Annotated in this window: 55 protein-coding genes and 1 other RNA gene (1 of these 56 running past the window's edge); 22 read left to right on the top strand and 34 right to left on the bottom strand. The window is 69.1% G+C overall.

Annotated elements, in window-relative coordinates:
* The 3 genes in view from RIE08_00330 to RIE08_00320 are tightly spaced (at most 40 nt apart) and all read right to left on the bottom strand, a layout consistent with a single transcriptional unit that may run on beyond the window.
* Nucleotides 1-128, bottom strand: partial view of a hypothetical protein gene (locus tag RIE08_00330; protein MEQ8716033.1) — the beginning only. Its footprint begins 541 nt before the window's first position; the window shows 128 of its 669 coding nt (coding positions 1-128); it begins with the start codon at nucleotides 126-128; its stop codon lies beyond the left edge, outside the window.
* Nucleotides 129-141: 13 nt separating this feature from the next.
* Nucleotides 142-654 carry an HNH endonuclease gene (locus RIE08_00325; protein MEQ8716032.1) on the bottom strand — a complete coding sequence of 171 codons (513 nt, stop codon included), beginning with the start codon at nucleotides 652-654 and terminating at the stop codon, nucleotides 142-144.
* A gap of 40 nt (nucleotides 655-694) precedes the next feature.
* On the bottom strand, nucleotides 695-931 hold the full coding sequence (locus tag RIE08_00320; protein ID MEQ8716031.1) for a hypothetical protein: 237 nt from the start codon (nucleotides 929-931) through the stop codon (nucleotides 695-697).
* A gap of 104 nt (nucleotides 932-1,035) precedes the next feature.
* Here RIE08_00320 and RIE08_00315 point away from each other — a divergent pair, with 104 nt between their 5' ends.
* The 3 genes from RIE08_00315 to RIE08_00305 are packed head-to-tail and all read left to right on the top strand — an operon-like array spanning nucleotide 1,036 to nucleotide 5,511.
* The gene (locus RIE08_00315) at nucleotides 1,036-2,058 is read left to right on the top strand and encodes a MoxR family ATPase (protein ID MEQ8716030.1); all 1,023 of its coding nucleotides are present in this window, start codon (nucleotides 1,036-1,038) and stop codon (nucleotides 2,056-2,058) included.
* A 7-nt stretch (nucleotides 2,059-2,065) separates the two neighbouring features.
* A complete protein-coding gene (locus tag RIE08_00310; GenBank protein ID MEQ8716029.1) occupies nucleotides 2,066-3,232 on the top strand; it encodes a DUF58 domain-containing protein in 1,167 nt (388 codons plus the stop codon).
* Nucleotides 3,229-5,511, top strand: a complete 2,283-nt coding sequence (locus tag RIE08_00305; protein MEQ8716028.1) for a DUF3488 and transglutaminase-like domain-containing protein — start codon at nucleotides 3,229-3,231, stop codon at nucleotides 5,509-5,511. Before RIE08_00310 ends, RIE08_00305 begins: the two co-directional genes overlap by 4 nt.
* A 26-nt stretch (nucleotides 5,512-5,537) precedes the next feature.
* Here RIE08_00305 and RIE08_00300 read toward each other — a convergent pair whose 3' ends face one another.
* From RIE08_00300 to RIE08_00290, 3 genes are all read right to left on the bottom strand, one after another.
* Entirely contained in the window at nucleotides 5,538-5,930 is a 393-nt protein-coding gene (locus RIE08_00300) for a DUF3040 domain-containing protein (GenBank protein MEQ8716027.1), read from the bottom strand.
* 100 nt (nucleotides 5,931-6,030) lie between these two features.
* Nucleotides 6,031-7,275, bottom strand: a complete 1,245-nt coding sequence (locus RIE08_00295) for a DNA polymerase IV (protein MEQ8716026.1) — start codon at nucleotides 7,273-7,275, stop codon at nucleotides 6,031-6,033.
* Between the two features lie 37 nt (nucleotides 7,276-7,312).
* On the bottom strand, nucleotides 7,313-8,209 hold the full coding sequence (locus RIE08_00290) for a helix-turn-helix transcriptional regulator (protein ID MEQ8716025.1): 897 nt from the start codon (nucleotides 8,207-8,209) through the stop codon (nucleotides 7,313-7,315).
* Between the two features lie 59 nt (nucleotides 8,210-8,268).
* Between RIE08_00290 and RIE08_00285 the strand changes: the two genes are divergently transcribed.
* Nucleotides 8,269-8,565 (top strand): hypothetical protein, encoded by a 297-nt coding sequence (locus tag RIE08_00285; GenBank protein ID MEQ8716024.1) that lies wholly within the window; start codon nucleotides 8,269-8,271, stop codon nucleotides 8,563-8,565.
* Nucleotides 8,562-9,359: an inositol monophosphatase family protein gene (locus tag RIE08_00280; GenBank protein MEQ8716023.1), complete on the top strand. Its 798-nt coding sequence runs from the start codon at nucleotides 8,562-8,564 to the stop codon at nucleotides 9,357-9,359. The genes RIE08_00285 and RIE08_00280 overlap by 4 nt, the downstream gene beginning before the upstream one ends.
* Here RIE08_00280 and RIE08_00275 read toward each other — a convergent pair.
* From RIE08_00275 to RIE08_00255, 5 genes are read right to left on the bottom strand one after another with little or no spacing between them, the layout of a single operon-like run.
* Nucleotides 9,346-10,539, bottom strand: coding sequence for a peptidoglycan-binding protein (locus tag RIE08_00275; GenBank protein ID MEQ8716022.1), 1,194 nt, complete (start codon nucleotides 10,537-10,539; stop codon nucleotides 9,346-9,348). The genes RIE08_00280 and RIE08_00275 overlap by 14 nt on opposite strands.
* A 10-nt stretch (nucleotides 10,540-10,549) precedes the next feature.
* Nucleotides 10,550-11,764: an ABC transporter permease gene (locus tag RIE08_00270; GenBank protein MEQ8716021.1), complete on the bottom strand. Its 1,215-nt coding sequence runs from the start codon at nucleotides 11,762-11,764 to the stop codon at nucleotides 10,550-10,552.
* The gene (locus RIE08_00265; GenBank protein ID MEQ8716020.1) at nucleotides 11,761-12,483 is read right to left on the bottom strand and encodes an ABC transporter ATP-binding protein; all 723 of its coding nucleotides are present in this window, start codon (nucleotides 12,481-12,483) and stop codon (nucleotides 11,761-11,763) included. The genes RIE08_00270 and RIE08_00265 overlap by 4 nt, the downstream gene beginning before the upstream one ends.
* Complete coding sequence (locus RIE08_00260; GenBank protein ID MEQ8716019.1) at nucleotides 12,480-14,084, bottom strand: peptidoglycan-binding protein; 1,605 nt, start codon at nucleotides 14,082-14,084, stop codon at nucleotides 12,480-12,482. Before RIE08_00260 ends, RIE08_00265 begins: the two co-directional genes overlap by 4 nt.
* Nucleotides 14,085-14,088: 4 nt before the next feature.
* Nucleotides 14,089-14,754, bottom strand: coding sequence for a hypothetical protein (locus RIE08_00255; protein ID MEQ8716018.1), 666 nt, complete (start codon nucleotides 14,752-14,754; stop codon nucleotides 14,089-14,091).
* Between the two features lie 121 nt (nucleotides 14,755-14,875).
* On the opposite strand from RIE08_00255, the gene RIE08_00250 reads away from it, so the two are divergent.
* The 5 genes from RIE08_00250 to RIE08_00230 are packed head-to-tail and all read left to right on the top strand — an operon-like array spanning nucleotide 14,876 to nucleotide 19,690.
* Nucleotides 14,876-15,586: a response regulator transcription factor gene (locus tag RIE08_00250; protein MEQ8716017.1), complete on the top strand. Its 711-nt coding sequence runs from the start codon at nucleotides 14,876-14,878 to the stop codon at nucleotides 15,584-15,586.
* The gene (locus RIE08_00245) at nucleotides 15,583-16,962 is read left to right on the top strand and encodes a HAMP domain-containing sensor histidine kinase (protein MEQ8716016.1); all 1,380 of its coding nucleotides are present in this window, start codon (nucleotides 15,583-15,585) and stop codon (nucleotides 16,960-16,962) included. The genes RIE08_00250 and RIE08_00245 overlap by 4 nt, the downstream gene beginning before the upstream one ends.
* 37 nt (nucleotides 16,963-16,999) lie before the next feature.
* Nucleotides 17,000-17,680 (top strand): response regulator transcription factor, encoded by a 681-nt coding sequence (locus tag RIE08_00240; protein MEQ8716015.1) that lies wholly within the window; start codon nucleotides 17,000-17,002, stop codon nucleotides 17,678-17,680.
* A gap of 1 nt (nucleotide 17,681) precedes the next feature.
* Nucleotides 17,682-19,097 (top strand): HAMP domain-containing sensor histidine kinase, encoded by a 1,416-nt coding sequence (locus RIE08_00235; protein ID MEQ8716014.1) that lies wholly within the window; start codon nucleotides 17,682-17,684, stop codon nucleotides 19,095-19,097.
* A complete protein-coding gene (locus RIE08_00230) occupies nucleotides 19,094-19,690 on the top strand; it encodes a GerMN domain-containing protein (protein ID MEQ8716013.1) in 597 nt (198 codons plus the stop codon). Before RIE08_00235 ends, RIE08_00230 begins: the two co-directional genes overlap by 4 nt.
* 3 nt (nucleotides 19,691-19,693) lie before the next feature.
* On the opposite strand, the gene RIE08_00225 is transcribed toward RIE08_00230, so the two are convergent.
* Nucleotides 19,694-20,722: an ATP-dependent 6-phosphofructokinase gene (locus RIE08_00225; protein MEQ8716012.1), complete on the bottom strand. Its 1,029-nt coding sequence runs from the start codon at nucleotides 20,720-20,722 to the stop codon at nucleotides 19,694-19,696.
* Between the two features lie 93 nt (nucleotides 20,723-20,815).
* Here RIE08_00225 and glpK point away from each other — a divergent pair, with 93 nt between their 5' ends.
* Entirely contained in the window at nucleotides 20,816-22,282 is a 1,467-nt protein-coding gene (gene glpK, locus RIE08_00220; GenBank protein ID MEQ8716011.1) for a glycerol kinase GlpK, read from the top strand.
* 27 nt (nucleotides 22,283-22,309) lie between these two features.
* On the opposite strand, the gene RIE08_00215 is transcribed toward glpK, so the two are convergent.
* The 10 genes from RIE08_00215 to RIE08_00170 are packed head-to-tail and all read right to left on the bottom strand — an operon-like array spanning nucleotide 22,310 to nucleotide 31,922.
* The gene (locus tag RIE08_00215; protein MEQ8716010.1) at nucleotides 22,310-23,494 is read right to left on the bottom strand and encodes an aminotransferase class I/II-fold pyridoxal phosphate-dependent enzyme; all 1,185 of its coding nucleotides are present in this window, start codon (nucleotides 23,492-23,494) and stop codon (nucleotides 22,310-22,312) included.
* Nucleotides 23,495-23,548: 54 nt separating this feature from the next.
* Nucleotides 23,549-24,487 carry an ROK family protein gene (locus tag RIE08_00210; protein ID MEQ8716009.1) on the bottom strand — a complete coding sequence of 313 codons (939 nt, stop codon included), beginning with the start codon at nucleotides 24,485-24,487 and terminating at the stop codon, nucleotides 23,549-23,551.
* A complete protein-coding gene (locus tag RIE08_00205; protein MEQ8716008.1) occupies nucleotides 24,484-24,744 on the bottom strand; it encodes a hypothetical protein in 261 nt (86 codons plus the stop codon). The genes RIE08_00210 and RIE08_00205 overlap by 4 nt, the downstream gene beginning before the upstream one ends.
* A complete protein-coding gene (locus RIE08_00200) occupies nucleotides 24,741-25,973 on the bottom strand; it encodes an ArsA family ATPase (GenBank protein ID MEQ8716007.1) in 1,233 nt (410 codons plus the stop codon). Before RIE08_00200 ends, RIE08_00205 begins: the two co-directional genes overlap by 4 nt.
* Before the next feature lie 26 nt (nucleotides 25,974-25,999).
* Nucleotides 26,000-26,452: an SRPBCC family protein gene (locus RIE08_00195; protein MEQ8716006.1), complete on the bottom strand. Its 453-nt coding sequence runs from the start codon at nucleotides 26,450-26,452 to the stop codon at nucleotides 26,000-26,002.
* Between the two features lie 4 nt (nucleotides 26,453-26,456).
* Complete coding sequence (locus RIE08_00190; GenBank protein MEQ8716005.1) at nucleotides 26,457-26,957, bottom strand: hypothetical protein; 501 nt, start codon at nucleotides 26,955-26,957, stop codon at nucleotides 26,457-26,459.
* A 41-nt stretch (nucleotides 26,958-26,998) separates the two neighbouring features.
* Nucleotides 26,999-28,111: a glycosyltransferase family 4 protein gene (locus RIE08_00185; protein ID MEQ8716004.1), complete on the bottom strand. Its 1,113-nt coding sequence runs from the start codon at nucleotides 28,109-28,111 to the stop codon at nucleotides 26,999-27,001.
* A complete protein-coding gene (gene queG, locus RIE08_00180; protein MEQ8716003.1) occupies nucleotides 28,108-29,241 on the bottom strand; it encodes a tRNA epoxyqueuosine(34) reductase QueG in 1,134 nt (377 codons plus the stop codon). Before queG ends, RIE08_00185 begins: the two co-directional genes overlap by 4 nt.
* Before the next feature lie 59 nt (nucleotides 29,242-29,300).
* Complete coding sequence (locus RIE08_00175) at nucleotides 29,301-29,525, bottom strand: hypothetical protein (GenBank protein MEQ8716002.1); 225 nt, start codon at nucleotides 29,523-29,525, stop codon at nucleotides 29,301-29,303.
* 45 nt (nucleotides 29,526-29,570) lie between these two features.
* Nucleotides 29,571-31,922: an ATP-binding cassette domain-containing protein gene (locus RIE08_00170; protein ID MEQ8716001.1), complete on the bottom strand. Its 2,352-nt coding sequence runs from the start codon at nucleotides 31,920-31,922 to the stop codon at nucleotides 29,571-29,573.
* 74 nt (nucleotides 31,923-31,996) lie between these two features.
* Between RIE08_00170 and RIE08_00165 the strand changes: the two genes are divergently transcribed.
* Nucleotides 31,997-34,987 (top strand): DUF6777-containing protein, encoded by a 2,991-nt coding sequence (locus RIE08_00165; protein ID MEQ8716000.1) that lies wholly within the window; start codon nucleotides 31,997-31,999, stop codon nucleotides 34,985-34,987.
* Here the strand turns inward: RIE08_00165 and RIE08_00160 are convergent.
* The 4 genes from RIE08_00160 to RIE08_00145 are packed head-to-tail and all read right to left on the bottom strand — an operon-like array spanning nucleotide 34,984 to nucleotide 37,875.
* Entirely contained in the window at nucleotides 34,984-36,402 is a 1,419-nt protein-coding gene (locus RIE08_00160; GenBank protein ID MEQ8715999.1) for an NYN domain-containing protein, read from the bottom strand. The genes RIE08_00165 and RIE08_00160 overlap by 4 nt on opposite strands.
* Nucleotides 36,315-36,557 carry a hypothetical protein gene (locus RIE08_00155; protein MEQ8715998.1) on the bottom strand — a complete coding sequence of 81 codons (243 nt, stop codon included), beginning with the start codon at nucleotides 36,555-36,557 and terminating at the stop codon, nucleotides 36,315-36,317. The genes RIE08_00160 and RIE08_00155 overlap by 88 nt, the downstream gene beginning before the upstream one ends.
* Before the next feature lie 17 nt (nucleotides 36,558-36,574).
* Nucleotides 36,575-37,621: an anthranilate phosphoribosyltransferase gene (gene trpD, locus RIE08_00150; protein MEQ8715997.1), complete on the bottom strand. Its 1,047-nt coding sequence runs from the start codon at nucleotides 37,619-37,621 to the stop codon at nucleotides 36,575-36,577.
* Nucleotides 37,618-37,875 (bottom strand): WhiB family transcriptional regulator, encoded by a 258-nt coding sequence (locus RIE08_00145; GenBank protein MEQ8715996.1) that lies wholly within the window; start codon nucleotides 37,873-37,875, stop codon nucleotides 37,618-37,620. Before RIE08_00145 ends, trpD begins: the two co-directional genes overlap by 4 nt.
* A 113-nt stretch (nucleotides 37,876-37,988) precedes the next feature.
* Here RIE08_00145 and RIE08_00140 point away from each other — a divergent pair, with 113 nt between their 5' ends.
* Genes RIE08_00140 through RIE08_00125 form a run of 4 tightly spaced genes read left to right on the top strand, consistent with a single transcriptional unit; the run spans nucleotide 37,989 to nucleotide 41,862 of the window.
* Complete coding sequence (locus RIE08_00140; GenBank protein ID MEQ8715995.1) at nucleotides 37,989-39,548, top strand: FAD-dependent oxidoreductase; 1,560 nt, start codon at nucleotides 37,989-37,991, stop codon at nucleotides 39,546-39,548.
* The gene (locus RIE08_00135) at nucleotides 39,545-39,925 is read left to right on the top strand and encodes a hypothetical protein (GenBank protein ID MEQ8715994.1); all 381 of its coding nucleotides are present in this window, start codon (nucleotides 39,545-39,547) and stop codon (nucleotides 39,923-39,925) included. The genes RIE08_00140 and RIE08_00135 overlap by 4 nt, the downstream gene beginning before the upstream one ends.
* Nucleotides 39,922-41,364 carry an FGGY-family carbohydrate kinase gene (locus tag RIE08_00130; protein MEQ8715993.1) on the top strand — a complete coding sequence of 481 codons (1,443 nt, stop codon included), beginning with the start codon at nucleotides 39,922-39,924 and terminating at the stop codon, nucleotides 41,362-41,364. The genes RIE08_00135 and RIE08_00130 overlap by 4 nt, the downstream gene beginning before the upstream one ends.
* Nucleotides 41,365-41,412: 48 nt before the next feature.
* On the top strand, nucleotides 41,413-41,862 hold the full coding sequence (locus RIE08_00125; GenBank protein ID MEQ8715992.1) for a nuclear transport factor 2 family protein: 450 nt from the start codon (nucleotides 41,413-41,415) through the stop codon (nucleotides 41,860-41,862).
* A 13-nt stretch (nucleotides 41,863-41,875) separates the two neighbouring features.
* On the opposite strand, the gene RIE08_00120 is transcribed toward RIE08_00125, so the two are convergent.
* The 4 genes from RIE08_00120 to RIE08_00105 all read right to left on the bottom strand — a co-directional run bounded on the left by RIE08_00120 (nucleotide 41,876) and on the right by RIE08_00105 (nucleotide 47,398).
* Nucleotides 41,876-43,153 (bottom strand): DUF222 domain-containing protein, encoded by a 1,278-nt coding sequence (locus RIE08_00120; GenBank protein MEQ8715991.1) that lies wholly within the window; start codon nucleotides 43,151-43,153, stop codon nucleotides 41,876-41,878.
* 186 nt (nucleotides 43,154-43,339) lie between these two features.
* Nucleotides 43,340-45,220 (bottom strand): DUF2207 domain-containing protein, encoded by a 1,881-nt coding sequence (locus tag RIE08_00115; GenBank protein MEQ8715990.1) that lies wholly within the window; start codon nucleotides 45,218-45,220, stop codon nucleotides 43,340-43,342.
* 4 nt (nucleotides 45,221-45,224) lie between these two features.
* Nucleotides 45,225-45,782, bottom strand: a complete 558-nt coding sequence (locus RIE08_00110) for a LemA family protein (GenBank protein ID MEQ8715989.1) — start codon at nucleotides 45,780-45,782, stop codon at nucleotides 45,225-45,227.
* A 50-nt stretch (nucleotides 45,783-45,832) separates the two neighbouring features.
* Complete coding sequence (locus RIE08_00105) at nucleotides 45,833-47,398, bottom strand: amidase family protein (protein ID MEQ8715988.1); 1,566 nt, start codon at nucleotides 47,396-47,398, stop codon at nucleotides 45,833-45,835.
* 33 nt (nucleotides 47,399-47,431) lie between these two features.
* Here RIE08_00105 and RIE08_00100 point away from each other — a divergent pair, with 33 nt between their 5' ends.
* Nucleotides 47,432-48,394, top strand: coding sequence for a DMT family transporter (locus tag RIE08_00100; protein ID MEQ8715987.1), 963 nt, complete (start codon nucleotides 47,432-47,434; stop codon nucleotides 48,392-48,394).
* A 25-nt stretch (nucleotides 48,395-48,419) separates the two neighbouring features.
* Here the strand turns inward: RIE08_00100 and RIE08_00095 are convergent, their stop codons facing one another.
* Nucleotides 48,420-49,169 (bottom strand): hypothetical protein, encoded by a 750-nt coding sequence (locus RIE08_00095; protein ID MEQ8715986.1) that lies wholly within the window; start codon nucleotides 49,167-49,169, stop codon nucleotides 48,420-48,422.
* Between the two features lie 68 nt (nucleotides 49,170-49,237).
* On the opposite strand from RIE08_00095, the gene RIE08_00090 reads away from it, so the two are divergent.
* A complete protein-coding gene (locus RIE08_00090; protein MEQ8715985.1) occupies nucleotides 49,238-49,693 on the top strand; it encodes a nuclear transport factor 2 family protein in 456 nt (151 codons plus the stop codon).
* Between the two features lie 12 nt (nucleotides 49,694-49,705).
* Here the strand turns inward: RIE08_00090 and RIE08_00085 are convergent, their stop codons facing one another.
* On the bottom strand, nucleotides 49,706-50,377 hold the full coding sequence (locus RIE08_00085; GenBank protein MEQ8715984.1) for an isochorismatase family cysteine hydrolase: 672 nt from the start codon (nucleotides 50,375-50,377) through the stop codon (nucleotides 49,706-49,708).
* Between the two features lie 74 nt (nucleotides 50,378-50,451).
* On the opposite strand from RIE08_00085, the gene rnpB reads away from it, so the two are divergent.
* An RNA gene (gene rnpB / locus RIE08_00080) (RNase P RNA component class A) lies at nucleotides 50,452-50,804 on the top strand.
* Between the two features lie 89 nt (nucleotides 50,805-50,893).
* Nucleotides 50,894-51,940 (top strand): tyrosine-type recombinase/integrase, encoded by a 1,047-nt coding sequence (locus RIE08_00075; GenBank protein MEQ8715983.1) that lies wholly within the window; start codon nucleotides 50,894-50,896, stop codon nucleotides 51,938-51,940.
* 71 nt (nucleotides 51,941-52,011) lie between these two features.
* On the opposite strand, the gene RIE08_00070 is transcribed toward RIE08_00075, so the two are convergent.
* Nucleotides 52,012-52,434 (bottom strand): hypothetical protein, encoded by a 423-nt coding sequence (locus RIE08_00070; protein MEQ8715982.1) that lies wholly within the window; start codon nucleotides 52,432-52,434, stop codon nucleotides 52,012-52,014.
* A gap of 998 nt (nucleotides 52,435-53,432) precedes the next feature.
* Here RIE08_00070 and RIE08_00065 point away from each other — a divergent pair.
* Nucleotides 53,433-53,888 carry a recombinase family protein gene (locus tag RIE08_00065; protein MEQ8715981.1) on the top strand — a complete coding sequence of 152 codons (456 nt, stop codon included), beginning with the start codon at nucleotides 53,433-53,435 and terminating at the stop codon, nucleotides 53,886-53,888.
* Nucleotides 53,889-54,110: 222 nt separating this feature from the next.
* Here RIE08_00065 and RIE08_00060 read toward each other — a convergent pair whose 3' ends face one another.
* A complete protein-coding gene (locus RIE08_00060) occupies nucleotides 54,111-54,716 on the bottom strand; it encodes a hypothetical protein (GenBank protein ID MEQ8715980.1) in 606 nt (201 codons plus the stop codon).
* Nucleotides 54,717-55,745: 1,029 nt separating this feature from the next.
* Here RIE08_00060 and RIE08_00055 point away from each other — a divergent pair.
* Nucleotides 55,746-57,452: an SIR2 family protein gene (locus tag RIE08_00055; GenBank protein MEQ8715979.1), complete on the top strand. Its 1,707-nt coding sequence runs from the start codon at nucleotides 55,746-55,748 to the stop codon at nucleotides 57,450-57,452.
* The last annotated feature ends 219 nt before the right edge of the window (nucleotides 57,453-57,671 follow it).

Genomic DNA, 57,671 nt, shown 5'->3' with positions numbered 1-57,671 from the left:
ACGACCGCTGGACGCACCGGCTCGCAGACCCGCAGAACGCGGCCCGGCGACACCGGCACCTCGAGCGCGTGCAGCTCGGCGGCCGAACCCCGTGCGAAGGAGACCTCCCAGCGCGCCCGCGACGTCACGGGACCGCCACGCTCACGCCGACAGGGCCGGGTCGCACCCTGGCAGGTAGGGCTCCCACGATGCGGGGACGTCACCCAGAGCCAGAACCACCCGCATCGAGCGCGGTGGAGCGGCCGGCACCCGTCGCAGCCGCATGTTCGTCTCGGGCAACAGGCGATCGCGCTTGTGGGCGTTGCACGGGCGACACGCCGCCACGACGTTCTCCCATGTGTGGGCACCACCACGGCTGCGTGGACGGACGTGGTCGATCGAGTCCGCCCGCGCCCCGCAGTACTGGCAGGCGTTCGCATCCCGGGCGAAGACGCCGCGGCGGCTGATCGAGCCGCGCCACTGGTACGGCACGCGCACGTAGTATCGGAGCCGCACGACAGAGGGGACGGGGATCTCCATCCGCTCAGAGCGCAGCACGTCGTCGCTCCCGTGCAACGTGTCGGCCTTGCCGTCGAACACGAGGACCGCCGCCCGCCGGGACGCGACGACGCCGAGTGGCTCGTCTGTCACGTTGAGCACGAGGGCCCGGCCCATCCGGCGAAGGCTAGTCGCGACCGGCGCGCCGCTCCGGGCGTTACCGGCTGGCGTCGTCGCGGCACCACTCCAGCCACGCGATGACGTCCGCCGGTACAGGCGGCGCGTCCGGATCACCGTACGCGGTCAGCGCCCGCAGGCGCAGGTACCCCGAGTCGGGCACGGGCAGGAACGGAAACCGGATCCACCATCGCCGACGCCGGAGTCGCCAACCCACGGCGAGCGCCGTCACCCACAGGTCTCGGCGCGTCGCGATCGCGGCCACAGCGGTCCTCACCGGGCCGAGACTACCGCAGCGGCCCAGGGCGCCGACCCGGAACAGCACACGGTGCGTCGGTATGATCGGTGCCTCCCGAACCCCCGAGGAACGCGTCCGTGTCCATGCCACCGCAGATGCCCGTCGACACAGAGGCCGGCGCGCCCGGCCCCGGCGCACCGAGACCCAACCCACGGGGCGAGAGCTTCGCCGATCTGTTCGACGCCATCGTGACGAACATCGAGCGGGTCATCCAGGGCAAGCGTGACGTGATCCGGCTCATGCTCGTGTGTCTCCTCGCCGAGGGTCACCTCCTCGTCGAGGACGCGCCGGGCGTCGGGAAGACGAGCCTCGGCAAGGCCCTCGCGAAATCACTCGACGTCACCTTCGGCCGGATCCAGTTCACTCCGGACCTGCTCCCGACCGACGTCGTCGGCGTCTCGCTGTGGAACCGCTCCTCGAACACCTTCGAGTTCCGCCCAGGCCCGATCTTCGCGGGACTCGTCCTCGCCGACGAGATCAACCGCACCTCGCCCAAGACCCAGGCGGCGCTCCTCGAGGCGATGGCCGAGCGCCAGGTGACCGTGGACGGCGCCACCCACACCCTGCCGCGCCCATTCATGGTCATCGCCACGCAGAACCCGATCGAACACGAGGGGACCTATCCGCTCCCCGACAGCCAACTCGACCGCTTCCTCATGACCATCAGCGTCGGCTACCCCAGCCGCGAGGCCGAGCTCGAGATACTCGAGACCCACGCCACCGGCGATGCGCTCGACGACCTGAGGCCGGTCGTTTCAGCCCAGAACGTCATCGCGATGACCCGTGCGGTCAAGAAGGTCCACGTAGCGCCGGCGATAAAGACCTACCTGGTCGAGATCGCCAACACGACCCGCCAACACCCCCACCTCACCCTGGGCATGTCGCCGCGGGCCACGCTCGCTCTCCAGCGTGCGGCGCGCTCGCGGGCCGCAGCGGTCGGACGCGGCTACGTGACTCCCGACGACGTGAAGGCCCTGGCCGAACCCGTCCTCGCCCACCGACTCCTGCTGCGTCCCGAGGCGCGGATGCGTGGGGGCTCGAATGCCGACGTCGTCGCCGAGGTCCTCCAGCGCGTCCCCGTCCCGCGGGTGCCGGCGCCGACCTGAGCGGCCCATGCCCACCCGAACAGGCTGGCTGACGCTCGTCGCAGGATGCACCTGTGTCGTCGCGGGCCGGGTACTGGGGATCTTCGAACTCTTCGTGATCGGCGTCGCTCTCGGATCACTCGTCGGGCTCGGCCTGCTCCACGTCGCCGTCCGGAGCCCACGTCTGCATCTCGCCCGGGTGGCACGACCGCCCCGGGTCCGCGCCGGCGAGGCGAGTCGTGTCGACCTGGCCGTCACCAACCGGGCACGCGTGTCCAGCCCGGTCCTGACCGTCACCGACGGGGTCTCGGGAACCCGGGGCGCCTCGATCATGTTGGCGCCCCTGTCGAGCGACGAGACCACGCGCGTCGCCTACCGGCTGCCGACCGACCGTCGTGGACTCGTCGAGGTCGGGCCGGCCGTCATCGAGACCGTCGACCCCTTCGGCATGGCACGTCGGCGCCGAGAGGCCGCCGGGCGGCTCCTCATCCTCGTCCTGCCCTCCATCGACGAGATCGCCGGTCCGCCCCGGCCCGCCGGTGAGGATCCGCAGCGGGTGCTACGACGACCGTCCGGCATCGGCCGTTCGAGTGAGGACTTCTACGCGCTCCGCCCCTACGTCGTCGGCGACGACCTCCGCCGCGTGAACTGGCCGGCCACCGCACGGCTCGACGAGTTGATGATCCGTCAGGACGAGACGCCGCGCCAGGGGCGCACGACCGTCCTTCTCGACGTCCGCAGCAGGGCCGCGGATCCGGAGCGCTTCGAACGGATGGTCTCCGCCGCGGCCAGCATCACCGCGGCCTGCCACGCCCGCTCCGACACCGTGCGCCTCATTTCCACCGACGGCCTCGATACCGGGTGGGTGGCGCCCGCCGTCGAATCGGACCCCATCTCGGAGTTGCTCGCCGTGATCGAGCAACGAAGCGGTGGAGATCTCGCCGGCTCGATCGGCTTCACCCATCTCCTCGGAGGTGGCGCCGTCACCGCCGTGGTCGGCGACAGCACCGGTGAGGATGACGAAGGCGTCCTGGCGGAACTCGCCGGCCGCAGCGGTGGTGCCGTGGTCCGGTTCGCCACGACCCCACTAGCCGCCGACGCGCCGGTAACGTCCGCGTTGACCATGACGATCGGAAACGACCAGTCGTTCGCCGAGGCCTGGAGCGACGCCGTCAGCCGGGCCACCGGACAGTGAACGCCCGCGCCCGTTCGTCGGCTCTGGAGATCCCTGCCGAGATCCTGCTCTACGCGCTGACGCTGACGGCGGTGCTCGGGTTCGACAGGCTCTTCGTCGACAACGACTACGCGCTCCCCCTGATCGTCACCGCGACGGTCGCCCACGCGGCTCTCGTCCTCCTGCGTCGAGGGGGATTCGGCATCCTCCTCGCCTCGGCGGGAGCCGGGCTCGCGGTGCTGTTGGCCAACGTATGGATCCACTACGGATCCACCACGCGCGCCGGGATTCCCACCGGTGGGACCTGGACCGGCGCGCGGGCCGATCTCGACGCGGCCTGGGCGCTCTTCCAGAACGTGAGCGCCCCGGCCCCTTCCGCCACCGGGTTCCTCCTCGCCGCCGCCATCGCGGTCTGGCTCGTGGCCGTCCTGGCCGACTGGGCGGCGTTCCGCCTCCGCTCCTCGGTCGAGTCGGTCGTACCCACGCTCGCACTCGTCGTGTTCGTCGCGATGTTCGGCGAGAGCCGTGGCCGCCTCACCACCACGCTGCTCTATCTGGCCGCACTGCTCGTTTTCATCGGGACCCATCGGGCCGCCCATCAGGCGACCACCGGCACCTGGCTCGGGGCCGAACAGGCGCGCCACGGGTATCGGGCGATTCTCGCCGGCACAGCGGGCCTTGCACTGGTCGCGATCGTCGCCGGTGGGGTCATCGGCCCATCGTTTCCCGGGGTCGACGACGAACCGATCGTGGACTGGAAGAACATCGGGGAGGGTTCCGACGACCCGTCGCGGGTCGTGATCAGTCCGCTCGTGGACATCCGCGGACGTCTCGTCGACCAGCAGGACGTCGAGGTCTTCACCGTGCGCAGCGACCAGCGCTCCTACTGGCGCCTGACCGCACTCGACACGTTCGACGGACTCGTCTGGAAGTCGCGTGCGGACTACGACGATGCGAGCGGCACACTCCCGAGCGACTTCACCTCGGGAACCACGGTCGTGACCTCCAGCCAGGAGTTCCGCATCAGCGCGCTCTCGCAGGTGTGGCTGCCGGCGGCGTTCGAACCGAGAACGCTGACGAACCTGACCGACGTCGGCGTGAGCTACGAGCCGACGTCGGCGACCCTCATCGTCGAGAACGGCCGACCGACTTCCAACGGTCTGCGCTACCAGACCACCTCCGCCCTCCCCCGCTTCGACCCGGCGGTCCTGTCATCCGCGAACGCGCCACTGCCCGACGAGATCACCGGGGGATTCCTCGCTCTGCCCGAGAACTTCTCCCCGACCGCCGCAAGCCTGGCCGTGGAACTCACCAGCGGCATGACCACCCCGTATGAAAAGGCCCTGGCCCTCCAGAACTACTTCCGCAACGACTTCACCTACGACCTCGACGTCGCTGCGGGCCACTCGACCGACACCATCGAGGAGTTCCTCGCCCTCGGCCGCGGCTACTGCGAGCAGTTCGCCGGGACCTTCGCCGCAATGGCGCGGGTGATCGGACTCCCGAGCAGGGTCGCCGTGGGGTTCACCCCCGGCGACGAGGTGGAACCGGGCCTCTACAGCGTGCGGGGCGAACACGCCCATGCCTGGCCCGAGGTGTTCATCACCGGCGCGGGCTGGGTGGCGTTCGAGCCGACGCCCGGACGCGGCGCCCCCGGCGCCCAGAACTACACCGGCGTCGCCGAGCAACAGGACGAGTCGGGGCCCTCCACCACGCCGACCACCCGCGTGGAGACGCCCGGCGACAGCTCCGCCACGCCCACCCCCGATCCGGGATTCGAGGATCCGGGCGGCTCGGACACCGTCCCCCCCGGTGACGAGGTGGCCTCAGGGGCGGACCCCGGCCCGGCCGGCGGTTCGGGTGCCCTGCGCGCCACGCTCGTCGTCCTCGGACTCATCGCAGTCGTCGTGGTGGGGCTCGTCCTCGGCGTGCCCGCTCTCGCCGACGCGCGCCGACGCCGTCTCGTCGCACAGGTCGGCGACGATGCAGCCGGCAGGGTGCGCCTCGCGTGGAACGACATCGCCTCGGTCGGTCACCGCATCGGGGTGACGCCGACGGCGACGGAGACGCCCGTCGAATACGCGGGTCGCCTCGGCCGTTCCCTGGGGATCGATTCAGGCGCCAGCCGCCGCCTCGGGGTGGCCGCCGAGATGGCCGCGTTCGCCGCTGCGGCACCGGGCGAACCTCTCGTTCGCGACGCCGAAGCTGCGAGGGACGCGATAACCGAGTCGGCCGAGGCGAAGATCTCGGTCACCGCACGACTCCGGTGGCGCATGGACCCCCGCCGTCTCTTCGGCTGAGGGGGCCGGTCAGTCGGCCCGCCGGGTCAGTCCGGGTCGCCACCCTCGCGTTCGCGACGGAACCGGTCCCGCATCCGCTGACCGGTATTGCCCAGGACATCCTTGAAACCGCCGCCACGCATGTTCTGTGCGATCTGTTGGAGACCCACCCGGCCGAGCCGACGTGCGTTGCGTTCGAAGAACAGGGCCGAACCCAACATGACGAGGAAGCCGCCGAACGAGAAGTAGAAGGAGATCGACAGCGTGAAGATCAACACACCGACCCCGACGATGAAGCCGAAGGTGGCCCAGCGCAGGTTTCGGAACGCGTGCGTGTAGACCGTCGTCGACCCGACCTCTTTCGCGAGACCGGGATCGGTCTCGTAGAGCTGGGCCTCGATCTCACTGAGGATGCGTTGCTCGTCCTCGGAGAGGGGCACTGTCACTCCCGTTCGCGGTGGAGGCCGCAGCGACCCCCGTCTTGTCCCGACCATCTTCTCACAGGGCCACTCCCCTAACAACGCGTAGCGGGGGTTGTTCCTAGCCCACCTCGTCCGGTCCCCATGGGCGGTCGCCCGGCCCGGGACGCCCGCGCCCCGCCACCGACGCCCTGCCGATGGCGCCCGGACCGAAGCGCTCCCGGATCGTGTCCAGCGCCGAATCGAGCTCACTCCACGCGGGCTCACCGAGGTCGTCGAGGCTGAGCTGGCGCACGGTGCCGTCGACGAGACCCGACACGGCCACTCCCAGCAGTCGGACCCCGGCCTCGACGTCGACGCCCACCGCCAGCGCGCGCGCCTCGCGGGCCACCAGCGCGGCGGTGTCGGTCGGATCGGGCAGGGTGCGACTGCGCGTCACCGTGCGGAACCCCCCGTCACGCACCTTGACCGTGACCGTACGACCGACGAGGCCGGCCTCGCGGAGGCGCCGGGCCACCGCATCGGCGAGTCGGATCAGTTCGGTGTCGACGCGCTGACGATCCCGCAGGTCGTGGGCGAAGGTCTCCTCGTGGCTGATCGACTTCGGCGCCGCGTCGGGAACGACCGCGCGGTCGTCCTCACCGGTCGCCAGAGCATGAAGGTGACCGCCGACACCGTCGCCGAGCGCGGCGCGCAGGGTGTCGGGGCCGACCGCTGCGATGTCACCGATCGTGGTCACGCCGAGGCGGTGGAGCTTGGCGAGGGTGACGGGACCAACGCCCCACATCGCCTCGGCCGGCAGCGGCAGCAGGAAACCCTCCTCGTCGTCGGGAGGGACCTCCAGCACGCCTGCGCCCGGCACCGGCCCAGTGCGAGCCGGGCGCGGTTTCGCCTGCTGGGAGGCCAACTTGGCCAGGAACTTGGTCCGGGCGACCCCCACGGTGCAGCTGAGGCCCTCTCTCTCGGTGATCTCCTCCCGCAGCCGGTGGGCGATCACGACCGGTGACCCGAGCAGACGGACCGCGCCCGAGACGTCGAGGAACGCCTCGTCCAGGGAAAGTGGCTCGACGAGGGGGGTGACCGACCGGAAGATGTCCATCACGCGGCTGCTCACGGACCGGTAGAGAGCGTGGTCACCGTCGAGGAACACCGCCTCGGGGCACCGCCTCCGGGCCGTCACCGACGGCATCGCCGAGTGGACGCCGTAGGACCGTGCCTCGTAGGAAGCTGCGGCCACGACCCCACGTCCGCCCGAACCACCGACCACGACCGGTCGTCCACGGAGCTCGGGGCGGCGCAGGAGTTCCACGGACACGAAGAACGCGTCCATGTCGACGTGGAGGATCGCGGCGCCGGGTGCGGCCACGACCCCAGTCTCGCACGAGTCGCCCGGCGGCGGTGACTCAGTCGAAGCTTCCGGGAGCGTCCTCACCGCGTTCGACGACGAGCGGCGGGATCAACTCGACCGATCCGCTCGGGACGGTCCCACCCTCGGCGCCGCGCTCGACGACGAGCGGCGGGATCAACTCGACCTCCGGCTGAAGCGCCGGAGCCGCGCCGGGCTCCGCCTCGCCGGTGCGCTCGCGGACGGTCACGCGACCCTCGGCGTCACGTTCGGCGACGAGCGGCGGTGCGAGCTCGACCTCGGTGTCGAAGACGACTGCCTGGCCGACACGACTGCCTGTGTCGGCGGGGTCGGCGGATCCGTCGTTCAAGATGAACACGAGCGAGCCCACCGCGGTCGCCCCGACGAGAATGCCGGCGGCGGGGATGATGACCTTGCGCCGCAGCAGGCGGGTGCGGGCCGAGACGATGGCGGGGGGCTCGACCATCAAGGTGACGAGCTTCGTCTTCACGACGTCCGTGTCGATCAGCAACGCGCTCGAGAGGACGGCGAGGTCGACGTCACGCAGCGGAATCGGGGTTCCGGGCTCGATGCCGCGCAGCGTGTACACCAGCGCGAGGTACTGCGTCAGGATCTCGTCGGTGTCACCGCTGACCGCACGGCTGCCCTCGCCGGCGGCGATCGTGCCCCGATCGAGGTCGATGACCAGATCGGCCCGCGCCGGTACGAGTTCGCGCACCTCGACATCGAGGGCGCGGGCTACGGCCTCCACGCCCGCCGCGTCGAGACGCGCGTCGCCGTCCTCGACGGCCCGTAGGGTCGCCTCGGTGAAGACGGCGCCCGCACGGGCGGAAACCTCTGCGTGCGTGAGTCCCCGCTGTTCGCGGGCACGTCGCAGAACCACCCCCAGGCGCTGGGCCGGCACGAGATCCACGTCAACCGTCGAGTCGTTCACCTTGTCCTCATCGGCCGGCCGGACCCGCTCTTTAGGCCTCGGCATCATAGAGTGGTGACGTGACCGACAGGGACCCCCGCCGGGACGCGATGCCACCCCGCCGAGCCCGATTCCTCGCCATTGCGGCCATCGTGGTGGCGGGCGTGTGCGGTGCGCTGATCGGCTTCGCGTTCACAGATCTACAGTGCGACGGCGACTGCGACGTACTCATCGGTGCCAGCACCGTGATCGGGGCCGTCGTCGCCGCCGGCGGTGTTGCGATCGTGGCAGTGCTCACTCTGCGGGCGATGGACGAGTGGCAGACGATCACCGAACGCGATGCGGGGGACGACCCGGCGCCCCGCGGCCGGACGTGAACGTCGACCCGACCGAACTGCGCCTGCTGGCGGTACACGCAGCGACCACCACCGCCGCCATGGTCAGAGACCGGATCGGCGACACGGGCAGCGTCCACGTGAAGTCGTCCGGAACCGATCTGGTCACCGAGGTGGACCGGGCGGCGGAGGAACTCGTCACGACGCTCGTGCTCGCGGCACGCCCCGACGACGGCGTCGTCGGCGAGGAGGGCGGCGCTGTGACCGGAACCAGCGGTGTCCGCTGGATCGTCGACCCGATCGACGGCACAACCAATTTCGTCTACGGACATCCGGGCTTCGCCGTCTCGATCGCAGCGGAGCACGAAGGGCGGGTCGTGGCCGCAGCAGTGTCGGATCCGCTGCGCGCCGAGACGTTCGCCGCAGCTCGCGGCCATGGTGCCGCCCTCGACGGCCGCCCCATCACAGTGCGCGCCGCCGTCCCGCTCGACCGGGCGCTCGTGGCGACCGGTTTCTCCTACGACCGCGGGCGTCGCCTCGAGCAGGGCAGGGTCGTCGCCGAACTGCTGGGCCACGTCCGCGACATCCGTCGGGTCGGCGCGGCGTCACTCGATCTGTGCTGGGTCGCGTGTGGTCGGGTCGACGCCTACTTCGAACGGGGCCTGAACCTGTGGGACTACGCGGCCGGCGCGCTCATCGCCACGGAAGCCGGCGCGGCGGTGTCGGGACTCCACGAACCCGACCCGTCGCCTGCCTACCTCGTCGCGTCGACGGCGCAGATGGCGCCCGGACTGCTCTCACTGCTGCGAACCCTCGAGGCCGTCACGGAGCGATGACGACCGTCCCGGCGCTCAGCGCCGGCGACAGGACCTGCACGCTGCGACCCGCCACCACACCGATCTCCACGTCGACGAAGTCGGTGCGCCCCGAGGGCGCCACCACCTCCACCGCGTAGCCACGCAGGTCCCGTGCCACTATCGCCTCCGCAGGTACGAACAAGCCCGACGTCGTGGCACCGGTGACCGTCACCGTCACAGGTGTCTGGTCCACCTCGGGAAGATCCGTGCCCACCACGTCGACCGTGACCGAGAACCTGCCCGGATCGTCCTGCGACGGCCGTACCGCTGTGATCGTTCCGGGCACGTTCACGCCGTCGGGGAGTTCGACGTCGACAACCCCGCCGACGGCCACGAGCCCCCGGTCCTGCAGGTCGACCTCGAAGCCGACCTGCCTGTCGACGGAGGTGACCGCGAGCACCGGCGTCGAGTCGGCGAGGTTGGTGCCCTCGACGATGACGAACCGCTCGCCGGCGATCTCGACCGGTGGTGACGGTCCGACCACCCGCAGCGACGTCGGGGCGAACACGATGTCACCGAGCGCGACCTCTCCCGTGGCCTCGATCCCGAGGGACCTCTGCCACGTGGCGACGACCTCGGAGGTCGCCTCGTCGAACGTCTCATCGACGGTGAGCGTGCCGTCGGGGTCGTGGCCCTCGTCGACGAGCCACCGTTCGAGTTGGGCCACGTCGGGCCCGTCGGTGACCTCGACCGCGAGCGTCCTGAATGCGGGCTCGACACCCGGGAGAAGGATGACCGGTCGACCGTCACGCTCGAAGAGCACATCACCCGGGTCGATGATGTGATCCGAGGGTGGGAGGTCCGTGATCGTGACCCTCGGTTCGGGCGTAGGGGTCGGGATGGCCTCGCCCCCGATGGGCGCAGGCTCCGAGTCCGCGTCCTCCTCGGAGTCCTCCTCGGCTTCGGGGATACGCACGACGACCAGGAACTCGTCGGAGTAGTTCATCTCGCCGTCGAAGGTGAACGACGGCGCAACCGAGCGCTGTTCGACCACCACCGAGTCCCTGGCGGCGACGGGCCCGGCTTCCTCGTCGTCGCCGGCGATCCGGCCGGCGGCGAACGCGGCGAACACGACCAGCGCAATGGTCACGACGACGAGCCCGGCGAGAACCACCCGCGACGTCCTCTCGGGCGGACCGTCCCCGGTATCGTCGTCCACCGGCGCCTCGTCAGCCACTGCGCAACGCCTCCGTCGGCGAGAGGCGCGCCGCCCTGGTCGCCGGATACAGACCCGCCACCGCCCCGATCACGAGAGCGGCCACGAAACCACCGGCCATCGCCACCGGTGGCAGGACGATGTCCCAGCCCTGACTCGACGAATAGCCGGCCGTGACGAGCGCTCCGAGCGCCACGCCGGCGAGTCCGCCGATCGCCGAGAGCACGAGAGCCTCCGTGAGGAACTGACGTCGGATGTGGGCGCGGGTGGCGCCCAGAGCGCGCCGCAGACCGATCTCGCTGCGCCGCTCGATGACCGCGATGACCATGACGTTCGCGATGCCGATACCGCCCACCAGCAGCGCGACCGCGCCGAGGCCCAGGAACAACGACGTGAACGCCGAGTCGGCCGCGGCCTCCGCCTCGAGCGCGTCCGAGGGCCGCGAGACCTCGACCTCCTCCGGTTCGGCGGGGTCGACGGTGGTCGCGAGGACGTTGCGGACGTCCTCGACCGCGTCGGGGGCGGTGCGGATGTACACGGTGGACGGGTTCGGGTCCGCGCCGAGGAGATCCAGGGCGATCTGGTCCCCGATGATCGCCGCCCGGTCCAGGTTCGGCGCGAGCGGGAACTCCTCGAGAATCCCGATCACCGTGAACCACTCACCGCCCACGAGTACCTGGATGCCCTGATCGACGCGTTCGACGCCGAGGCGTTGCGCGCTGACCGATCCGAGTACGACGTTGGGATAGGCACCGGTCGCATCGTCGATGAACGAGCCACTCGCGATGACACCGTTGAGCGTCGAGAGCAGTTGCTCGTCGGCGGCCACGACGTCTATCCCACCGGTCGCCTCGGGGTTGACGAACTCGTTGCGCAGGACGTCGGCGTCCACCGGGATGGTCGCGGTCGCCTCGCGGACAGGACCGATCCGACGCACCGCCGAGGCGGCGTCGCGGGGGAAGACCCCGTCGCCCGCGCCGATCCCCTGGCCGACCGAGGCCGTCAACAGGTTGGTTCCGAGAGCCTGGATCTGCTGTCGGAGATCCGCGCGACTCGACTCGGAGAGACCGAGGACACCCACCATCGCAGCGATGCCGATGCTGATCCCCAGAGCCGAGAGAACCGTCCGGAGGCGACGGCTGCCGAGCCCGGCGCTGCCGACGATGAGAGTGTCACGGACCCCGAGCCGACTGACTCCGAGATCCGACGCGCCGTCGTCACGACTCATCGATCGGCCCTGAGTCCGGCCAGACGGCTGTCAGTGGTCACCAGTCCGTCACTCAGATGGATCTGGCGTGGGAGTGAATCCGCGATCTCACGGTCATGGGTGATGACGAGGATCGTCCGCCCCGATTCGTTGAGCTCGCGCAGCAGGTCCATGATCGCCCGACTCGTCTTCGAGTCGAGGTTGCCGGTCGGTTCGTCGGCCAGGAGGATCGACGGTCGGCTGACGACGGCGCGGGCGACTGCGACCCGTTGACGCTCACCGCCGGAGAGTTCGTTGGGGTAGTGGTCGAGACGGTGGCTGAGCCCGACCTTCACGAGCGCCTCGGCTGCCAGGAGTCGCCGCTCGGCGGCCGGGCGACCGCTGTAGAGGAGCCCGTTGGAGACGTTGTCGAGGGTGGTCATCCCCGACAGGAGGAAGAACTGCTGGAAGACGAACCCGATCAGGTGTGTGCGCACCGCGGACAGGCGCCGGTCGGAGAGCTTCGAGACGTCGTGTCCCCCGATCCATACCGACCCCGACGTCGGCTGCTCGAGCGTGCCGATCACGTGCAGCAGGGTCGACTTGCCCGACCCCGACGGCCCGACGATCGCAGCGAGTTCACCGTGGTCGATCCGCATCGACACCCCACGGAGCGCATCGACCGGCGGATGACCCGGGTAGGACTTCTTGACGTCGCGCATCAACAGCGCCGCGTCGGCGGGATCGCCATCGGCCCTCACCCCGGCACCACCAGCGAGTCGCCCGGCGAGACCGCCCCGTTGGTGACCTCGACCACGCCGTCCTCGAAGGTGCCCAGTTCCACCCCGACGAGCCGGGTGACACCTGTCTGGCCGACGACCTCGACCGCGAATCCCCCTTCGGCCAGCGAGACGAGGGCCCGTACGGGCACCACCACCGCACCGGGGATCGCCTCGTCGACGACCTTGACGGTGACGGGTCCCTCGCTGATGGCGCTCGGGCTGTCCCCCACCAGGTCGATGCGTACCTGGACGGTGGCGACCGGCTGGGCCTGCCCGGTCGACGCCATCACGGCGACCGTGCTCCGCTCGCTCACCACGGCATCGGCAGTCGTGTCGTCGGGGAACTCCACCACGACCGGGTCGCCGACCTCGAGTTCGTCGAGATCCTCCACGGGGAGGGCCACCTCGACGCGCTGCGTCGACGCCCGGACCTCCAGGACCGGGTCACCCGCGGCGACGTCGCCCGCATCCGGCACGAGCAGCGTCGCGACGGTCGCTCCCGGCGGGACCTCGACGAACAGGGCGCTCGACACGTCGACGTCGATTCCCCGGGCGCCGGCCCATCCGGCCCGGTCTGCGAAACCGGCCCTCGGGAGCTCACGGTCGATGTCGGCGGTGTCGCCACCGATGAGCGCCTCACCGACATCATCGGGATCGACGAGTGCGATCACCGGTCGGCCTCCGACCTGGAACACGACGTCACCGTCGCCGACCGGGGTCCCCACCGCCGGCAGGGACCCCACGGCCCCCTCCGAGGTGCGCTCCACGGCGGGAGGGGCCTCGACCTCCTCGTCCTCGGCGGGTTCGGTGGTCTCATCCTCAGCTGTCTCGTCCAGGGGAGGTTCTGGCGGCGTCACCACCAGAGTGGCCCGCTGTTCGAGCAGCGTGAGTTCGACCAGTTCGGCGCCGGCATACACCGTTGATCCGACGACGGGTGCATCCGCGACCCGCACCGGCCCCGCGACGACGGTGACCGCGCCGCTCGACACGACCCCGTCGACCTCGACGCTCAGCGACTCCTGCCAGTCACGCACAGCCTGCTCGGTGGCCGCGTCGTAGTAACCGTCGACCACCAGGGTTCCGCCCGCATCGAAGCCCAGAACGGCGAGGTTCTCCTCCACGAGGAGCACATCGTCGCCTGCCCCGGTTGCGGGCCCCACGTCGCGGTACAGGGGCGTGTCGCCGTACCAGACGACCACGGGCTCGCCGTTCAGATGAAGGAGCACATCGCCGCGGTCGAGTTCCTCGTCGTCAGCGGGGGCCGAGGTGACGAACCCGTCGACGGGCGAACTGACCGCGCCGGTCGCGCCGAAGCCGAGGACCCCGTCGTAGGTCCGGAAGGAGACGAGATCAGCGGTCGTCACCTCGGCGACGGCGAGCAGGCCGCCGGCATCGACCGTCTCGCCGTCGTCGCCACCACCGCCGCCGACGGCGGCACCGATGGCCACCGTCCCGAGGATCCCCACGAGCAGGCCGATGACCACGAGGGGCCAACGGCGGCGCCGCCCGGCCGAACGGACGGCCTGGAGTTGCTGCGCGAGCTCGCGTTCAGTGCGGTCGCCGCTGCGGGGGGCCGTCACAGGCTCAGCTTCCGCCGCCGCCGATGCCGGCGAGGATCGAGTCGCACGCCTCGAGTGCGGCCGAGACCGCAGGGTCGTCCGCGTCGACCCCGTAGAGCCCGGCGATGAACTCGAAACGGTCGGCATCAGCATTCGAGCCCGCACCACTGAGGTCTCCGGCGGCGAGGTCCACGTCGCCCACATCGAGCCCCTCGTCGCGCAGACACTCACCGTGGTTCACGACGGCCTCCTGGAGACCGTTCACGAGCGTTCCGAGCTGACCACCGAACGTGACGTCGGCGATCAGCGGCGAGCACGCGACGAAGGCCTCACCCAGGGCACCGCTCTGGAGATCGAGACCGAGCAGCCCCTCGATCGAGAACGTCATCAGTCCATCCTGGGCGACCTCGGGGTCCGGGAACCCCTCGACGCCACCCTCGCGCATGCACTGCGAGAACTCGAGCGCCGACTCCTCGTCCGAGCGCGCGGGTTCGGCCCCGTCGTCGGTCGCCGCCGCGTCGGTACCGCCATCGTCGGAGGCGCCGTCATCTGTGAGCGTCGCGACGGCGTCGTCATCGTCGCCGCCGCCGCCGCAGGCAACTGCCAGCAACGCCAGGGAGGCGACGACCGCGAGCAGCACGGTACGTCCGCTGCGGCGCCGGGACTCGGACTTGTCATTCGACGGAACCATGGAAACCTCCTGGGGGACTCCTCGCGATGATCGCCCACGGAGATGATCGCGACCTGAGATGATTCTGAAGAGATCCTGAAGCCATCGCGGGCGCGATCCGATGCCGTCGTAGCATCCGGTCATGGCCACCTCCCCGGATCGGTCCACATCGTCGGTGATCCTCGTCGTCGAGGACGACCGGGGTGTGCGCGAATCACTGGGTGTGGTCCTCACCCACGAGGGCTACAGCGTCGAACTCGCCGAGTCCGGAGAAGCCGGCCTCGCCGTTGTCGACGCCGTGCGCCCCGACGTCGTGGTCCTGGACCTCAACCTCGGCGGAATCTCGGGGCTCGACGTGTGTCGCCGCCTCCGTGACCGCGACGACACCGTCCCGGTCCTCATGTTGACCGCCCGTGACGACATCGCCGACCGCGTCGCCGGTCTCGACGCCGGAGCCGACGACTACCTCACCAAACCGTTCGCTCTGGACGAACTCCTCGCGAGGGTCCGCGCGATGCTGCGCCGCCGGGAGGTCCCGCCCCCGGCACCCGGCGCGGTCGGCCGGATCGGTGATCTCGTCGTGGATCCGGCGACCCGCCGGGTCCGGCGTGGTGACCGCGAACTGACGCTGACCAAGATCGAGTTCGATCTCCTCGCCCTCCTGGTGGCCAACGCGGACGTCGTGTTGAGCCGCGACCTCATCTACGACCGCATCTGGGGCTACGAAGAGGACCTCGCGTCGAACTCCCTCGAGGTCTTCATCTCCGCACTGCGACGCAAGACCGAAGAGGCCGACGAGCCCCGACTTCTCCACACGGTGCGCGGCGTCGGCTACGTGGCACGCGAACCATGAGCCTTCGCGTCCGGCTCGTGCTCGTCGTCGGTTCCATCGTGGCCGTCACGGTCGCAACCGTGGCGGGGACGGCCTGGTGGCTGGCCACGCGCGAGATCCGCGAACCGACCGACGACCTGGTGGACGGCAGGATCGCTCTGCTCGTGGACGGCGCCGTCGACGCCGGCATCGACGCGACCGCATCCGGTGCCGCTCTCGAGACCATCCGGGTCCAGTTCGATCTGGACCTACTCGTCAGGGAGCTGTACCTGCAGTACCTCGACGAGTCGGGTGAACCGGCCAGCACTGTCGTGTTCCCCGTCAGCGAGACCGACCGGGCGATAGCGCGCGGGGAGGTCGCCGAACCGGTTCGGCGGACGGTCACCGTCGACGGCACGGAACTGCGCGTCGTGACCGCACCGATGCCGGGTGGAGCGGTCAGCCTGGGCGAGGACGTCACCCAGTCCGAACGGGCGATCGACGACCTGCGCAACCAGTTGCTCGTGGCGGGTGGCATCGGCGTCCTGGCTGCCGCGGCGATCGCACTGGTCGTCGCACGACGGATCGCCCTCCCCGTCGCCCGGGTTGCCGACGCCGCCGAGCAGCTCGCTGCGGGCAGGGACGCGCCGGGCAGAATCGAGGTCGACGGAACCGGTGAGATCGGCCGCCTCGCCGAGAGCTTCAACCGGATGCTGAGCGCTCTCGAGGTCTCGCGTGAACAACAACGACGTCTGGTCGCGGACGCGAGCCACGAGCTGCGGACCCCGCTCACGAGCCTGAGGATGAAGATCGAACACCTCGGGCGGAACCCGGACCTCGCTGACGACAGCCGTCAGGCGCTCCTCGACGACGCGGTGACGGAATTCGTTGCGCTGAGCGACCTGGTCAACGAGCTGGTCGTGCTCGCCACCGACTCGGGCGAGATCGAAGAGCAGCCCGAGACCGTGCCGCTCGGTCGTCTCGTCACGGCGACGGCCGAGCGTGCGGCGCGCCGCACGGGCCGTAGCATCGAGGTACAGGCCACCGACGCGGAAGTCGAGCTACGACCCCGCCTCGTCGACCGCGCCCTCGCCAATCTGCTCGACAATGCAGACAAGTACAGCCCGGAGGGCGAGCCGATACGGGTCGTCGCCACCGCAGGACGCATCGAGGTCCATGACCGCGGGTCCGGAATCCCCCTCGGCGAGCGTGACGCCGTGTTCGACCGCTTCTACCGCGGACCCGGATCGCGCAACCGCACGGGCAGCGGAATCGGGCTCGCGATCGTGCGCCGCGTGGCGGAACTCCACGGGGGTGAGGTGTTCGTCGGAGGCCCCCCTGAAGGCGGTGCGGTGGTGGGTTTCACGCTCTCCGGAGACGACCGACCACCGTCGGACGCCGACGATGGGGCACAATGATCAGCGATCCCCGACCAGATCGCCGGAGAACGCCCGAGTGGGAACCCGCATCCTGACAGTCGAAGACGACGAACGCATCCGCACCGTCGTCGCCCTGGCCCTCGAGGACGAGGGCTGGGAGGTCGCAGAGGCCGAGTCCGGCGAGGACGCTCTCGCCTCGTTCAAGAAGGACCCCGCCGACGTCGTACTCATCGACATCATGCTCCCCGGCATCGACGGCTTCGAGGTCTGCCGGTCGCTGCGGCGCGTCAGCGACGTCCCCATCGTCATGGTCACCGCCCGTGCCGACACCCATGACGTCGTGGCGGGCCTGGAAGCGGGTGCCGACGACTACCTCACCAAGCCTTTCGCTCCCAAAGAACTCTCCGCGCGGATCCGTGCCCTGCTCCGGCGGGCCCGTCCGACGGATCCCGAGCTGACCCAGATGCGGTTCGGGAACCTCGAGATCAGCCCCGACGAGGGCCGCGTGGCCGTCGACGATGAAGAGGTCCATCTCACCAAGACCGAGTTCCGTCTCCTCGTCGAACTCGCTTCCAGCCCAGGCCGCGTCTTCAGCCGCGAGGTACTGCTCGAACGGGTCTGGGGCTACGGCTACTTCGGCGACGGTCGCCTCGTCGACGTGCACATCCGCCGGCTGCGGATGAAGATCGAGGGGGACCCGGCGAACCCCGACCACGTGGTCACCGTCCGCGGGCTCGGCTACAAGCTCCAGGGCTGAATTGGCCGACTCGACGCCGACGTGGCGCTTCGGCCTCCGCCGGCGGATCACCCTGGCCTTCGGCCTCGGCGCACTTCTCCTGTCGATCATCTTGTCGGTGCTCACCTACTCGCTGACGCGCGACAACCTCGTCAGCCGACGCGAGGAGACGGCCCTCGTACGGGTGGGTAACAACGCGGTGAGGGTCAACGCGCAGCTGCGGGGCGACACACCACTCGAGACCGCCCGGGCCCTCGTCGAGAGCCTCAACACCGCGGGCGGCTCGCTGCCCGTCCTGCGGATCTCCGACCAGTGGATCCCCGCCAACCCCGTCGAGTTCACCCAGGCCGAGATCGACCCCCAACTGCTCACGCTCGTGGTCGACCAGTCCACTCCAGCCCAGATGCGTTACCGCCAGCGCGAGGCCCCCTTCCTCGTCATCGGGGTCCCGCTGCCAGACCCGAATCTCGACGCGGACTACTTCGAGGCCGTCCCGCTCGACGACATCGAAGAGACGCTCGACTCGATGCTGCTCGCCCTGCTGGCCGGCGCAGCCGTCACGACGCTCGCCGGATTCGCCCTCGGGACATGGTCCGGTCGCCGGGCGCTGCTGCCCCTCTCCGACATCTCCGAGGCTGCAGAGTCGATCGCCGCAGGCGACCTCAGCACACGGCTCAGCGCCGAGGACGACATCGACCTCGAGCGGCTGTCAGCGTCCTTCAACCACATGGCCGAGGCGCTCGAGAACCGGATCGAACGCGACGCCCGTTTCGCGTCGGAGGTCAGCCACGAGCTGCGTTCGCCGCTCATGACACTCACCGCCTCGGTGGAGATCCTCCAGAGCCGCCGCGACGAGATGCCCGAACGCTCCCGCACCGCGCTCGATCTGCTGTCCTCGGACATCACCCGGTTCTCCCAGCTCGTGGAAGACCTCCTCGAGATCTCGCGCTACGACGTGGGCACGGCGCGCCTGCACGCAGAGCCGCTCCAACTCGACGAGGTCGTACGGTTCGCAGTCGACGCCTCGGGACACCACGACGTGGGCGTCATGACCTCGGTCGGCGCCGAGAATCTCGTCGTACTGGGCGAGAAGCGCCGTCTGGCGCAGGTGATGACGAACCTCCTCGACAACGCCGACAAGTACGGGGGCGGGGCCACCGCCGTACACATCTCCCGGAACGGGCCGTCTGCCACCATCGCCGTCACCGATGAGGGCCCGGGTGTCCCGGCTGAGGAGCGCGAGATCATCTTCGACCGGTTCTCGCGCGGCCGTGAGGGGGGCAGACGCGGCATGGGAACGGGCTCGGGCCTGGGTCTCGCACTCGTGGCCGAGCACGTCCGACTCCACGGCGGAACCGTCCGGGTGGATGACCGCGTCGACGGCCTACCGGGCGCACGCTTCGTCGTCGAACTCCCGATACACGGCGGGTCGGAATGATCCGCGCACCGCGACGACTCGCCGCGATGGGCGTCTGTCTCGCCTGCGGCCTGGCCGTGTGGGGCTGTGGTGTGCCCGACGACGGCGCACCGCGCACCATCATGGAGTCGGCTCTGCCGGCCGAGATCACCGACCCACCCACGACCACGTCGACGACGGCCGATGTCGCGACGTCCGTCATCGAGATGTTCCTCCTCGACGACGACCGCCTCGCGGCCGTCCCACGTGAGGTCATCCGGCCCGTCGAGGCCGCCGCCGTCCTCGAACAGCTCCTCGTCGGTCCGAGCGAGGAGGAACGCGCCGGCGGCCTCACGACACAACTGTCGTCGGGGTGGGAGCTGCGCAGCGTGGACCTCGCCGGGCGCACGCTCGTGATCGACCTCGGCTCGGAGACGATCGAGGTACTCGAGGGCCAGACCCAACGTCAGGCGATCGCCCAGATCGTCTTCAGTGCGACCGCCCTGGCGGGGGTGGACGACGTCCTCATCCAGATCGGCGGAAACCCCCGCCCTCTCCCCACCGACGATGGCGAGGCCGACGGCGCGACACCGGTCGACCGTGACGACTACCGCTCCCTCGAGCCGACAGGCTGAGGCTCACGCGAAGAAGGCCTGAGCACACCGCCAGAGGTCGGGGTCGACAGTCTTGAGGTGGGCGACGGCCTCGGCGAGCGGAATCCGCACGACCTTCCCGCTGCGTAGCGCGACCATCGAGCCGAAGTCTCCAGCGTGCACCGCGTCGATCGCCTCGATTCCGAACCACGAACACAGGACCCGGTCGTAGGCCGACGGCGTACCGCCCCTCTGGACGTGACCGAGGACCGTCACGCGTGTCTCGAAGCCGGTACGACGCTCGATCTCGTCGGCGACGAGCGAACCGACGCCACCGAGGCGGATGTGGCCGTACTCGTCGTGTTCGGGATCCGGGACGTCCATCGTCCCCTCGATGGGGCGCGCGCCCTCGGCGACGACGATCACCGATGCGAACCGCCGCTCGTGGCGACGCCGGAGTCGCTCGGCGACCTCTTCGATGTCGAAGGGCTCCTCGGGCACCAGGGTCACGGTGGCTCCACCCGCGATCCCCGCCCAGGTGGCGATGTGCCCGACGTGGCGGCCCATGACCTCGACCACCATCACGCGGTCGTGGGACTCGGCGGTCGTGTGCAGGCGGTCGATGGCATCGGTGGCGATCTGAACCGCGGTCTCGAAACCGAAGGTCATCTCCGTGCCACCGATGTCGTTGTCGATGGTCTTGGGGACCCCCACCACGTTCGCGATGCCCTCGTTCTGGATGCTGTTGGCGCACGACAGCGTGCCCTCGCCACCGATGACGATCAGTGCGTCGACCTCGCGGCCCGACATCACCGTCCTGACGCGTTCAGGGCCGTCCTCGAACATCCACGGGTGGACCCTCGAGGTGCCCAGCACGGTGCCACCGCGCGGCAACGTCCCACGCATCCGACTCACCGAGAGCTCTTCGAAGTCGTCGTCGAGGACACCCCGCCAGCCGTCCCGGAACCCGAGTACCTCGTCGCCGTAGTGACGTTCCGCTTTACGGACCACGGCGCGGATGACCGCGTTCAGGCCCGGGCAGTCACCGCCGCCGGTCAGGACGCCGACTCTCATCTTCTCCTCCGTCGGGTGGGGGTCGCGAGGATCGCGGCCAGTCTTGCAGGTCCCACGCCGGACTCCACCGGGTCGTCGCATTAGGGTCGGAACATGGCAATCGTGATCGCCATCGACGCCGGAACCACCGGGATCCGCACCATCGCGTTCGACGAGGACGGCCAACTCGTGGACTCCGCGTACCGCGAGTTCACCCAGCACTTCCCACGTCCGGGCTGGGTCGAACACGACGCCGACGAGATCTGGACCACCGCGGTCGCAACCCTCGCCGAGGTCATCGGCCGCTGTGACGGTCCGGTCGCCGCCATCGGCATCACGAACCAGCGCGAGACCGTCGTCGCCTGGGACCGCTCCACCGGCCGACCGCTGCACCGCGCCATCGTGTGGCAGGACCGCCGCACCACCCGGCGCTGCGACGAACTCTCCGAGGCCGGACACGTCGATCTGATCCGTTCGACCACGGGCCTCGTCACCGATCCGTATTTCTCGGCCACCAAGTACGAGTGGCTCCTCGGTCCCGGCGGAGTCGTCCCCGACGCCTCCCTCGCGCTCGGCACCGTGGACTCCTGGCTCACCTGGAAGCTCACCGGCGAGTTCGTCACCGAACCCTCCAATGCATCGCGGACCATGCTGTTCGACATCCGCGCGGGCCGGTGGTCGCCACAGCTGTGCGACCTGTTCGGCGTGAACGAGGCGATGCTGGCCGAGGTGCGACCGTCCTCGGGGGTGTTCGGTCACACCCGCGACGTCGCAGGCGTCGCCGACGGCGTTCCCGTCGCGGGGATCGCCGGAGACCAGCAGGCGGCGCTGTTCGGTCAGGTCTGTTTCGAGCCGGGTGAGGCGAAGAACACCTACGGGACGGGGTCGTTCGTGCTGATGAACGTCGGGTCGACCTGTCCCGAGCCGGTGGACGGCCTGTTGACCACGGTCGCGTGGGACCTCGACGGAACCCTCACCTACGCGCTCGAGGGCGCCATCTTCGTCACGGGTGCCGCGGTGCAGTGGCTCAGGGACGGCCTCGGCATCATCGGGGCCGCGTCCGAGCTCGAGGCCCTCGCCCTGTCGTGCGACGACACCGGCGGCGTGATGTTCGTACCCGCCTTCACCGGCCTCGGCAGTCCCTGGTGGGACCCCCGCGCACGCGGCACGATCGTCGGCATCACCCGCGGGACCGGCCGCGCGGAACTGGCACGCGCCGTCGTGGAATCGATGGTGCATCAGACACGTGACGTCGTGGACGCCATGACGACGGCATCGGGCCACGACGTCACGGCCTTGCGCGTCGACGGCGGAGCGTCCGCGATGGGCCTTCTCCTGCAACTGCAGGCGGACCAGCTCGGGGTGACCGTCGAGCGGCCGAAGACCGCCGAGACCACCGCGCTCGGCGCCGCCTACCTGGCCGGGCTGGCCGCCGGGGTCTGGGATTCACCCGACGACGTCCGCTCGCGCTGGGCGCTCGACGTGTCCGTATCCCCGGCGCAGGACCGAACCGGGGTGGACGAACGCCACGACCGGTGGCGCGAGGCCGTCAGCAGGTCACGCGACTGGGCCGTCGACTGAGTTGGCCGACCAGTCGACCGGGTCGGATCAGTCCGTGCCGTCGAGCTTCTCGAGGGTGCGCCGCAGGTTCCGAACGCCCTGTTTGATCCGGTGCTCGTTCTCGATGAGAGCGAACCGCACGTGGCCCTCGCCACCGGGCCCGAAGCCGACCCCGGGCGAGACCGCGACCTTCGCCTCACGAACGAGGTAGGACGCGAACTCGACGGATCCCATGTCCCGGTAGGGCTCGGGTATCGGAGCCCAGACGAACATCGTCCCCTTGGGCTTCTCGATCTCCCACCCGATGCGGGACAGGCCCTCGCACAGCGCGTCGCGGCGTCCCTGGTAGATCTCGTTGACGAGCTTGGGGTGGTCCGGTGCCTCGTTGAGCGTCACGGTCGCGGCTATCTGCACGGGCTGGAACATGCCGTAGTCGAGGTACGACTTGAGCTTGGCCAGAGCCTGGACGACCTCCCGGTTGCCGGCGAGGAAAGCCATGCGCCACCCGGCCATCGAGAACGACTTGGTCATCGAGTACAGCTCGACGGCGACGTCCTTGGCCCCTTCGACCTGCAGGATCGACGGGGGGCGGTAGCCGTCGAAGCCGATGTCGGCGTACGCGAAGTCGTGCACGATGATCACTTCACGTTCGCGGGCGAAATCGACCACACCCTTCATGAAGTCCAGGTCGACACAGGCAGTGGTCGGATTGTGCGGGAACGACAAGATGATCGCCCGCGGCCGCGGCCACGAGTACTCGAACCGCTCGCAGAGAGTGCCGAACATGTCTGCACCAGTGGAAAGCGGGATCTCACGGACCTCGGCGCCCGCGAACAGGGGGGCGTAGAGGTGGATGGGATATGACGGCGACGGCACGAGCACGGCGTCACCGGGCTGGGCGAGAACCCACATCAGATGCGACAGGCCCTCCTTCGCGCCGATGGTGTTGATGACCTCGGTCTCGGGGTCGAGATCGACACCGAAGCGGTGCAGGTAGAAGTTGGCGATGGCCTCGCGCAGCTTGGGAAGGCCCCGGCTCGACGAGTAGCGGTGATTGCGCGGATTGTGTGCGGCCTCGGTCAGCTTCTCCACGGCGATCTCCGGCGAAGGCAGGTCCGGATTGCCGAAGCCGAGGTCGACGATGTCGTCTCCCTGCCGTCGCCCTTCGACCTTCAACGAGTCGATGATGGTGAAGACGTACGGCGGGAGGTTCGTAATGCGGCGAAACTCCATGTTCACACCGTACCGACCCCTCCCCCCGGCGTCGCGGCACCCCGGAGGTCGGGCTCAGATCACGCTGCGCGCGAGCATCGCGGCGCCGAGCGCACCGGCGATGTCGCCGTACGCGGCCGGGACGACCGCGGGCGCCGGTCGGTGGTCCCGCTCGATCATCGTCGCGTCGATCTCGCGCCTGACCGCAGCGAAGAACGGCGGACCGATCTCGACCAGTCCCCCGCCGATGACCACGACCCCGGGGTCCAGGGTGAGGACGAGCGCCTCCACTCCGACCCCGATCCATCGCGCGACCTCGTCCAGCAGCGACAGCGCGACGGGGTCACCGTCGCGGGCCATCGCCGCCACGTGTTCGCTGCGGATCGCGTCCACCTCGCCCGCAGCGACACGGATCGCTTCCGCATCTCCCGTCGCGGCGGCGCTCCGGGCCATGCGCGCCAGCGCAGTGCCCGACGCCATCTGTTCCCAGCACCCCCGTCGGCCGCACACGCACTCCGGGCCGTCCGGGACGATGCGCATGTGCCCGACCTCCCCGGCGAATCCGTTCTCGCCCCGGGCGAGTCCACCGTCGCGGATGACCGCCGCGCCGATTCCGGTGCCGAACGCGACGAAGACGCCGGTCGACACACCGACGGCTGCACCCGACGTCAGCTCGGCGAACGCGGCTGCATTGGCGTCGTTGTCGACGACGACGGGGACCCCGAGCGCGGCGCCGAGTTGCTCTCGTAGCGGGAACTCGACGAATGCCGCGATGTTGGGCGAGGTGCGTACGACTCCGAGCCGATCCACGAGACCCGCACAACCCACCCCGACGGCACCCGGCCCCCCGGGGACCAGTTCGGTGGCGAGTCTCACGATGCCCTCGACGATCCGATCGGCGTGTTCGGGACGTTCCATCCGCAGCTCGCGGTCCACCGTCGCGCCCGCCCCGATCGTGACCGCGCGCAGCGACGTGCCTCCGATGTCGACACCGACGACGGGCGCGTCCCTCACGAGATGTCGACGCGGCGCAGACCGCCGCCTGCGGCACCGTCGTCGCGTGAACCACGGCCGGGACGCCCCTGCGCCTCGAGATACGCCCCGACCACGGCGGCCAGTGCCGCAGCGGCGCGCCGGGCCTGGTCGGGATCGGCCAGCGTCGCCTCCGCCGCGTCGAGAAACGACCGGGCCGCCGCGATCAGTTCGAGTCCCGCCGCCTGGAGGTGGGCGACGCCGTCGAGGGCATCGCCCAGGGGGTCCTCCCCGCTCACCGTGCGGCCATCGCGGTCGGCGATTCCGCGAGGGACCCGGGAGCGCCGAAACGGACGGTCAGGACGGCTCCGTCGAGCTTCGCTCCGGTCACCTCACGTGAGACCAGCGATGCGGGAAGGGCGAGGTGACGTCGGTGGGGACCGACCGAGACGACGAGATCGTCGCCGCGGCGAGCGGCGGCGAGATCCCCGCGCTCGACGAACGGCAGTGTCATCCGCAGTCGGGCGTGGTCACCGAGCACAGTCACGTCGAGGGAGTCCGCGTGGCTGAGTCGGTCGAGCGGGTCGTGCCCGCTCCACAGGGTGGCGCCCAGTTCTCCGACGACGGCGGTGCCGACGAGCTCACGCGGGTCGAACCCGCACGGCAGGATCGGCAGCGGCCCGAACAGGCCTCCGAGCGACTCCACGACGTCGTGTTGGCGCGTACGCCATTCGTCGAGACCACCGACATCGAGGTCCCGGTCCAGCACACGGTTGACGATCACGGCGTCCGGGGCGTAGCCGAACAACGAGAGGTACGTGTGGGTCCTTCGGGACTCGGCGATGACAACGGATTCGGCGTTGACGACGAGTCTGATCCTCGTGACGTCCGGGTCGCTCAGTAGCGCGTGGACCGCGCCGAGATCCCGGTGCAGGCCCGCCACTCCGTCGAGCACGGCCTCACCGGCGACGGGCATGTCGGTCAGGCGACCGAGCACCGGGGCGACCGCACGGTTGACCGCCCGGCCGACCGGGAACAGGCGCTCCATGTAGGACGACAACACGTTGGGCAGCGACAGCAGCCGGACCGTCTCCGCGGAGGGCCCGCAGTCGACGACCACCACGTCGAAGTCCCCGCTGGTGGCGTGACGACGGATGTCGGTGAGCGCGAACACCTCGTCGAGCCCGGGGAGCACGGCGAGTTCCTCGGCTTCGAGACCCGAGGCACCCGCCCAGCGGAACATCTCCACGAGCCAGGCGCGTACGACCTCCCACGACGACTCCAGCCGGCGCCGGGCATCGAGCTGCTGCGCCCAGAGATCCGGTGCAACCGCCGTCGGCTCGGGGTCGATCCGCTCACCGAGGACGTCGCCGAGCGAATGGGCGGGGTCGGCGGACAGGACGAGGGTGCGGGCGCCGGCCGCGGCGCACCGCAGCGCGGTGGCGGCCGCGACGGTCGTCTTGCCGACACCCCCCTTGCCCGTGAAGACCAGGATCGACGCGGGATCCGGTGTCGCGGCATCACCCACGGCGGCGAGCGGACGCCCGCCCGCCGTCATCGGACCTGTGCCTCGACCTGCGTGCGGAGCTGCTCGAGGGCGGACCGCATGATGCGGGCCTCGGCCCGCCTCTTCACGAAGCCCGGCAGTGGGACGACGATGTCGGCGACCAGGTGGTAGCTGACGAGCGTGCGGTCGTTGTCACCTTCGACCGCCTCGAAGAGGTACTCGCCGTCGAGTTGGCGCGTGACGTCACCCTCGACGAGCTTCCAGGCCATCCGCAGCGGATTCGAGCCGTAGAAGTACTGCAGCGTGTACGTGGTCGACCGGCCCATCGCCGCCGCCCGGAAGCACACGAGACCTCCCCGACCGTCGTCGTCGCGCCGCAGCACGGCGACCTCCTTCACGTCACTGGCCCACGTGGGGTAGTGCTCGAAGTCGACGGCCACCGCGAAACACCTCTCGGGCGGTGCGTCGATGATGGTCTGTTGGGTTGCCTGCTCCGACATCGGGTCAGTCTCCGGGAACGGCCGGCGGTGCCGGCGGAGGCCGTGGTGGCCTCTTGTGGTCGAGCTTGTCTCGCTTGGCGAACGAACCGTGGCCGGCGGCCCACAGACCGCCGAGCCCCAGCCCGAACAACGGCGCGAGGATACCGAACGCCAGCGAGGTGAAGGGTCGGATGCTCGCGGTCGTGAACGCGACCGTCAACTGGATGCCCAGTGCGGCGGCGAATCGGAGCCGTATGGGAAGGGCGACCGTCCCGGCGCCGAACCACACGCCGGCGACCGAGACCACCTCGAGACGCGACCGCTCCACGGCCGCAGCGAACGTGATCAACATGACGATCATGCCGATCGCGAAGAGGGCGAGCGCGGCGATGACACCGGTCAGGCGGAAGGTGTCGGGGGCGACGGTCGCGGCGACGGCGGTGACGGTGAAGACACCCGTTCCGACCCAGTTGGCGACGAGGGTTCCCCGGCCGTCCATCGTGTCGGGGACGAGAAGGCGGCGCACGGGGTCCAAGGATGCCAGGACGGGGCCGCGACGGCGAGACTTCAGTCCAAGACTGTCGCCAGTCGGCGGACCAGGACGTCGTAGGAGAACTCCTCCACGGCGCGGCGCCGGGCCGCTTCGCCCATGGCCGCCCGCCGCGCGGGGTCGTCGAGCAGGTCGGCGACGATGGCGGCCACCGCCGGAGCGTCCCGCGGCTCCGCGGCGATGATCCCGGTCTCGCCATCGGCCACCGCCTCGGCGGCGCCACCACTGCGGCCGGCGACCTGGGCGATCCCGGCGGCCGCCGCTTCGAGGAACACGATGCCGAATCCCTCCTCCTCCATGCCACCCCAGCGGCTGTGGCACAACATGACGAAAAGGTCCGCCATCCCGTAGACCGCCGGCAGGTCGGCGTCCGCCACGCGCCCGAGGAAGCGGACCGGTGCGTCGAGGCGCGCCGCGAGCCGCCGCAGACGACCCTCGTCGCGGCCACGTCCGGCGATCACAACCTCGAGGTGCGGGCGCGTCGGAGCGAGCCGCGCGGCCGCTTCGATCAGGACGTCCATCCCCTTTCGGCGCACGAGTCGCGACACGCTGACGACGACCTCGGCGTCCTCGCTCACGCCGAGGCGCCGGCGCGCCGCCGCGCGTCGGCTCTGGTCGAGAGGCACGAAGCGCCCGACGTCCACACCGGGTGGCACATAGGTGGCCTCCACCGGGTGTCCGACGAGCCGCTCGGCCTCCCCGTGGGCGTAACCGGAGGCGGACACGACGAACGACGCCTCCTCCACGGTGCGGGCGAGGGTCCTCCCGAGGATCGGAAGGCGTGCCGGCACGGTGACCTCCGCCCCGTGCAGAACCACACCGTAGGGAACCGACAGCGACGGGCCGGAGACGCCGATGGGCATCGCCGGGTCGAACAGGACCGATGCCGCCCCGATCTCCGCGGCCAGTGCGTCGATACGCCGGATCTGCGCCGGGGTGGGCAGCAGCCAGCCCTGGTCGGCGCGGACGACGCGATACCGCTGGGCCGCATCGAAGGCCTCGGCATCGTCGTGGGGGGTGGTGTAGACCGCGAAGGAGTCCGCCGGGAGTCGTCGCCACAGCTCCCACAGGTAGTTCTGGATCCCCCCGATCTTGGGCGGGAAGTCGTTGGTGACGAGCAGGTGGGTCATGGTGGTCCCACAGCGAGATCGGGACGCACAGCCACGTCCGCGGACATCTCCGATGCGACAGGTCCGTCCGCGTCCGGCGCCGGAACCAGTTCCGACACGAGGTGCCCCAGACCGAGGCGGCGGGCCGCCCATACGGCGTGGGCGACGATGATCTCGTCGGGGGAACCCAGCGCGGCACGCAGGACCGTGATCACCGACGGGTCCGTCGGGTCGCCGACGTTGCCGAGGACGACTAGGGCGTTGCGGCGCAGGTAGCGCGGCTCACGGCGGGGGATGTACCACCGGCCGTACGAGGCCAGCAGCGTCTCGTCATCGGCGGCGAGCATCGCCACGACGTCCGTGGTGCTCACGGCATCGGCCTCGGCCTCCGGTGCGCGTCCGAGCTCCACCCGGCTCGGCGGGCAGACCTCCTGACAGTCGTCACAGCCGTAGATCCTGTCGCCGAGCGCAACCCGCTGCCAGGCGGGGATGACGCCGGTGTCCTGGACCGTCCACGCGAGGCACCGGCGGGCATCGACCACGCCCGGTGCCACGATGGCATCGGTGGGGCACGCACCGTCCATGCAGCGACGGCACGGGCCGCAGCCGTCGCCCAGGCGCCGGGACGGGGCCAGTTCCGCGTCCGTCAGTACCGCGCCGAGGACGAACCAGCTACCCCGCCCCGGGAGCAGGACGTTCGCGTTCTTTCCGTACCAACCGATGCCGGCTCTGACAGCGGCTGCCCTGTCGACGAGAGCGTTGTCGTCGGCCAGGACGACCCCACGCCGACCTGCGTCGGCCAGACGGTCCGCGATCGCCCCGAGTCCGGCCCGCAGATCCGCGTAGTGGTCGCGCCAGGCGTACCGGGCGACCCGGGCCGACCCGGACGCCGCGCCGCCCGGGTCCGCCCGGGCATAGGACAGCGCGCCGACGACGAGCGACCGAGCCGAGGGCAGGGTCATCGACGGATCCGTGGACCGCTGTGGGTTGCGGTACGTGAACTGCATCCCCGCGTCGAGGCCCGCCGCGCGCCGTTCCAGGAGCACCGAACGCTCGCTCTCGAACACCGCCGCGTCGGCGAAACCGACCGCGGCGAGACCGGCGGCGCGTCCGATCTCCACCAGTTCGGCGGCGAGTTCGTCGGTGGGCACCCGACCATGGTGGCAGCGGGAAGGGCCCCGACCCCACGTGGAAGAGTTCGCGACGCCGCCTACATGGCCGCCGGGCTTCCACTGCGGGGTGGTTCCGGGCGGTGACGCAGGCGCGGCACGAGGCCGGCCCGGGCCAGCGAGTCCAGGGAACGCCACTCGGCGAGTTCGATCACGACCGCCTCCCCCGGGTCACGGTCGCAGATGAAAGACACCAGGCAGTCCCCGCAGGTGTCGGTGTGCTGGCGGACGCATGTGTCGCAGTCGATGACGAGGCTCTCGCTCATGGGATCGAACATACGCGCGGGGTGTGACAGTCCCCTCTCCGCGGATCAGACCGGGTCGAAGCGACGCAACAGGACACCGGCGACCACTGCGAAGGACGCCGCGATCACCCCCAACGCGGCGATGGACGTCAGCCATGTCCCTGGGTCGTGGTTCCAGCGCGGCTCACCCGTGTCGGGGTCCGCGATCGCTTCCAGACTCGGGAGCGGATCGGCCACGTCGATCGAACGCAGCTCACGGGCCAGACCGATGAAGGCCTGGAGCTCGTTCAACTCGATGGTCGACGCCCCTGCGGAGAATCCCCACTGTGCGCTGGCGGCATAGCTCATCTCGCGCAGGACCGGCTTGTCCGTTCCGGCGGGAAAGACGCCGGCCGAGCCCAACAGCGTCTGGATGACGACGATCGTCGGCAACAGCGCCAGAGCGGTGTTCGTCGAGTTCACGGCCGCCGAGACGGCCAGACCGAGCGCGACAGCGGCGATTCCCGTGGCCACGCCGGCGACGATCAGCTCGAGCATCGGCGATCCGAGCAGTACCGCATCGGGCGGGCCGTCCTGACGCAGCAACGCCAGCGGGATGAGCAGACACGCCTGGACGACCGTCGCGGCGCCGAGGACGAGCAACTTGGAGACGACGTACGCGGACAGCGACAGTCCGACGGCACGCTCGCGGACGAAGATCGGGCGTTCCTTCACGATCTCGCGGATGGAACCGGAGATGCCGATCTGGGTCATCGCGATGACGGGCATGAACCATGCCAGCGAGGCCGACGAGATGATGCGGAGCTCACCCTCGCCGATCCCGGAGAGCTCACCCGCGGGCAGACGCCACATGATGAACAGGCCGAGCGCCGGCGCGGCGCCGAACAGGATCACCAGCGACATCGGATCTCCGCGCAGCACGCGGGCATACCGTCTGACCAGCATCGACAGCTGGCGGCCCCACCGCTGACGTCGCACCACGACGTTGCGCTCCGAACCGCGGGGCGAATGGGAGTACGCCGTGAGCGGACCGGTCAGGAACCGCTCACCCAACTCGTCGTCGAGGAACCTCTTGCGGGCCGCCACCACCTCCACCGTGCTGAGGTGGCGGAAGACCTGCTGGTAGTCGTCCAGGCCGAACCATGACGTCGTCAGCTGCGGAGGTCCGAAGAACGCGGGGTGGCCACCCGGAGCGAGGCACAGGACCCGGTCCGCCAGGTTGAGGCTGTCGACGCTGTGGGTGACGACGATGACCGTCCGCCCGCTGTCCGCGAGCTCCCGGAAGAGCTCCATCATCGTCCGTTCGAGTCCGGGGTCCAGCCCCGACGTCGGCTCATCGAGGAACAGCAGCGACGGTCTCGTCAACACCTCGAGCGCCACGCTGACACGCTTGCGCTGACCACCCGACAGCCGCGCCACGCGCACATCCGCCCGTGCGGTCAGGCCGAGTTCCTCCATGACCTCGCGCACCCGCCTATTGCGCTCCGCGGCGCTGACATCGGGCGGGAACCGCAACTCCGCCTCATAGGCGATCGATTGCGCAACGGTCAGCTCGGGGTGCACGAGGTCGTCCTGGGGGACGAAACCGATCCGCGACCGGACATCGACGTCTGTGCCGTACAGGTCCAGCCCGCCGAAGAGCACCGTGCCCGTCGTGGGCTCTCTCAGCCCCGCGAGCGCGCCCAGCAGCGTCGACTTGCCCGCACCCGAGGGTCCCACGACCGCCAGCAGCGAACCGGCCTCGAGGGCGAAGCCCACGTCATGGACCAGGGTCGGCCCCTTCGGCACCGTGACCGTCACGCCGAGGGCCGCGAAATCCACCGCCCCGTCGGCCGCCGCCACCACGAGGGTGCCATCGCGGTACGTGAGCGAGCTACGTCCCACACCGACCAGATCCCGGTCCGCCAGCACGGCGCCGCCCTCGATCAGTCGGCCGTTGACGTACGTGCCGTTGTAGCTGCCGAGGTCCACCAGTTCGTGGCGACCATCGGGCCGCGTGCGCATCTCGGCATGACGCCGCGAGGCGAGCAGATCGTCGACGACGACATCGCAGCGGGTGTCGCGTCCGATCACGACCGTCCCGCCCTGGACGCGTCCAGCGGGCTCGGCACTGCGCGCCGCCACGACGATGCGCACCCACGGGCCTTCCTGGGGGTCACCGAGACGCAACACGGTCTCGGAGCCGGGGGCGAGAACGAGTTCACCGACCCGCTCGCCCCCGAGGAAGGTGCCGTTGCCCGAACCCGGGTCACGCACCACCCAGCCCGATCCGGTCTCCTCGAGAACCAGGTGCTCGCGCGACACGCGCATGTCGTCGACGACGACGTCGGCACCTGAATGACGGCCGACGCGAACCGGTCGCCCCTCGACGACGCCGGACCCTCCGCCGGCGGTGTGGACCTCGACCCCTGTCGCCACCCTCCGCACGCCTCCCCGTGGTGGTGTTCAATGGAGACCCTAGATCGCCGGGCGGACAGGAGGGTCCCTCCGCAATGACCGAGTACATCGGCAGGTACCGCACCGAACGCATCGTGGGCTCGGGAGCCTTCGCGACCGTGTGGCTCGCGCTGGACGAGACCCTCCAGGCGTGGATCGCCCTCAAGGTCCTCGCCGAGAACTGGGCACGCGACTCTGAGATCCGCAACCGGTTCCTCGAAGAGGCCCGGATCATGTGGAGAGCGGACTCCGACCACATCGTGCGGATCCACAACGTCGACGTCCTCGACGACGGCCGCCCGTACTTCGTGATGGACTACGCGGACCGGGGCAGCCTCGCGCTGCGGATGACCCAGAGGGCCGAAGCGGGCTACGGCTGGGGTGTCGACGAGGTGCGCTCGATCGGTGCGGACATGTGCCGGGGCCTCGAGGTCGCCCACTCGCTCGGTGTCGTACACCGGGACCTGAAGCCGGCCAACGTCCTCTTCCAGACGGAGCCCGAACATCGCGGGGAGCGCGAAGAGCGCCTCCTGCTCACCGACTTCGGTGTGGCCCGTTCTCTCGCCACCTCACGCGGGACGACCATCGCGACGGGGACCCCCCACTACATGGCGCCCGAACAGGCCGACGGTCAGGCCGACGAGCGCAGCGACATCTATTCCGCCGGTGTGGTGCTGTACCAGCTGCTCGCCGGGCGCGTGCCCTACGAGCACGGCTCCCTGCGCCAACTACTGCTCGCCCACCACACCGAGACGCCGCCGCGTATCGAGACGCTGCGCAACGACATCCCTCCGGCGCTCGCCGACACCGTCCACCGGGCGCTGAGCATCGACCCCGACGAGCGCATCGCCTCTGCGGCCGCACTGCGTACGGCCCTCGAAGGCGACCAGTCCGTGCCGCCGGTGACGTCGGGCGACGCGATGAACACGGTCGGACCGGCGACCTTCGCGGCCGTCGGCGCGTCCCAGGCAGCACCGGCCGCGGCAGCGGCCGTCGGAACACCTCCGGGTGACTCCACGGGCGGGCCACCGACGGACGGTCCGCCACCCACCGCCGCTACCGGCGACGGCGGTGGGGGCCGACGACGAGGCTGGTGGAAGGTGGTCGTGCCGCTCGTGCTGGTCCTCGGCGGACTCGGCGCGGCCCTCGCCATCATCGTCTCCTCAGGCGACGACGAGGGCGACGGGCCCGAGATCACCGAGCTGGTCGCCGAACCGATCGCGTCGGTCGGGCTCGACCCGTTCTTCCCGTCGCTCGTACCGAGCCTCCCGGATCTCGCGTCCCTCGACCTCCCGGAGCCCGGTGACATCGAGCTTCCGACGGGGCTGATCGACGAGCTGGGCGGATCCGTCGAACCGGCCGACATCGGCGACCTCGCCGAAGAGGTGCTGGAGGGTCTCAACCCGGGGATCGGACTCCCGACCGGCATCGATCTGCCCACGTTGGACATCCCGACCGTGGACGCACCCCCGTCGGGTGCGGCCTCGGGACCCACGATTTCGGGAGCCGCCCCCGGCCTGTACGGCGGGACGAACGTCATCGACGTCTGCAACCGCGGCCAACTCGTCGAGTTCCTGGCCGAGAACGCTGACAAGGCCGCAGCGTGGGCCGCAGCCCAGGGGATCACCGTCGACCAGATCCCGAGCTTCGTGGACTCGCTGACCGACGTCATCCTCCAGGTGGACACCCGGGTCACGAACCACGGCTTCTCCGGCGGCGTCGCCAACGCGATCGACTCGGTGCTCCAGGCGGGTACGGCGGTACTGGTGGACGACTTCGGCGTCCCGCGTGTGCGGTGCTTCTGCGGCAATCCCCTCCTGCCGGCCCGCGGCGAGATACCGGCCGACATCGGCGTGATCGGCGACACCTGGGACGGATTCGACGCCGCGACCGCGGTGGTCATCGCCGCGGTCGACGAGATCCCCGAGTTCGTCCTCGACGACGTCCTGAGCAACGTCGTGATCTTCCGGCCGCCGGGCGCCGACGCGGTCGACTCCACCCTCATCCCCACGGTTCTCGGCCCGAGTGGAGAGATCGTCACCGCGGTGCTCATCACCCCGGGCGCGGTCGTGAACTCCCTGGGGGCCGGCGAGACGTTCAGCACCGAGAGCGTCGAGGTCTCACTCGACCCGTCCGAGCTCGTCTGGCTGGCGATCAGTCGTGCCGAGGGCCTGGTCGACACGGAGACCGGCGTCGGCGGCCGCGACAGTCCCGACGGCTTCCCCGACATCGACTTCGCCGGGGTGGACGACCGGATCGTCGTGACCGTCACCGCACCGTCGGGGGCGGCGCGCACTGTGGAACTCGACGCCAATGACGCGTTCGCGGCAGCCACCGGCAACCAGGCCGTCCTGTACGGCACCTACCCGAGCGTGCGCGTGGTGACCAACACCGACTTCGACGCCGACCCGGCCGTGCCCACGTTCTCGCTCGTGCGTGAGACCGGAGAGCTGACGTCCTTCCTCGACGACGAGGGCCCCGGCACCTACACGTTCGAGTTCTCGTTCATCAACGACTTCACGACGGTGGGAGCGACACCGAGGCTGTCGATGCTCATCGGGACCGCCGGCACGGGTGGACCGACAACGACGCCACCACCCACACCGAACCCCACGGCGTCGCCGACGACCACCGACACACCGGCGATCCCGACCCCGACCGCCGACATCGTGCTAGGTGAGGGCGACGTGCAGGTCACCCTGCGCTGGACCGGTGACGCCGACCTCGACCTGTACGTCACCGACCCCACGGGAGCGGAGATCTCCTACTCCAACACCCCGGTCGACTCCGGCGGCCAGTTGGACGTCGACACGATCCCCGGCTGCGGCGTCGGTGCCGGCGGGCAGGTCGAGAACGTCTTCTGGCCGCTGGGAGCCGCGCCGCCCGGGTCATACAGCGCCTACGTCGACGTCTTCTCCGACTGCGGCAACTCAGACATCCCGTTCTCGCTGGAGATCCGCGTCGACGGCGAGGTCGTGGCCTCGACGGGCGGATCACTCGGCGGCGGTCAACAACAGTCCGAGACGATCGCAGCGGAGGTGAGCTAGCCGGGCTGTCGACCCAGCGCGCTCAGTAGGCGGTCACTGGACACGACCGTTGCGCCGACGGCGGCCACGCCGTCGCGGACCCTGTGGTCGTTCGACACGACGACCAGGGGCCGGTCGACAGGCACGGTGGCGGCGTCGGCGATGATCACGTCGTCAGCCTCGACCTCCTGGCTGGTGAAGCGCACCTTCACCCCCATCGACCGGCCGACCGTTGCGACCACACCGACATCGGCGCCGTCGAACACCACATCGAAGGCCGCACCGGTGCGCGCTGCGAGGGTCTCGAGGCCACCGATCAGCCGGTCACGGCGCGTCTCGAGATCGCCCTCGGGCCAGCCGAGCATCGCCACGTTGTAGCCGTCGACCATGACCAGGACGTGGGGCACGGCGAGGAAATGCGCCAACGCGTCGTCGCTGTCGGCGAACAGCCCGGCGGGAACGGGGATGGGCTGCCGGCGCCGCCTGGGCGCCGCGGCCACCGGCTCCGGAGCCTCCGGAACAGGTGGAGGGGAGACCAGCCGCGCCAGATCCTCGAGTGCCGCCGCCAGCCGTTGTGCGCCGGCGGTCGCCTCGCGGATCGAACCCGCGATCAGGCCGCGTTCGGGCCAGTCCCGGGCCTCTCCGGTCGGTGGTTGCTGGTCGGCTTCGTCCGCGACCGACGCCGACTCGACTGTCTGAGCCATCCGAGCCATCTCGGCCAGCTCCGCCGTGAGGCGGGCGATCTCGGCTTCGAGCTCGCGTTGATCGGCCAGGCGTCGATCGGCCAGGTTGCGTGCCCCGTCGAGATCCTGCACCGCTCTGGCGAGCTTCGCTTCGAGGGCGGCCACTTCGGCGGCGGCCTCCTCGACCTCCTCCTCGGATGCCCGGCGGCGGGCCCGCTCGGCGGTGAGCTCGTGAGCGGATTCCTCGAGGCCGGCGCGTGCCTCGTCCAGTTCGGCCTGGACCCGGTCCCGGGCGGCCTCGGCTGCCGCGAGTCTGCGACCGGCCTTCTTCGCGGTCTGGCTGATCTCGGCCTCACGTTCCGCGGCACGGCGCTCGTCGACCAGGCCCTCGTAGCGTTCCCGCCAGCCGTCGGTTCGCTCGAGCCACTCGCGGGCGGCGGGTGCGACCTCGTCGTCGGAGACCAGCGCCGCCACCTGGGCGCGCAGGTCGTCGTCTCGTTCGAGGACCTTCTTGACGCTCGCGAGAGCCTTGGGCGGAAACGTCGTGAAGCGCAGGAACGTCTTCAGCGCCGGGGGCGCCGAGCCGGCGCCGGAGCGTTCGGCGACGCGGGCCAGGTCCACCGCCGCCTCCAGCACCGGCCGGAGCAGGTCGACCTCGACGTCGCTCAGGTCCCTGACTCCCCCGGGCTCTCCGCCGCGACCGCGTCGTCCACCCGCACCACCGATGCGTCGGTACCGCACCAGCGACAACACACCGATTCGATGGTCTCGGACAGCACGTCGGTGCTCTCCACCTCGAGATCGCCACCGACCGTGTAGTGGTGGTACGCCCGGGTGCGACGGGTTGCGGTGATGTCGAAGCGGGTCAGGTTGCCGCACGCCGTGCAGCGGTAGCGGGGTTCGCTCACCCGGCCGAGGGTACCCGTCACCGCGCGACGCGGTTGGAGACCTCGACGAGCGACGCCAGTGCCGTGGCCGCCGCTCCCGTGTCGAGCGCCTGCTGCGCCCGGGCCATCCCGTCGCTCAGATCCTGCGCCACATCCGCGACGACAAGTGCAGCGGCCGCGTTCACGACCACGACGTCGCGGTGGGCGCCGGACTCACCGCTGAGCACGGCCCGCGCCGCTGCCGCGTTGACCACGGCGTCGCCGCCCCGCAGGTCCTCGATGCCCGCCGGCGCGAGACCCATCTCGGCGGGATCCAGCCGCCAGGTCGTCACCTGGCCATCGCGCAGTTCGACGACCTCGGTCGGCGCGCCGAGGGAGATCTCGTCGAGCCCGTCCAGTCCGTGAACGACCATCGCCCGCTGCGAGCCCGTCGCAGCGAGCACCTCAGCCATCTTCGGTGCCATCGCCGGGTCCGAGACACCCACCACCTGGCGCTGGACCAGCGCCGGGTTGGCCAGCGGTCCGAGGAAGTTGAACAGGGTGGGCACGCCGAGTTCACGTCGGGCCGGGCCCGCGTGGCGCATCGCCGGATGGAACCGTGGCGCGAGGCAGAACCCGATGCCCACCTCTTCGATGCATGCCGCCACACCGTCGGGTCCCAGATCGATGACGACGCCCAGTTCCTCCAGGACGTCGGCAGAGCCGCACGCGGAGGACTGCGACCGGTTGCCGTGCTTGCACACCCGACCACCGGCACCGACGACCACCAGCGCGGCGATCGTCGAGACGTTGATCGAATGGCTGCGGTCACCTCCGGTGCCACACGTGTCGACGAGACCGAGAACGGAGGCGTCGACGGGGACGTGGTCACCTTCGGCGCGCATCGCTTCGAGCACGCCGGTCAACTCGTCGACCGATTCGCCCTTCTGGCGCAGAGCGACAGCGAAGGCCCCGATCTGCACCGGGGTCGCATCGCCGGCGAGAATGGACTCGGCCGCAGCACGGGCGACCGCACGCGGCAGATCCTCGCCGGCCATGAGCCGACCCAGGACCCCGGGCCAGCCTTCGTGGTCGTCGAGACTCACCGGGCTCCGCTCGCGGCCACGGACCGGGCCTGCCGGCGGCGCCTCCGGATGATCCGACGCCGCTCGGCCTCGGTCGTGCCACCCCAGACACCGCTGGGTTCACGCCGGCTCAGTGCGTACTCGAGGCAGGTCTCCCGCACGGGGCACTCTCCACATATCGCCTTGGCCGGTAGGGCCTCTTCGTCGGTCGCCGGGTAGACGATCATCGCGTCGATTCCTCGACAGGCCGCGCCATCGCGCCAGTCCGGTTCCATCGCTGCCCTGCCTTGTGTCGTGCTGAGGGGGGTCACACCGACATCGCCAGGCTTAGCACCCCCGAGCGACAACGCGCCAAGACGATCACCGGCCGCCCAATAGGATGCGGTCGGTGGCACCGGAGCAGCTGCGCGGCCCGCGCCGATTCGACCGCTCGACGATGCTCGCGGAGCTCGCCGATCGGACCTTCGACGTGGTCGTGGTCGGAGGCGGGCTCACCGGCGCGGGCGTCGCCCTCGACGCCGCATCACGTGGTCTGCGCACCGCTCTCGTCGAACGCGACGACTTCTCGTCCGGCTCGTCTGCACACTCCGCCAAGCTCCTGCACGGCGGACTACGCCACCTTCCCGATGGCGACCGCCGCCTCATCACCACCGCCTTCGGGGAGCGCCGACGACTGCTCGCCAACGCCGCCCACCTCATCGAGCCCCTCGCGTTCGTCATGCCCTCACGGGGCGTGGATCTGGGCTTCGCTCGCACGGTGGACCGGATGCTGTGGGCCTATGGCCTGTTGGAGGGACGCCGTGAACACGGCCACCGGCACATCGACGCCGCGGAGGCTGCTGCGCTGTTGCCGGTACTGCGGGACCTCGACGGCGGGTTCCTGGTGGACAACGCCGTGATCGATGACGCACGCCTGGTCCTCGCCCTCGTGCGCACGGCGTGTCTCGACCACGCCGCGACGGTGGTGAACCACGCGGAGGTCGTCGGCGTCGAGCACGGTGCCTCGGGCCGGGTGGCGGGAGTGCGCGTCCTGGCCGACGGCGACGAGTTCACCGTGGCCACCCGCGCCGTCGTCAACGCGGGCGGCGTCACCACAGGCGAGATCGCCCGCCTCGACGGCTCGGTTCCCACCACCCACCAGGAGACAGACCGGGTCACCCACGTTGCGGTCTCGGCCTCGTGTCTCCCGTTCGAAGCGGCGACGGTGCTTCCCGGCCTGCCGGCTGTCGCAGTGGTCCCGTGGGGTGACGTGGTGCTGCTCGGGCCGGTGGCGGTCCCGGCCGACAGGGTTCCGCCCGAGCGGGCCGGTGTCGAGGCGATCCTCGAGCGCGTGCGGGAGACGACCACCGTCTCGCCTGGCACCGACGACATCAGGTCCGTCACGTCAGCACTGCGGCCCCGACGGCGAGCGCGCCGTGCAACCCCTGTTCGTTCGGCGACCGGGATGGTCACTGTCTCGGCTGCGACGCTGACGACGTACCGGATGGTGGCTGCCGACACCGTCGACGCCGTCGTACACCAATTCGCCGACGACCTGGACCGTTGGGTGGTCCGTCGCTGCCGGACGGCCGACCTCCCGCTGCGCGGGACTGCAGGACACGACGACGTGATGACCGATCCCGCGCTCGGCGCAGCCATCTCCGGACGGCTGGTGCGCCGCCACGGCGGAGAGGCGGGGGCCGTCATGGCCATGGCTGCCGCGGACGGCGGCGAGAGACTGACCGACCGGGCTCCGATCCTGACCGCCGAAGTTCGCTACGCCGCCCGCTACGAGATGGCCCGCACCGTCGCCGATGTTCTCGACCGTCGAACGAGGTTGCGCATGACGGATCAGGGTGCGGCTGAAGCGGCAGCCGATCGCGTGGCCATCGTCCTGGGCGAGGAACTCGGCTGGGATGCGCCCCGGGTGCAGGCCGCCGCCGACGACTACCGCACCGTAAGGCTGTGAACCTTCCCCGTTTCGAGACCCGCGCCCTTGCGATCGGCGCCGCCGTTCTGCTCGCGCTCGCCGTGCCGGTGGGTGTTGTCAGCGTCCTCGTCGCCGACGAGCTCTCCTCGTCGGCGTGGGTCGCGGTCCCGTTCGCCCTGATCGTGGCCGCTGCGGCGCTGTCCGGCGCTGTCACGGCGCGGCGGGCGATCAGTGCCCCGACGCTGCACGCGGGCGCCGCCGCTGCGCTGGCGTACCTCGTCGTCGTCGTCGTCGCTGTGATCAGATGGGCGGCCGACTCCGGCGAGGTCACGTGGACCGGGGTCTTCGCCGGTGCCGCCGTCATCGTCAGCGCCGGGGTGATCGGCGCACTCTGGGGAGAGAGGAAGCGGACATGAGAGTTCTCGTCGTGGATGTCGGTTCGAGCGGCGTGCGCGCCGCGACCATCGGCGAGGACGGTCACGTCCGTCACGAGAGTCGGCGGCTGACACCGCCCGACGTGCCGTTCCCCGGTCTCGTCGAGATCGACGCCACAGCCCTCGCGCAGGCCGCGCTCACCACGGCGACGGAGGTCCTGGGCGCGGATGGCCCCGTCGATGCCGTCGGTATCGCGTCCCAACGGGCCTCGACCATCGTCTGGGATCGGGCGACCGGCGAACCCGTCGGGCCGGGCCTCAGCTGGCAGGATCTGCGCACGGTCGGCGAATGCCTCACGTTGCAGGGCGAAGGGCTGCGCCTCGCTCCGAACCAGTCGGCGACCAAGCTGGTGAACCTGCTCGACGCCCACGACGCCGAGCGCACCCGGGACCTCTGCTTCGGCACCGTGGACACGTGGGTGGCCTGGACCCTCTCGCAGGGGGCGGTCCACGTCACCGATGCCACGAACGCCGGTGTCACCGGCCTGGTCACCGACGACGGTGACCGCTGGGACGACGCTGCGCTCGCCACACTCGACGTTCCGCGCAGCGTCCTCCCGACGATCGTCGACTCGACGGGCATCGTCGGCGAGGCGTCCGCACTCCCGGGCACTCCGCCGATCGCCGCGCTGGTGGGCGACCAGCAGTCCTCCCTCATCGGCCAGGGCTGTGTGCGACCCGGCCAGGCGAAGATCACCTTCGGTACCGGGGGAATGCTCGACCTCGTGGTGGGCGAGGCCCGACCCTCGTTCAGCCACCGCGGCGACGCCGGCTGTTTCCCCATCGTCGCGTGGCAGCGGGACGGCACGATCACCTACGGCGTCGAGGCGATCATGATGGCGGCCGGAACCAACGTGGACTGGCTCGTCGAGGACCTCGGCCTCGTCGACACCCCCGCCGATACCGCCGCTCTCGCGACATCGGTTTCCGACGCGGAGGGCGTCCTCTACGTACCGGCGCCGCTCGGGCTCGGGACGCCCAGGTGGGATTTCGGCGCGCGCGGCACCCTTCTCGGGCTCACCCGCGGCACCACCCGGGCCCACATCGTCCGGGCGGTACTCGAGGGGGTAGCCCAGCGGGGCGTCGACCTGATCGAGGCCGCCGAGGCCGACGGCGGGCACCCGCTGTCGACGGTGCGGGTCGACGGAGGCATGTCGCAGAACCCCGTATTCGTGCAGGCTCTGGCCGATGCCGCGGCCCGGCCCGTGGAACTCTCCCCCGGGCCCGAGCGGACGACGAACGGGGCCGGGTTCCTCGCCGGGCTGGCTGTGGGCATGTGGTCGGACCTCGACGAGATCGGTGACCTCTGGCAACCCGCCGCGGTGGTCGAACCGTCCGGCGCCTTCGACCGTGAACGGTGGCGCGATGCCGTGTCCAGGGCGGCCCGGTGGCACCCCGACCTGTCCGCGTTGGAGTTCTGAGCCCCCGCGTTCAGCACACGGGCGAATGGTTCGCATAGTCTCGGCACCATGAGCGCACGCGAAGAGATCATGACCCTGATCAACCAGTACGGCTTCACCATCGACACCGGCGACCTCGATGGCTTCGCCAGCCTCTTCGAGCACTCCGAGTGGACGGTGGAGGGATCGCCTCCCAACCACGGCAAGGACGAGGTACTCGCTGCGATCGCCGGGGTGCAGATCTACGGCGACGGAACCCCGAAGACGAAACACGTCACCGCCAACGTGGAACTCGACATCGACGAGGCCGCTGGCAAGGCGTCGGGGCAGTGCTACGTCGCCGTCTTCCAGCAGACCGACGACTTCGCGCTCCAGCCGATCTTCATCGGTCACTACTTCGACGAGTTCGAGAACGTCGACGGCGCATGGCGTTTCTCCAAGCGGATCATCCGCTATCCGCTGGTCGGAGATCTGAGCGCGCATCTCTCCACACCCGGCGACGTCGTCTCCGGGGCCTGAGCACGCGCCCACCTCACGCCGTCCGAACCGACGGCGCGCGGTCCCGACCGCGATGCAACCGAAGCTTCCGTTCTCTCATCTCGACTCGTCGCTTGCGGTGTCGGACAGCGTCGAGCCGCTCAGGCCGGGCGGTCGAGACGAACGATCGGACCCCGTCGGGGTGCGAGAACACGAGCGAGTCGTTCGGATCGCCGCTGACCGTCCATGGGCCACCCCGGTCGGCCGGACCCTCGTGCACGAGGTGGTGGTGATGCCAACACAGCCCGACGAGGTTGTCGGTGTCAGTGGTGCCGCCCCGGGCCCAGTGCTCGATGTGATGGATGTGGCGGATGCGCCGTTTACACCCGGGGAACCGACAGTGCAGATCCCGGTGCTCGACTACGCGGCGCAGCCACGCCGGGATGGTCCGGGTGGCCTCGACTACTCCGACGACGCCACCGGCGGTGTCATGGTGTACGTATTCGACCCGGGAGTCGCACAGAAGCCGTAGGACTCCCTCCGTGGGGATCGATCCCTCGCCGTCCGCGGTCACGCCGCAGCCCTCGTCCCCACGCGAGTCCTCATCGGCGCCGGCATCTCGGAGGTGGGCGTCGAGGACATCCGCGTCCGCATGGATCACGACGGTTGCGAGATCCACATGAGCATCGGCGCCGAGGGAGTTGGCCGCCCAGTCGACGATGGCGTCTGCGTGACGGGACTCGGCGGGGGCCCACGTACCCGTCTCGGCGTCAGGACCCGCTGTGTTCGCGTGGCGCTCGAGCGCGACATCCACAGTGGCCGCGTCCTCGTCGGGAAGAAACATGGAGTAGTGGACTCCACCGAGATCGGCAGAGCGACGGCGGCGCACGCGGCGGTGACGCTGCGCATCCGCCCGGTCTCGGCGCCGTACGCGTCGCCGGGACCTGGCCATCGTCTCCAATTGGTGCACCGAGCACCCCACCAGTTCCTCGGCCAAGCCGGCGTCGGTCTCGGGCGTGGCGAACTTCACGATCACGCTGATCTGGTCCCAGGACAGACGCCCTTCACAGAACGCCGCCCGCAGGCACGGCAACTCGGCGAGCTTCGCTCCGACCCGGTGCCACGCCCGGGCCTTCTCTGGCGCACAATCACCGAGGGCGACGACCCACGACGCCACGTTCACAGCGCCGTCTTCTCGCCAGTCCTCCTCGGCGTCGGCCGCAGCGATGAGATCCATCAGTTCCGCGTGGACCGAGTTCCAGAGGGCGAACATCTCTCGGATCGCCTCGACACGCGAGTCCGGGGTGCACGACCGGTACTGCTCCACCGACATGGCACTCCCCTCGCTCTACTCACGCTCACCGGTTCGAGGATCCCGCAGGGGGATCGAGGGGAAGAGGTCGGATCGTCTCCGGTGATGGAGGTTCCCCGACTGCTTCAGCTCACTCTATCGAACGTGTGTTCGCAGCGCAACCCCATGGAGCAGGAGATCCGAGTCGGCGTCTCACCCGGGCCACGACTACCACGCACCGCCTCCACCGCCTCCGCCTCCCCCACCGCCGCCACCGGAGAAGCCTCCGCCACCACCCGAGGAGCTCGGCGGGTTGAACGCGCCGGACAGGGCGCTGGAAAGGCCCGCAAAGGCGTCCGAGCTATGGCCACCGCTCGTGCCGTGGTTGGCGTACCAGTAGATGTGGCTCTGTTGCTCCACCTCGACCGGCGCGTTGATCCGTGCGGCCGCCAGCACCTCGTCGGTGACGCCGAGTGCCGCGCCGTAGACCAGATAGTCGTCCCAGAGCGCGAGTGAGACCGGCGGCGCCTCCTCGAGGCGGCTGAAGTCCCGCAGATAGCGCCGGAAGGCCTCCCAGCGCGCCGCGATCGCGGCACCGGCGACGGTTCGACGGGCCCAGCCGCGCCGGACGAGCGCGAACGCGCCGAGCAGCACGAGATTCGTGACACCGGAGGCGACGAGGCCGGCCCGCATGATCGTGAGCGGTCCCCTCGACAGCCAGATGTCCACGACGAACCACAACAGGGCGTGTCCGCCCACCAGGAGGCCGGCGGAGACGAGAAGCACGATGCGTCCGTCCTCGACCAGCAACTTGCGGCGCCGTAGGGCGCCGGACACCGACCGCTCGAACGCGTCGTACGTCTCGGCGTTGGCCGCGGCGTCGTCACGGATGCGCTCCTTCAGGCGGCTGAGCGGCTGGGGCCCGTCATCGAGGACCCGCTTCATCGTCGTGACGACGCGGCGTTCGTGCTCTCGCAACTGGCGGTCTACGTCACCGAGGGACAACTGGAGGTCGGTGATCGTCTCGGTGCGCATGCCGAGCCACGTGGCCTTCTCGAAACTGACCGGCTCAGCGACCAGTACACCCTGACGGATCAGGTCGAACAGGGTCGCCACCCACGCCTCGACCCGCACCTTCCCCTGGCTGAGCAGCGCCGACACGAGCGCCGGCTCGAGATCGGTGGGGGGCTCCTGTTCATACTCGCGGTCGTACTCGACCCTGGGTTCACGGCCGTGGCGGACATACACCCACGCAATCACCGCGAGCGCCGGGACGACAGCGAGCAGCGCGGCGATCCACACGGCGCGGCGGCCCAACTCGGCGTCGCGTTCGGCCTGCGCTGCGAAAGCAGCCTCCTGGTCGAGCACCGAGGCGAGGCCGTCGCCGACAACCACCTTCGCCCCGTCGGTCGAGGTCAAGGACGAACGGGGGAACGTGACCCGCAACTCGACGAAACTGTGCGAGCCGATCCCGTCGGCGCGCAGCGTGGGAGACACCCCGTCGTCGCCCAACGAAACGGACCCGTTCACGCTCGCCGGGTGCCCCCAGATACGGACGTCGCCGGACTCGTGGGAACCGGGCAGCGTCATCGACGCGTCGAGCAGGCCGAGCCCTGTCTGCCACTCCCCTCCCCAGACCTGCAGGTTCACGTCGACGATGTCGTCGTAGGCGACGGCAACACCCTCCAGCACGTAGGTGACCGTGAAGATCCTGAACTCGTCGAGCGCCCGGTAGTGCCAGACCACGCGCACGAACGATCCCAGGTCGGCCACTCCGTACGTGCCGGGCGCGTCGGTGGATCCGAGGACCGTCGACGCACCCGGTTCGTACCGTTCGCCGCCCTCGGAGACCGAGACCGACGTGACGAACTCCCCCGCCCTCACCGGGATGTCCCGGTAGGCGCCCTGGAAGGAACCGTCGAAGGCGAAGGTGATGGTCTCGGTGACCGTGAGCGCCCCGTTCTCCTCCACGACGACGTCGACTGTCGCCGACGGCAGGGTGAACGACTTGTCCTGAGCCGCGGCCCCCGGGGCCAACAGCACGGCGAGGGCAGCCAGGACGACGGCCCCGGCGGCGAGCAGTGCACCGGTCCGTCGAGCCGCCGTCACAGGTTCAGAACGAGACGTCGGGGGCCTCGTCGATCGCCGGTCCGAAGTCGAAGTAGGGCCTGGTCTCGAATCCGGTGAGCGAGGCGACGATGTTCGTCGGGATGGTCTCGACCCGGTTGTTGTAGGTGAGGACCGTGTCGTTGTGGATCTGGCGGGAGATGGCGATGCGGTTCTCGGTCTCGGCGAGCTCCGCCTGCAGGGCGCCGAACTGCTCGCTCGCCCGCAGCTCGGGGTAGGCCTCGGCGAGCGCGAACAGTTGACGCAGCGCCGATGTGAGGACGTTCTCCGCGTCCACCTGCTCCTCGATCGTCCCGGCCGCCTGGGCCTGGTTGCGGGCGCGGATCACGGCGTCGAGCGTGTCCCGCTCGTGGGCCGCATACCCCTTGACGGTCTCGACGAGATTCGGCACGAGGTCGTAGCGGCGCTTGAGTTGCACGTCCACCTGCGCCCAGGCGTTGTCCACGCGGTTCCGGCCCCGGACGAGGCCGTTGTAGGCGAACACGAAGAACGCGAGCAGAACGACGACGACCGCAACGACGACGATCACGATGACGATTCCCACGGGTGGAGCCTATTTCGCGGGCCCGCCCGGCGCGGCGACCCCGGGCGTGCTCAGCGCCCGGGCGACCAACCGTGGGCCAGCTCGTAGGAGCGGGCCGCCGCCACGACCCGGTCGTCCTCGAAATGGCGGCCGATCAACATCACGCCGACGGGAAGGCCGTCGGCTTCAGCAGCCGGGATCGACAGCGCCGGGTGACCGGTCATGTCCATCGTCCTCGTGTTTCCGACCATCGCCAGGCCCCGCAACACGGCGTCGGCGAGACCGAGATCGGGCTGGTGTTCGAAGGCGTAGTGCGTGGCGGTCGGCATGACGAGCAGGTCGTGGTCCTCGAGTGCCCGGTCGAATGCCAGCGTCACCTCACGACCCAAGTTGCGGGCCTTCGCGTACCAGGAACCGGAGAACCGCTCCTTCATGTACGTGCCGAGGGTGAGGACGAGCTTGAGGGTTGTCGGCAGCGATTCCGCGTCCACAGCCAGCGCCCGGTCCAGGTGCACGGCGACGTCGGCGTCGTGCCATCCGGCGGCGCCGTAGTCGATGCCCCGGGCACGGGTGGTGGCCGCCTGCCCCTCCACGAGCCACACGAGGTAGGCGAGGTCCGAGCCGGTGCGGTGCTCGGGGATGCTCACCGACTCGACCGTCGCCCCGAGGGCGGCGAACCGTTCGATGGCGGCGCGCGTGGCGTCGGCCGTCTCGCGTGTGCCGTCGGGGACGATCTCCTCGTCGACCCAGCTGAAACCCTCCTCCACCACACCGATGCGCAGACCGGACAGGTCGGTCGTCGCGGCCGCACAGGCACCGGCGAAGTCCAGATCGGCACCGTGGCCGCACTGGCGGGGATCGGACCAGTGGGGCCCGGCGATGACGTCCATGACCTCGGCCATCGTGGTGGCGTCGTTGGTGAGCGGGCCGACGTAGTCCAGCGAGCGGTCCATGCCGACCACGCCCGTGTAGGGCACGAGCCCCCGGGTGGGCTTGAGGCCGAGCGTCCCGCACCACGATGCGGGCAGACGGATGGAGCCGCCCTGGTCCACGCCGAGGGTGACGTCGATGCCGTCGTAGGAGAGCGCGGCACCCGACCCGCCACTCGAGCCCGCGGCAGTGCGGGTGTGGTCGAACGGGTTGAGGATCGCCCCGAAATCGCCCGACTCTCCCCCGGCCGACCACGCGTAGCCGTCCATGTTCAACTTGGCCACGACCTTGCCGCCCGCGCCGAGGATGCGCTCCACGACGACGGCGTCGGTGGAGGGGATGAACGTCTCGAACATCCGTGACGCGAGGGTCATCGGCACGCCTGCGACGGCGATGTTGTCCTTGAGGCCGAACCGCTTTCCCGACAACGTCCCCTCGTCGCCGGTGTGCACGTCGCACCAGCGGATGACCGCGTTGAGGGGATCGTCGGCTGGAGTCCCCCTTCGGCCGGGGTCACGATGGGCCGGAACCGGCGCCCGCTCAGCCGGAGTGAGGCCGGCGAACGCATCCAGTAGCGGTGCCATCGCGCCGACGAGTCGCTCGTACTCGGGCAGGTCGGTGTCGGTGATCTCGAAACCGGCCAGCGCCGCGAAGTACCGGATCTCCTCCGGGTCCAGATTGCCCACCATCTCGTTCCTCCACGTCACGAAAGTGTCTTGATGCGACACTAGTGTGGCGGCGTGACAGCGACCGACAGCGGCGGCGACGCCGCAGCGAGTACCCCGGTCCAGACGACCGGCACCGGCGCCGTCGGCCGAGCCGCCCCGACGCCCGTTCAGGTCCGCCTCGGCTACGGGGCGGTCATGGCGGGCATGTTGATGTTCAGCCTCGGGCCGGTGCTCGCCGCCGAGGCCGAACTCCAGGGTCTCGCGGTGGCGTTCTGGCGGGCGTGGATCGCGTGCGCGTTCTTCGGGCTCGTCGCTGCGACCAAGGGAGCACTGGGCTGGCAGGCGATGCGGTTGTCGGCGTTCCCGGGCATCTGCTTCGGCCTGTCGATCGGCCTGTTCTTCGAGGCGGCTCAGCGCACGAGCGTCGCGAACACAGCCCTGATCGCCGTGCTGATCCCTGTGCCGATGCTCATCGCCGCTCGATTCGTCTTCAGCGAACCGGTCGGACTTCCCGATGCGGGCTGGTTGGCCATCGCCCTCGGCGGGGCCGCGTTCATGATTCTCGTCGCCGACAACGGGGGCACCTCCGACCCGTTCGGTGACTTCCTCGCCGTTCTCTCCACGTTCGCAGGCGCCGCCTACTTCGTGCTCGGACGCCGGGCCCGTCAGAAGGTCGACACCGTCCCGTTCATGGTGGGGATGATGTTCTGGGGAGGCGTGGTGCTTACCCCGCTGACATTCGCCGCCGGCCAGGACCTGATCACCACCGACGGGACCGAGTGGCTACGGATGATCGCCATCGGACTCATTCCCGGAATGGGTCACCTGTTCATCAACTACTCCCACGCGAGCGTCCCCCTGGTGATCATGGGTCTCGCCCAGCTGCTGATCCCGGTGGGCGCGACGTTCATGGCGTGGCTGTTCCTGGATCAGGACATCACGGTCGCCCAGTTGGTGGGGATCTGTATCGTCCTCGCCGCTCTGGCGGTCCACACCGTCTACCGCTCGCGTCTGCCGACCCCCGCACCAGGCTGACGACGAGAATCTCCGGGACATCGCCTCACGTCTGTGCGACGAGGTAGTCCCAGACGGGCCGACATCGCCGGGGAACCGGTCGGTCGCGTCGATCGTTGGTGACGAGAGCTCCGTCGTGGAAGTCGCGCACGGCGTCCGGGGAGCGGAGGCCGAGATCGCGGCACAGCGCGGCGGCACCCTCGAAGAGCCGATCGAGGTCGCCGTCGAACCGTAGGAGTGGAAACGTGGACCGTCGGTGCTCCGCGCTCAGAGCCTCGTTGTGGATGCACCACAGTCCGAGGGCCCAACGCCGCGCGACGACCGGTGCGCGCCGAGCCACCCGGGGGAACCTCGGTGCCCGTCGCCGCGCGAGCGAGAGCGCGACCGCCCCCGGATGCCGGTAGATCCCGACGGGACGAAGACGGCCCCCGAGCCGCTGTCGCCACATGTCCAACATCAGGACCGTTCGCGGATCCTTGAACCCCCAGGTCTCGCCGGCTGCGTCCATGGCGGCGATGATGCGGTCCAACTCTGCGATCGTGTCGTCTCTCCAGAGGACCCGCGCCGGCGGATCGTGCCACGCACCGCCCGAGTCGGAGAGGACCCTGTCGTGGAGACTGACGATTGCGGACATCTCACGATTGCCGCGCTGGTTCCAGTAGTTGTGCTCGTCCACCTCGCCGAGCGACAGCCCCGCCTCGGAGAGGGTGCCGGCCAACCAACTGGTACCGCTGCGGTGCATCCCCAGCACGGCGACGACCGGCGGCCCTTCGGGTTGGTCGTGCGCCGCAGACATCGGGCCGCCAGAGTACAACTCCACCGGCCACCCGCCCGCCGTCGACGATCTTCACCTACTGTCACGGCATGAGTTCACGCGACGAGATCATGACCATGATCAACCAGTACTGCTTCACGCTCGACACCGGCAACAAGCGCGGCATGGCCGAGTTGTTCGAGCACGGCGAATGGAATGTGGAGGGCGCACCGCCGTGTCGCGGCACCGAGGAGGTACTCGCCGCCCTCGCCCACGTGCGGATGTACCCCGACGGCACCCCCCGCACCAAGCACGTGACCACGAACGTCGAACTGTCGATCGACGAGGAGGCGGGCACGGCCACCGCCCAGAGCTACTGCACGGTGTTCCAGCAGACCGACGAGTTCCCGCTACAGGCCAACTTCGTCGGCCACTACTTCGACGACTTCGAGCGCGTCGACGGCACGTGGCGCTGGAAGAAGCGCCTCATCCGCAACCCGCTCCTCGGCGACTTCAGCGCCAACATGACCGACGCGGGCGATGTCGTGCCCGGGGCGTCCAGCTGACGCAGTCCTCGCTCAGAGAGCGGCGAGGAACGCGGCGCTGGGGGCGCTCGCGCCCAGGGGGTTGATGCGGAACGACTCGAGGGTCGCCTCAGTGCGGTCGGCGGACACGTCGGCGACGCAGTCGGTAAGGACGAGGCAGTCGTAGCCCCGGTCATTCGCCTCCCGCAGGGTGGAACTGACGCAGCAGTCCGCCGTGGTCCCCATGACCACGAGGAGATCGATACCGCGGTTGCGCAGCCGCAGATCCAGGTCGGTCGAGTAGAAGGCGCCCTGGCCGGGCTTGTCGATGATCCATTCACCGGGGATCGGGGCCACCTCTTCGACGATCTCGCCGCCGGGTTCCCCCCGGATCAACAGCCGGCCGTGCCGACCCTCGCTGCCGATCGGGTGGCCTCCCGCGATCGAACGGGCGACCTTGGTCGGTGGACAGTCCGAGAGGTCGGCGTGGTAACCCTCACGGGTGTGGACCACGAGCAGACCTGCGGCCCGGGCCGCGGCGAGGACATCGGCGACGGGTCCGAGTGCGGTACGGATGTGAGCCGTGTCCAGTCCGAGCTCGGCGAAGTAGCCGTCGGGCGCGCAGTACTCGACCTGCCAGTCGATGCTGAGAACCGCGCACCTGGCCGGGTCGAAGTCGCCGAGGATCGGCCATTCGTACTGTTCGGCGGAGATCCTGCGTGTCACGGGCACAGTTCACCACACTCCGCTGCGGCCCCCGGAGCGCTCGGCGGCCGGGGCGGGCACACTGTCGGTGACGGTGAGTCGGCCGGGTGACCGCGGCACTTCGGTGTCGAGGAAGGTCGGGGCTCCACAGGGCAACGGTGCTGGCTAGCGGCCAGTCGGGGCGACCCGCAGGAAAGTGCAACAGAGAGCAGACCGCCGATGGCCCGGCAACGGGCACAGGTAAGGGTGAAACGGTGCGGTAAGAGCGCACCAGCACCCCGGGCGACCGGGGTGGCTATGTAAACCCCACCGGGAGCAAGGCCGAGTAGGAGGTATGACGGCCCGTCGGCACCGCGAGGTGCAACCTCCAGGTAGGCCGCTCAGATGGATGGTCACCCAGGGCCCTTCGGGGCCTGGACAGAACCCCGCCTACAAGTTGGCTCACCGTCACCAGCTTTTGGACAGACACCTAAGGAGGGGGGAAGGAGACTTCCCCTCTCTTTGGGCCATGTTTGGTCGAGTCCAGGGAGCTGTCCAATGCCATCGGATGCGCATCGCATCAACGTCCGTCTCGCCCGCGAATACCTCGCTTGGCAGCGCGACACGAGGAACCGATCCCCCGAGACTCTGGTGGCCTACACGGCCACGCTGGAGAAGCTCCTGGCATGGGTAGACGACACGCCCTTCGCCGCCGCATCGGTCGCCAGGTTGGAAGGTTTCGTCAACCGTCCCAGGCAGCGCCGTGACCGCGGCCACCCCGTAGAGGGACCCGCAACGGGAGCACCCGCGACACGGGCACGAGACGTCACCGTGATCCGCAGCTTCTACAAGTACCTCCAGGACCGCGGCCACATCGGACACAACCCCGCTGCACTCCTCACAGCCCCCAAGATCACCAACACCCACCCGAAAGCCATCCCCGACGACATGTGGCGCGCCGTGTGGGCGCACCCGTCGCTCGATGACACCGAGCGAGTCGTCCTCGGCCTCGGATACTTCTGCGGGCTACGACGAGCAGAGATCGTGAATCTGAGGCCAGGACACGTCGACCTCGACAGTGGCCGCCTCATCGACTTCCCCCGCAAAGGCGCCCTGCGCGACGTGATGCCGCTGCGCTCCCCCGTCACCCTGATGGCCGAACGGCTACCCCAGGTCGTCCCTGGCGGACCTGAGAGCTTCCTGGAGCCGCTGAGGAGGGAACGAGCTGCACGAGACGACGCGCCGTACTTCCTCGCTTGGGGCGAGGAACTCGGCGGCGAGGAGATCCCGAACCTCAAGGGGAAGACGAGGCTCGAGCCCTACCCCGACGGCTGGACTCCGCCCTACATCGTGAACAGGCGGCTACGAGGCATCCTGCGGCGCAACTCGCTGCCAGCAGGCGCCTTCACGCCGCACCAGCTTCGACACTCGTTCGTCACGAACCTGCTGCGAGCCGGCGTGCCCCTGCACGTCGCCTCCCGCATGGCTGCGCACGGCGACATCGCCACGACGATGCGCTACGTCTCAACGAGCATCGACCCACTCGCCGACTTGATCGGAGTAAGCGAGCATCTACCCCGTGTTCAACGCTGGCCGGCGTCCTAGAACACCCGAGTGACGGAAGCGCCTGGGGTTCCGTGCAGCAAAGTGCCCAGGCCCGTCGACCACTCCCGCCTCTAGTCTTGGGAGCCTCCGGCGTCGATCTCCGCAATTCGTTGCCGCAGCTGTTCGGCTCGGTCGATCCCCAGATCGGACGCCGTAAGCCACACGGTGTCACCAATCGAGCGCCATCCAGTGTTCGAAGCTTCTCCCCACCTCCCGACAAGCTCCTCGACTACACCCGCCAGAGAGCGCCGCCACGGACTGAACTCCGCCCCTTCAATCTCGCCGGCCTCGACGAAACCCTCGGCGAGGGCGACTACCGCCAGGCCTATTGCTGCCAACTCGGAGACGGCATCGTCGCCCGCGTTCACTCGACATAGCCGACTCATCTCGCCAAGGCTGACCCAGTCAGCGGCGACATTCACAAGGAAGTCCTCGTACAGGGTCAGCGAGTCCCAACCGTCGGTAGACCAGTCTGAGGAATCCTGCTTGTCCATCTGGCTCAGCCTCCAAGACCGTTGGGAATCGTGACATTGCGGAAGCCGGGTCTTTCAACCTCGATCGTCGGTCCGCCTCCGTTGGGCTCGGCCAACGAGGGGCCGTCGAAACGAGCACCGCCGCGATCCAGACAGCCCAGATCATAGAGAAGCCGATTCCACCCAGCCTGGGACGACTCCAGATCACCCTGCGCTCGGGACAGAAGGACATCACACGCGAATCCCCGTCACAACTCAACTCGCAGCACGGCCACAGCATCAGGACACTGTCCGCAGCATCAGGACGCCATCCGGCTCAACCACGCCAAGAGGAGAGTCGCAATGGTCAGCAATAGTGCCGCCATCGCCGCAGTTCGAGCACCACGCTCCCCGTCGAAGAATCGACGCACCGCGGTCCCCCACACGAGCGCCGCTGGAATCACCGCAATGGGCGCATCAACGGGAATGCAATCTGTGCGCCCGTGGCATTCGATCGCTACATAGGACACGAAGAGGACGAAGCCTGCCAAGAGCGATGACTGCCAGAACTCACGACTGGTCTCGATGGGATTCCTCCGTGCCGATGAACGTCGCCGGCAGGAGACGGCCAGGCTCTCCGCCAGCCTCAGGTCGCAGATCCTTCTCCATGAGCGTCGCCACGTCAACAACACGGATCGAGCACAAGGCATCACATTCTGAACACAATCTGGCTGCGAATGGGTCCCATCCGATGGATGGACCCCCCGCCACCCCCCTATCCCTCCCCCCTAGGGCCCTGCCTCGATCCATCCGGCTGATTCTGGTCCGCCGCTCGGCTCCGTCAAGGTCGTTCGTCCTCGCTTCGCTCCGGGCGCTCCACCTTGACCGCGCCTCGTCGGACGGACTCAACAGCTGCGGCCAGGAACCGAGGCCGACGTCTGTCCAGGCACACCTGACAGTCCCGGCTGAGATGCCATCAAAGTCAGCTCGTGGCACGCCGTCCTAACGGCGCGCCACCCAGACCCAGAGGGACGACGCCGATGAGACTCGCCGCCTACATCCGAGTCAGCTCAGAAGGACAGGTAGAACACGGGTATGGCCTGGACATCCAACGCCAAGCCATCGAGACATGGGCCAACAACGAGGGCCACGAGATCGCCGTGTGGGCCGCGGACGAGGGCGTCAGCGGCTCCAACGGCTTCGAGACCAGAGAAGGCCTCTACGGGGCCTTACAGGCCGTCTCAGACCACGCTGTGGACGGCGTTGTCATCTACAGTCTTGATCGTCTCGCACGCAAGCTCACTGCTCAAGAAGCAGCACTCGCAAAGGTGTGGGACTGCGGCGGACACGTCTACTCGATCGAACAACACGGGCTCATCCCCGAGGATGATCCCGATGACCCGATGCGCACCGCAATCCGACAGATGCGCGGCGTCTTCGCCCAGCTCGAACGATCAATGATCACCAAACGCCTCAGAGACGGCAAACGCATCTAGGCCGCCGAGGGCGGACACCTCGGAGGGTCCGCCCCCTTCGGCTACGACCTCGACCCCACAGGCAACCTGACACCCAACGACACCGAACAAGCCACCATCGCCAGGGCAGCCGAGCTACGGGCCCAGGGCCACAGCCTGCGGGCAGTGGGCCGGCGCCTCGACGCCGAGGGTCTTCCCCCCAAGGAAGGCGGCAGCTGGCACCACAGCCGCCTCGCCAGCGCCCTAGGTCGGGCGCGGCAATCGTTGAACCTCGAATAGCGCCTTGTCAGCGATCTGACGAGTCGCACAGGTCGGTACAGGCACCTGGTGCTCGATGCACTCCATCACAAGCTTGTGGATCAGCTGATAGCTGGGCGCGCCTTGGACGTTGTTGCATGCCAGCCCTCGCATCGACGCGAACGCTACGAGGTCATCGCTGAGCCTCGGCAGGCGCACAAGACTCAGCGGGCGACGACCGTCCTCTCTGTGGAAACACTCGACCAGCCCTGCGTCTTGCCAGCGATCGAGGCACCTCGAGACGGTCCCGTGGTTGATGTCCCGCTTGAGCTGGCCCGACAGTTGGCGAGCAAGCTGTTGATTCGACTGGACCCTCAGGTAACCAAGGTCGGAAGATCGGCGGCCAGCCATATCCAACACCGCACAGAAGACCTCACGCTGCCTCTGGCCTTGGAGCGTTCCCGACCACGCACGGCCGTGAGCCTTGGCGACCTTGCCGACCGTGATAGTCGGCAGCAGGTGCCGCCACTCCACGCCTGCCGCGAACTCCTTGAGCAGCTCGCGCATCGTCTTGAGCTCGACCAACGCGTACTCGTCGCCAACCTTATCCATCCGAATACCAGCATGGACTACCGAAAAAGTGCACACAACTTGAAGGAGCGACATGCCCTCTGACCTGCGGGTTTAGCGATTTGGGACACCCCCACGTAGGCAATAGGAGCCTGCGGGGGACGCGAGAGAGTTCGTGGAGCAACAGCGACACGAACGAACGAGCAGGGGGATGCCGGGACAGCGAGTCTCCACAGACGAGCGAATCCGGCGGTGGTGCGCCCAGCAGGCCGCACACCGCCTATCAGCTCAGTCGCATTCGACTGCAGCTGCTTCCTGTCCAGGCACACCTGCTTAAGGAGCAGTCTACCGCCGTGGCCGACAGCGCCAACGGCGGTGAACGCAATGGCCAGATGGAGAAGACCATCCTTCGCTGCTGCGGTCGCACGGGTGGTCGGGCCCGCTCGGCCGACCACCTGGCGCGGAACCCGAAAGCGCCGTTCTGCCCCTGTCCTGGCACAAACACTCTCTTCCCGAGGAGCGTCAACTGGTGTGTGGCAGTCGAGCATCGACCTCGGCAAGGCAGATACCCCACGAAACACCCTCCGTATCAATCCGCTCGTAGTGTCCGACACGCCAACCGACCACCACGCTGCCACTATCAGTGGCGTCTATCTCACTGTTGGTGGGCACATCGCATCGGACCTCCTGAGGCACAAGAACTCGCCTGGACGGAGCACGATTCAGGCCACTGGCCGGACGCATGAAGGGCAGTGCGTGCGATCGTTCACAAGGAGGACTTGACGCCATCCAGGGGGATGGACCCGAGTCCCATCAGCCGAAACCAGCAAGCCGATGCGAGTCGCCGGGCCGCTGGCGGCGTCTGGCTTGCCCTCAAGGCGCCTAGGACGGCCCTGTGAGCCCTGCTCCGCCATCGATACGGCCCAATCTCGACGGACGAGCGCTGCCCTACGGGGCGCCCTCGCAGCTGGCTCACAGCCGTGCAGCGCCGCATCCGCGTCACATCGCCGTCACTGGTCATGAAAGAGCATCGAGCAGCCCCCTGGTGGCCCCACACCTAGACTTCGTTCGATGGCGAGACGCGCGCAACGTAGCCCCACGCCCGACGGCATGAATCGCTACTACGATGAACTCCCCGACCAGCTGTTGCAGCTCGCGGCCGAACGTCGTCTCATCCCATTCGTGGGAGCAGGGTTTTCCGCAGCCGCGGGCTTGCCGAGCTGGGAAGGGCTACTCCGTCGTGTTGCCGCCGACCTAGATGAGTGCGAGATCGCGTTCGACGACCTCCTCCAGTCCTGCGACAACGACCTTCTTCGTGCGGCCGAGTACTTGTATCTAATCGTCGACCGCCAGATCGGACCAATCCGCCATGCGCTTGAGAAGGCGCTTCTAGCAGTGAACTCCGATCTATTGTTCGGCCCCCACGTTGAGCTTGTGAACCTGCAAGCACCCCGAATCTACACGACTAACTACGACGACCTCATTGAGCAGACCTATAGGACCTTGGGTCTAGACTATTTTCAGATCACCCGACCGCACGATCTTGTGCTAGCCGACGACACCAGGACTCACATCGTCAAGTATCATGGCGATCTGCGCCACGAAGACACCCTGGTTCTGACGGAGAGTAGCTACTTTAGTCGGCTTGACCTTCAATCTGCTTTGGATCTGAAGTTTCGCTCCGACCTACTTGGCCGTTCAGTTCTCTTCATGGGATACGGACTTCGTGATGTAAATGTACGTCTGATCTGGTTCAAGCTCGCCCAGATGTTGGCTGATGTCGCACCCGATGATCGCCTGCCTGCCTTCATCGTGCGCACGAAGAGCAATCCAGTAATCGAACAGCTGGATCGCGCCGCGGGCCTCACGACAATCGTCATCGGTCAACCCTACGATTTTATCCATCCGCCCGACCGCACTGCTGAATACTTGGGCATTGCCGAACGCGTGCAACAGGCCACTTCGAACCCTCTCGGCCATTTTCTCCGCATGCTAAGCCTATGTACGACAGGAATGGAAAGAACTTGGTCTACCGACGAGCCTCAGATGTCAAACGCTGGCATCTCGAACCTGTACGCCTCCACGGATGTCGTACGCTCCGCTTGCTCCCTAGTCTCAATGCTGCAATATCCAGATCGGAACACTCGAGCTGGCCATCTCGCCGACCTTCCCCCGACAAACGTCATCACGGAGCTAGCGAGAAAGCGGATCCCAGAGCGAATGAAGCAGCCTATTCTGACCGTTATCGAAGAGCTGGTTCGCAGCCTAGACGGTGCTGTCGGCGGTTGGATCTCGGATTGGGTCGCTTTAGTAGAGCGGTGCCAACAGCTGGGCATTGAGCGGACTACTGAGCTCATTGCTGGGATTCTGCTCGACAACCACGGCCGACAGCTGCTTCAGGAGGCGAACCTTGACTGGGAGGCCGCCTGGAGGGGAGGCATCGGAGGCGCTGCCGCAGGCGCGATCCTCATGAAGTGTGAGGAGGAGTTGACCAAGCTCCAGTTCATGCGATTCACGGACCGCGACGCAGACACCCTTGCCGCTTGCATTGACTTAGCCATGCGAATTCGAGATGGTGGGCTCTTGGTGGCACAGGAGGACGACCCTCTCTCTCATCATCAACTGCTTCAAGAGCGGGCCGATTCCATCATTTGCGAGGCGCATGCGTTCTCTACCGAGTTGGGCAATGCTATTGATGGCTACACTCCGCCTGTGACCACCAAACCCGAGCCGCGAGAACTCGCGTCCGCTGTAAGGCGACCACAGCCCGGCGGGTAAGCAGTCGTCTGACAGACACGCCTTGAAGCAAGGCAGAAAACATTGACTTTGGACGCCGCCCGTCGGAGGAGGTTTCCTGGCTCATCGGATTCCTGCGGGGGTGAGGGTGTCGAGTAGGTCCCAGTTGGGCTTGCCGGCGTAGAGGAGGGCTCGGATCCGGTAGTTGCGGAATTTCCGGAATCCGAAGCCGATGCGTTTGATGCGCTTGATCAGGTTGTT

This window comes from Acidimicrobiales bacterium, from assembly GCA_040219085.1.
GTDB lineage: Bacteria > Actinomycetota > Acidimicrobiia > Acidimicrobiales > JAVJTC01 > JAVJTC01.
The sequence above is the reverse complement of the archived record's forward strand: the minus strand, read 5'-3'. Positions and strand labels throughout refer to the sequence as shown.

What these genes read in the sequence shown, in the direction of transcription:
- RIE08_00325 (MEQ8716032.1), bottom strand. Translation starts at nt 654, where the DNA reads ATGGGCCGGGCCCTCGTGCTCAACGTGACAGACGAGCCACTCGGCGTC.
- RIE08_00315 (MEQ8716030.1), top strand. Translation starts at nt 1,036, where the DNA reads ATGCCACCGCAGATGCCCGTCGACACAGAGGCCGGCGCGCCCGGCCCC.
- RIE08_00310 (MEQ8716029.1), top strand. Translation starts at nt 2,066, where the DNA reads ATGCCCACCCGAACAGGCTGGCTGACGCTCGTCGCAGGATGCACCTGT.
- RIE08_00270 (MEQ8716021.1), bottom strand. Translation starts at nt 11,764, where the DNA reads ATGAGTCGTGACGACGGCGCGTCGGATCTCGGAGTCAGTCGGCTCGGG.
- RIE08_00255 (MEQ8716018.1), bottom strand. Translation starts at nt 14,754, where the DNA reads ATGGTTCCGTCGAATGACAAGTCCGAGTCCCGGCGCCGCAGCGGACGT.
- RIE08_00250 (MEQ8716017.1), top strand. Translation starts at nt 14,876, where the DNA reads ATGGCCACCTCCCCGGATCGGTCCACATCGTCGGTGATCCTCGTCGTC.
- RIE08_00245 (MEQ8716016.1), top strand. Translation starts at nt 15,583, where the DNA reads ATGAGCCTTCGCGTCCGGCTCGTGCTCGTCGTCGGTTCCATCGTGGCC.
- RIE08_00230 (MEQ8716013.1), top strand. Translation starts at nt 19,094, where the DNA reads ATGATCCGCGCACCGCGACGACTCGCCGCGATGGGCGTCTGTCTCGCC.
- RIE08_00225 (MEQ8716012.1), bottom strand. Translation starts at nt 20,722, where the DNA reads ATGAGAGTCGGCGTCCTGACCGGCGGCGGTGACTGCCCGGGCCTGAAC.
- glpK (MEQ8716011.1), top strand. Translation starts at nt 20,816, where the DNA reads ATGGCAATCGTGATCGCCATCGACGCCGGAACCACCGGGATCCGCACC.
- RIE08_00215 (MEQ8716010.1), bottom strand. Translation starts at nt 23,494, where the DNA reads ATGGAGTTTCGCCGCATTACGAACCTCCCGCCGTACGTCTTCACCATC.
- RIE08_00195 (MEQ8716006.1), bottom strand. Translation starts at nt 26,452, where the DNA reads ATGTCGGAGCAGGCAACCCAACAGACCATCATCGACGCACCGCCCGAG.
- RIE08_00185 (MEQ8716004.1), bottom strand. Translation starts at nt 28,111, where the DNA reads ATGACCCACCTGCTCGTCACCAACGACTTCCCGCCCAAGATCGGGGGG.
- RIE08_00175 (MEQ8716002.1), bottom strand. Translation starts at nt 29,525, where the DNA reads ATGAGCGAGAGCCTCGTCATCGACTGCGACACATGCGTCCGCCAGCAC.
- RIE08_00165 (MEQ8716000.1), top strand. Translation starts at nt 31,997, where the DNA reads ATGACCGAGTACATCGGCAGGTACCGCACCGAACGCATCGTGGGCTCG.
- RIE08_00145 (MEQ8715996.1), bottom strand. Translation starts at nt 37,875, where the DNA reads ATGGAACCGGACTGGCGCGATGGCGCGGCCTGTCGAGGAATCGACGCG.
- RIE08_00130 (MEQ8715993.1), top strand. Translation starts at nt 39,922, where the DNA reads ATGAGAGTTCTCGTCGTGGATGTCGGTTCGAGCGGCGTGCGCGCCGCG.
- RIE08_00125 (MEQ8715992.1), top strand. Translation starts at nt 41,413, where the DNA reads ATGAGCGCACGCGAAGAGATCATGACCCTGATCAACCAGTACGGCTTC.
- RIE08_00120 (MEQ8715991.1), bottom strand. Translation starts at nt 43,153, where the DNA reads ATGTCGGTGGAGCAGTACCGGTCGTGCACCCCGGACTCGCGTGTCGAG.
- RIE08_00095 (MEQ8715986.1), bottom strand. Translation starts at nt 49,169, where the DNA reads ATGTCTGCGGCGCACGACCAACCCGAAGGGCCGCCGGTCGTCGCCGTG.
- RIE08_00090 (MEQ8715985.1), top strand. Translation starts at nt 49,238, where the DNA reads ATGAGTTCACGCGACGAGATCATGACCATGATCAACCAGTACTGCTTC.
- RIE08_00075 (MEQ8715983.1), top strand. Translation starts at nt 50,894, where the DNA reads ATGCCATCGGATGCGCATCGCATCAACGTCCGTCTCGCCCGCGAATAC.
- RIE08_00070 (MEQ8715982.1), bottom strand. Translation starts at nt 52,434, where the DNA reads ATGGACAAGCAGGATTCCTCAGACTGGTCTACCGACGGTTGGGACTCG.
- RIE08_00065 (MEQ8715981.1), top strand. Translation starts at nt 53,433, where the DNA reads ATGAGACTCGCCGCCTACATCCGAGTCAGCTCAGAAGGACAGGTAGAA.
- RIE08_00060 (MEQ8715980.1), bottom strand. Translation starts at nt 54,716, where the DNA reads ATGGATAAGGTTGGCGACGAGTACGCGTTGGTCGAGCTCAAGACGATG.
- RIE08_00055 (MEQ8715979.1), top strand. Translation starts at nt 55,746, where the DNA reads ATGGCGAGACGCGCGCAACGTAGCCCCACGCCCGACGGCATGAATCGC.